Here is a 57,671-nt window from a genome sequence, read left to right on the forward strand (position 1 = left end):
GACTCCAGCTCCTCGGCGACTCCGGCGCCGTCTTCCGGTCCTCGGTCGTCATTCCATTGCGCGAGCAGCGCCTGCAGTCGCGCGGTGATCCTGCTCCGGCCCTCGTCGTCCGGGGTGGCCCCGGACAGGGACTTCTCCAGCCCGTCCAGCTCCGCGAGCAGCGAGGTGACCGCCGTCGCGTCATCCGGCAGGATCTCGCCGCGCAGGTACTCGACCAGTGCGTTCGGTGTGGGGTAGTCGAAGACCAGCGTCGCCGGGAGCCGGACTCCGGTGGTCGCGTTCAGGCGGTTGCGCAGCTCCACGGCGGTCAGCGAGTCGAAGCCGACCTCGCTGAACGAGCGGGCCGGGTCGACCGTCTCCGGACCGGGGTAGCCGAGCACGGCCGCCACCTGGGTGCACACCAGCTCCAGCAGCACCTCTTCCCGCTCGGGCTCGGAGAGCCCGCCGAGCCGCTCCCGCAGCGCCTCGGCACCGGCCGCGGCGGCCGCCGCGGACTCGGCGGCGCGGCGGGCGGGCGCCCGGACGAGACCGCGGAAGAGCGCGGGCAGCATGCCGCTTCCGGCCTGTGCCCTGAGGGCGGCCATCTCCAGCGGCAGCGGTACCAGGAGGGCCTCGTCCGAACCCCGCGCGGCGTCGAACAGCTCCAGGCCGCTCTCGGCCGTGAGCACACCGACGCCTCCGCGGCGGATGCGGGCGATCTCGGCCTCGTCCAGCTCACCGCCCATGCCGCCGCCGGCCACGGACCACAGGCCCCAGGCGAGGGAGGTGGCGGGCAGGCCCTGTGCGGTGCGGTGCTGGGCGAGGGCGTCCAGGAAGGCGTTGGCCGCCGCGTAGTTGCCCTGGCCGGGGCCGCCGAAGACGCCGGAGGCCGAGGAGAACAGGACGAACGCGGCCAGGTCCGGGTGGTGGTCGCGGGTCAGCTCGTGGAGGTTCCACGCCGCGTCGGCCTTCGGGCGGGCCACGGTGGCCATGCGCTCGGGCGTCAGCGAGGCGATCACGCCATCGTCCAGGACACCTGCCGTGTGGATGACGGCGGTGAGGGGGTGGGCGGTGGGGATGGACTCAATGACCTCTGCGAGGGCGGTGCGGTCTGCGGCGTCGCAGGCCGCCCAGTGTGCTTCCGCGCCCAGCGCGGAGAGTTCCGCGGTGAGTTCGGACGCGCCCGGTGCCTGGTCGCCTCGGCGGCTGAGCAGGAGGAGGTGGCGTACGGCGTGGTTGGCCGCCAGGTGCTTGGCGACCAGGGTGCCCAGGGTGCCGGTGGCGCCCGTGATCAGGACCGTGCCGTCGGGGTTCCAGGCGGGTGCCTGGTTCTCCGCCGCCACGGCGGCCCGTGCCAGCCTCGGCGCCCGGACGACGCCGTCGCGGATGGCGGTTTGCGGTTCGCCTGTGGCCAGGGCGGCGGCCACGGTCTTCTGGGTCGCCTCGCCTTGGCCCTCGGTGTCCACCAGGACGATGCGGTCCGGGTTTTCCGCTTGGGCGGAGCGGACGAGGCCCCAGGCGGCGGCTTGGGCCGGGTCGGGGGCGGACTCGTCTGTGGCGGTGGTTACGGCGCCGGTGGTGAGGATGACCAGGCGGGTGTCGGCGAAGCGGTCGTTGTCCAGGTAGGTCTGGAGGAGGGTGAGGGTCTGGGTGGTGGTGCGGTGTGCGGCTTGGGTGGGGGTTTCCCCGATCCCGCCCCTTCCCGCAGCCATGGGCTCCGCCCCTGGACCCTGGTCCTCAAGCGCCGGACGGGCTTGAACGGGCAGCGGTACCACTACGTACTCCGGCAGCTCCGCGCCGGAATCGAGTGCCTCTGCCAGCGCCGTCAGGTCCTCGTAGGCCGTGAGGCCCAAGGTGCCGGGGCCCACGGCTGCCCAGCGGTCGGGGGCCACCTCGGCGGACGGCGACGCCGTCACCGGCGCCCAGTCCAGGCGGAACAGGGAGTCGGACGCGCCGCCCGGGCGGGCCGCGCCCAACTGGTCCGGGGAGACCGTGCGCAGGGCCAGGCCCTCGACCGATGCCACCGGGGTGCCCGTCACGTCGGCCAGTTCCAGCGACACCGTGCCCGTGGCCGTACCGGCAAGGCGTACGCGTAGCGCCGCGGCGCCGACCGCGTGCAGGGAGACGCCGGTCCAGGAGAAGGGCAGGCGGCCCTGGCCGGTGCCCTCCCCGGTCGTCCGGAGGCCCAGCGCGTGCAGCGCGGCGTCCAGCAGCGCCGGGTGCAGGCCGAACGCGGCGGCGTCGGACGTGCGGTCCTCCGGCAGCCGTACCTCGGCGAACACCTCGTCGTCGCGGCGCCAGGCGGCGGTCAGGCCCTGGAAGACCGGGCCGTAGTCGAAGCCCGATCCGGCCAGGCCCTCGTAGAGGCCCGCCACCTCGACCTTCTCGGCGTCGGCAGGCGGCCAGGCGGACAGGTCGAACGACGGGGCCGTGGCATCCGACTCCACCAGCGCGCCCGTGGCGTGGCGCAGCCACGGCTCGTCGGCCGGGGCGCCCTCGGTGCGGGAGTGCAGGGTCAGCGCGCGGCGGCCGGTGTCGTCGGGCGCGGCGAGCGCGAGCCGGAGCTGGACGGCGCCCTGGTCGGGCACGATCAGCGGGGCTTCCAGGGTCAGTTCGTCCAGGCGGTCGCAGCCCGCGTGGTCCCCGGCGCGCAGCGCCAGCTCCACGAACGCGGTGCCGGGCAGCAGCACCGTGCCCATCACGGCGTGGTCGGCCAGCCAGGGCTGGGTCTGCAGGGAGAGCCGTCCGGTGAAGGCGATGCCGTCCGAGTCGGGCAGTTCCACCGCGGCGCCCAGCAGCGGGTGACCGGCCGCGTGCAGGCCGATCGCGGTGGCGTCGCCGCCGACCGGTCCGGCGTTCAGCCAGAACGAGCGGCGCTGGAAGGCGTACGTCGGCAGGTCGACCCGGTGCGGGCGGTACGGCGCGTACAGCGCGGTGAAGTCCACGGCGGCGCCCCGGACCTGGGCGGTGCCGACCGCCGTGAGCAGCGTCTCGGTCTCCGGCCGGCCGCCGCGCAGGGCGGTGGCGAAGGAGCCGCCGTCCTCGGTGACGCAGTCCTGCGCCATCGCGGTCAGCACCCCCTCGGGGCCGAGTTCCAGGTAGGTGGTGACGCCCTGGGTTTCCAGGGTGCGGACGCCGTCCAGGAAGCGGACCGCTTCGCGGACGTGGCGCACCCAGAAGTCGCCCGTCGTGATCTCCTCGGCGGCCACCACGCCACCGGTCAGATTCGACACGATCGGGATCTTCGGAGCCTGGTACGCCAGCCCCTGCGCCACCTCGCGGAAGGCGTCCAGCATGCCGTCCATATGGGGCGAGTGGAAGGCGTGGCTGACGGTGAGGCGTTTGGTCTTGCGGCCCTCCGCCTCGAACGACGCCGCGATCTCCAGCGCCGCGTCCTCGTCGCCCGCGACCACGACCGAGGTCGGGCCGTTGACGGCCGCGATGCTCACGCGCTTGCCGAGCTGCGGGGTCACCTCGTCCTCGGACGCCTGGACGGCGATCATCGCGCCACCGGCCGGGAGCCGCTGCATCAACCGCCCACGAGCGGCCACCAGCTTCGCCGCGTCCGCCAGCGAGAGCACACCGGCCACATGCGCGGCGGCCAGCTCGCCGATGGAGTGGCCGGACAGGTAGTCCGGCTTCACGCCCCAGGTCTCGACCAGGCGGAACAGCGCCACCTCGACCGCGAACAGCGCGGGCTGGGTGAACCCGGTCCGGTCCAGCTCCTCGGCGTCGTCCCCGAACAGCACGTCACGAAGCGGCCGCTCCAGATGTGCGTCCAGCGCGTCGCAGACCGCGTCCAGCGCCTCGGCGAACGCCGGATAGGCGTCGTACAGCTCACGGCCCATGCCGAGCCGCTGGCTGCCCTGTCCGGTGAACAGGACGGCCAGCTTGCCGCCCTCGGCCGCCGCGCCCTCGACCAGCCCGGTCGCGGTGCGGCCCTCGGCGAGGGCGTCGAGACCGGCCAGGAAGCCGTCCCGGCCCGCGGCGACGAGCGTCGCCCGGTGCTCGAAGGACACGCGGGAGGTGGCCAGCGAGTGGCCGATGTCGGCGAGGGACAGCTCGGGGTGGTCGGCCACATGGGCCCGGAGCCGGGCCCCCTGGGCGCGCAGCGCCTCGGGGGTCTTGGCGGACATCGTCCACGGCAGCGCGGACGGCTCCACGGACGGCTCGCCGGCCGGAAGCGCGGACACCGCCGCCGGTTCGGGCTCCGGCATCTGCTCGATGATGGCGTGCGCGTTGGTGCCGCTCATGCCGAAGGAGGAGATACCGGCCCGGCGCGGACGCCCGGTCTCCGGCCACTCCCGCGCCTCGCTCAGCAGCGAGACCGCACCCGACTCCCAGTCCACATGCGGCGAGGGCTCATCGATGTGCAGCGACTTCGGCAGGACGCCATGCCGCATCGCCAGCACCATCTTGATGATGCCCGCGACACCCGCCGCCGCCTGCGTGTGACCGAAGTTGGACTTGATCGAGCCCAGCCACAGCGGCTGGTCCTCGGTCTTCTCCTTGCCGTAGGTGGCCAGCAGCGCCTGCGCCTCGATCGGGTCACCCAGCGTCGTACCCGTGCCATGCGCCTCGACCGCGTCCACGTCACGAGCCGACAGACCCGCGTTCGCCAGCGCCTGACGGATCACCCGCTGCTGCGAGGGACCGTTCGGCGCCGTCAGACCGTTGGACGCACCGTCCTGGTTGACCGCCGTGCCCCGCACGACCGCCAGCACCCGGTGACCGTTCTTCTTCGCGTCCGACAGCCGCTCCACCAGCAGCATGCCCACGCCCTCACCCCAGGCCGTGCCGTCGGCGGCGGCGGCGAACGGCTTGCAGCGGCCGTTCCTGGCCAGTCCGCGCTGGCGGCTGAACTCGGTGAACACATCGGGGGTGGTGATGATGGTGACACCGCCCGCGAGGGCCATGGTGCACTCGCCGTTGCGCAGCGCCTGCGCCGCCAGGTGCAGCGCCACCAGCGACGACGAGCAGGCCGTGTCGACCGTGACGGCCGGGCCCTCGAAGCCGAAGGTGTACGCCACCCGGCCGGAGGCGATGCTGCTGGAGCCACCGGTGCCGAGGTAGCCCTCGACGCCTTCCGGGACAGTGTGCAGCCGCGACACATAGTCGTTGTGCATCTGGCCGACGAACACGCCGACCTGCTTGCCGCGCAGGGCGCCCGGGTCCAGGCCCGCCCGCTCGAAGGACTCCCAGGAGGTCTCCAGCAGCAGCCGCTGCTGGGGGTCCATGGCGAGCGCCTCGCGCGGGTTGATGCCGAAGAAGGCCGGGTCGAAGTGGTGGGCGTCGTAGTAGAAGCCGCCCTCGCGGGCGTACGAGGTGCCGGGCCGGTCCGGGTCCGGGTCGTAGAACGCGTCGAGGTCCCAGCCGCGGTCCTCCGGCAGCCGGGCGATACCGTCCCGGCCCTCGGCCAGCAGCTCCCACAGCTCCTCGGGGGTGCGCACATCCCCGGGGAAGCGGCAGCTCATCGCGATGATCGCGATCGGGTCGTCCTCGTCGGCCACACCACCCGCAGGGCCTTCCGCCCGGGCGGGGACGGCCGCGGCCGCCTCGGAGCCGAGCAGCTCCTCCAGCAGATATCCGGCGAGCGCGGTGGGCGTCGGGTAGTCGAAGACCAGCGTGGCGGGCAGCCGCAGCCCGGCGGCGCCGCCGAGGCGGTTGCGGAACTCCACCGCGGTCAGCGAGTCGAAGCCGAGGTCCTTGAAGGCCCGGCTCGCCTCGACCGCGTCGGGCGAGTCATGGCCGAGCACCACGGCCACCTGGGCGCGCACCAGGTCGAGCAGGGTCTGCTCGCGCTCGGCCGCGTCCTGCCGGACCAGCCGCTCCACCAGCGAGGAGCCGTCCTGGGCCGCGCCCGATTCGGCGGTGCGGCGGGTCGTACCGCCGCGCACCAGACCGCGCAGCAGCGGCGGCACCATCTCGATGGGCGCGCCGGTGAGCGGCGCCAGGTCGAGCTGCATCGGCACCAGGAAGGCGTCGCCCACCTCCTGGGCGGCGTCGAACAGCGCCAGGCCCTCGTCGGAGGACAGGCCGAGCACACCGGAGCGGGTCATCCGGGACTTGTCGGTGGCCTCCAGCTCACCGGTCATCCCGCTGGCCTCGGCCCACAGGCCCCAGGCCAGCGAGGTGGCGGCCAGGCCCTGGGCCTGGCGGTGGCGGGCCAGGGCGTCCAGGAAGGAGTTGGCCGCCGCGTAGTTGGCCTGCCCGGGGCCGCCGAACGTTCCGGCGGCGGAGGAGAACAGGACGAACGCGGCGAGGTCCTGGTCGCGGGTCAGCTCGTGCAGGTTCACGGCCGCGTCCACCTTGGGGCGCAGCACCTTCTCCAGCCGCTCCGGTGTCAGCGAGTCGATCACACCGTCGTCCAGCACACCGGCGGTGTGCACGACGGCGGTCAGCGGATGCCCGGCGGGGATGTCGGCCAGGACGGCGGCGAGCGCGTCCCGGTCGGCGGCGTCGCAGGCGGCGATGGTGACCTCGGCGCCCAACTCACGCAGTTCGGCGGCGAGTTCGGCCGCGCCGGCGGCCTGCTCACCGCGCCGGCTGGTGAGCACCAGGCGGCGGGCGCCGCGCTCGGTCACCGCGTGCCGGGCGACCAGGCCGCCCAGGGTGCCGGTGCCGCCGGTGATCAGCACCGTGCCGTCCGGGTGCCACGGGGCGGGCACGGTGAGCACGACCTTGCCGATGTGGCGGGCCTGGCTGAGGTAGCGGAACGCGTCCGGGGCCTGCCGCAGATCCCATGCGGTGATCGGCAGCGCCCGCAGCGCGCCCCGCCGGAACAGCTCCAGCAGCTCGCACAGCATCTCCTGGATGCGGTCCAGGCCCGCCTCGGTCAGGTCGAACGCCTGGTAGGAGACGCCGGGGTAGGCGGCGGCGACCTCTTCCGGGAGCCGGACGTCGGTCTTGCCCATCTCGACGAACCGGCCGCCGCGCGGCAGCAGCCGCAGCGACGCGTCCACGAACTCCCGGGCCAGCGAGTCCAGCACCACATCGACGCCGCGACCGCCGCTGGCCTCGCGGAACGTCTCCTCGAAGGCCAGGTCGCGGGAGGAAGCGATGCGGTCGTCGGCCAGCCCCAGCGAGCGCAGGGTGTCCCACTTGCCCTGGCTGGCGGTGGCATAGACGTCCACGCCCCAGTGGCGGGCCAGTTGCACGGCGGCCATGCCGACGCCACCGGCGGCGGCGTGCACCAGCAGCGACTCGCCGCCCTGGAGGTCGGCCAGGTCGCGCAGCGCGTAGTAGGCCGTCATGAAGACGATCGGCACCGACGCGGCCTGGGCGAACGACCAGCCCTCGGGCATCGGCGCGATCATGCGGCGGTCCACGACCACCAGCGGGCCGAAGCCACCGGGCAGCATGCCCATCACCCGGTCGCCGGGCGCCAGATCGGTGACGTCCGGGCCGGTCTCGAGGACGACACCGGCGCCCTCGCTGCCCATCAGGCCCGCGTCGCCGGGGTACATGCCGAGCGCGTTGAGCACATCGCGGAAGTTCACACCGGCGGCCCGGACCGCGACCCGCACCTGGCCCGTCTCCAGCGGCGCGGCGGCCTCCGGGCTGGGCAGCAGGGTGAGGTTCTCCAGGGTGCCCTTGTCCTGGATGTCCAGGCGCCAGGCCGGCTCGCCGGGCGGCGGCACCATGGGCCCACTGGCGGCGGTGCGCGCCAGCCGGGGGGCGTGTACGGCGCCCCGGCGCAGCACGAACTGCGGCTCGCCGGAGGCGATCGCGGTGCCCAGCGCCTCGTAGGAGGCGTCGGTGCCGTCGAGGTCCACCAGCACCAGCCGGTCCGGGTTCTCCGACTGCGCCGAGCGCACCAGACCCCACGCGGGAGCGTGGGCCAGGTCGTGGGTACCGGCGTCGCCCGCGGTGGCCACCGCGCCCCGGGTGACGAGCACGAGCTGGGACGCCGCGAACCGGTCGTCGGCCAGCCACGCCCGTACGAGCGCCAGTGTCCGCTGAGTGGCGGTGTGGACGGCGGCGGTCACCTCGTCATCGGTGGCGCCGCGCGGGTCGAGGTAGGTCAGGACGTACGCGGGCGCGTCCCCGGCCGCGGCCAGCGCGTCCAGATCGGCGTGGACCGCGGCACCCGAGGTCAGCGCGGCGGGCGCGCCCTCGCCGAGCACCGTCCACGCCGCGGTGGCCGCGCCGTCCGTGGCCAGTGGCACGGTGGCCCAGTCCAGCCGGTACAGCGACTCGTGGTACGCGGCGGACCGGCCGTCCGCGAGCTGTCCGGCCGAGACCGGGCGCAGCGCGAGCTGCTCGACCGAGGCCACCGGGGCACCGGTGCCGTCGGCCAGCTCCAGCGCCACCCCGTCGGCCCCGGCCGGGGTCAGCCGGACCCGGAGCGTGTCGGCGCCGACCGCGTGCAGCGACACCCCGTTCCAGGAGAACGGCAGCCGCCCCTGCTCATCGCCGCCCGCACGGGCGAACGTGCTGTGCAGCGCGGCGTCCAGCAGCGCCGGGTGCAGCCCGAACGCGGTGGCCTCGGACGTGCGGTCCTCCGGCAGCCGCACCTCGGCGAACACCTCGTCGCCGCGCAGCCAGGCCGCGCTCAGCCCCTGGAACATCGGCCCGTACGCGAAGCCGCCCTGCGCCAGGTGCTCGTAGAGCCCCTCGACCTCAGCGGGTTCGGCGCCCGGCGGCGGCCATGCGGTCAGGTCGAACGAGGGCCGCGGCGCACCGGCCACCAGCACACCGCCGGCATGGCGGATCCACGGCATCTCGGCGGGCGCGTCCTGCGCCCGCGAGTACAGCTCCAGCGTGCGGTGCCCGGCCTGCTGCAGGGCGCCCACGACGATCTGCAACTGGACCGCGCCGCGCTCGGGCAGGACCAGCGGCGCCTCGATGGTCAGCTCGTCCAGCCGGTCGCAGCCCACCTGGTCACCGGCGCGGATGGCCAGCTCGACGAAGGCGGTGCCGGGCAGCAGGACGGTGCCCATGACGGCGTGGTCGGCCAGCCACGGGTGGCTTTCGAGGGAGAGCCGGCCGGTGAACAGGAAGCCGTCGGAGTCCGCCAGCGGCACGGCGGCGCCCAGCAGCGGATGGTCGGCCCGGTCCAGGCCCGCCGACTCCACGTCGCCCACGAAGCCCGCGGGGGACGTCAGCCAGAAGCGGCGGTGCTGGAAGGCGTAGGTCGGCAGGTCGACGCGGTGGGCGCCGGTCCCGGCGAAGTACGCGGACCAGTCCGGCGTCACCCCGCGGACCTGCAGGGCGGCGAGGGCGGTGGCGACGGTCTCGGCCTCGGGACGGCCGCCGCGCAGCGTGGCGGCGAAACCGGCCACGTCCGCGTCGGCGAGGCAGTCCTGGCCCATGGCGGACAGCACACCGTCGGGGCCGAGTTCGAGGTAGGTGGTGACGCCCTGGGCTTCCAACGTCCGTACGCCGTCGAGGAAGCGCACGGCCTGACGGACGTGGCGCACCCAGAAGTCCGGGCTGGTGATCTCCTCAGCGGAGACCACGGTCCCAGTCAGGTTGGAGACGATCGGAATGCGCGGGGCCTCGTACGACAGCCCCTCGGCCACCTCACGGAACGCCTCCAGCATCCCGTCCATACGCGGCGAGTGGAACGCATGGCTGACCGTAAGCCGCTTCGTTTTCCGACCCTGCGCCTCGAACGACGCGGCGATCTCCAGCGCCGCGTCCTCGTCGCCCGCGACCACGACTGAGGTCGGGCCGTTGAGGGCGGCGATGCTGACCCGCTCGGTGAGCAGCGGCAGCACCTCGTCCTCGGACGCCTGGACGGCGATCATCGCGCCACCGGCAGGCAACGCCTGCATCAGGCGGCCACGCGCGGCCACCAGCTTCGCCGCGTCCGCGAGCGAGAGCACACCGGCCACATGGGCGGCGGCCAGCTCCCCGATGGAGTGGCCGGAGAGGAAGTCGGGCCGCAGACCCCACGCCTCGGCCAGGTGGAACAGCGCGACCTCGAGGGCGAACAGCGCGGGCTGGGTGAACCCGGTCTGGTCCAGCTCCTCGGCATCGGTCCCGAACAGCACGTCACGAAGCGGCCGCTCCAGATGTGCGTCCAGCTCGTCGCAGACCGCGTCCAGCGCCTCGGCGAACGCCGGGTAGGCGTCGTACAGCTCACGGCCCATGCCGAGCCGCTGGCTGCCCTGCCCGGTGAACAGGAACGCCACCTTGCCGTCCGCCACCGCGCCCTGCACCAGCCCCGACGCCGACTCGCCACGCGCCAGCGCCTCCAGGCCCGAGATCAGCGCCGCACGGTCCTGGCCGACCACGACGGCACGGTGGTCCAGTGCGGCACGGGTGGTCGCGAGCGAGTACGCCAGGTCGGTCGGCGACAGCTCCGGCCGCCGCTCCAGGTCGGCGAGCAGCCGCTCGGCCTGCGCCCGCAGTGCGTCGGCGCTCTTGCCGGACACCAGCCAGGGCAGCACGGACGGCCGGGCGGCCGGAAGCGCGGACGCCTCGGCCGGTTCGGGCTCCGGCGCCTGCTCGATGATGGCGTGCGCGTTGGTGCCGCTGACACCGAAGGAGGAGATACCGGCCCGGCGCGGACGCCCGGTCTCCGGCCACTCCCGCGCCTCGGTCAGCAGCGAGACCGCGCCCGACTCCCAGTCCACATGCGGCGAGGGCTCGTTGATGTACAGCGACTGGGGCAGGACGCCGTGGTCCATCGCCTGCACCATCTTGATGATGCCCGCGACACCCGCCGCCGCCTGCGTGTGACCGAAGTTGGACTTGATCGAGCCCAGCCACAGCGGCTGGTCCTCGGTCTTCTCCTTGCCGTAGGTGGCCAGCAGCGCCTGCGCCTCGATCGGGTCACCCAGCGTCGTACCCGTGCCATGCGCCTCGACCGCGTCCACGTCACGAGCCGACAGACCCGCGTTCGCCAGCGCCTGACGAATCACCCGCTGCTGGGACGGGCCATTGGGCGCCGTCAGACCGTTGGACGCACCGTCCTGGTTGACCGCCGTGCCCCGCACGACCGCCAGCACCCGGTGACCGTTCTTCTTCGCGTCCGACAGCCGCTCCACCAGCAGCATGCCGACACCCTCGGCCCAGCCGGTGCCGTCCGCGTCGCCCGAGAATGCCTTGCAGCGGCCGCTGGTCGACAGTCCGCCCTGGCGGCTGAAGTCGATGAAGGTGTCCGGGGTGGACATGACGGTGACACCGCCCGCGAGGGCCATGGTGCACTCGCCGCTGCGCAGGGCCTGCGCCGCCAGGTGCAGCGCCACCAGCGACGACGAGCACGCCGTGTCGATGGTGACCGCGGGGCCTTCGAGACCGAAGGTGTAGGCCACCCGGCCGGAGGCGACACTGCCCGCCGTGCCGGTGCCGAGGTAGCCCTCCAGGCCCTCCGGCAGGGCGGTCAGCCGGGAGAGGTAGTCGTGGTACATGACGCCCGCGAAGACGCCGGTCTTGCTGCCGCGCACGGTCGCCGGGTCGATCCCGGCCCGCTCGAACGCCTCCCAGGAACTCTCCAGCAGCAGCCGCTGGTGCGGGTCCATGGCGAGGGCCTCGCGCGGGTTGATCCCGAAGAAGTCGGGGTCGAACTCGCCCGCGTCGTAGAGGAATCCGCCCTCGATGGTGGCACTGGTGCCGGTTTGCTCGGGGTCGTCGCCCAGCAGCCCGTCGAGCTGCCAGCCGCGGTCGGTCGGGAAGCCGGAGATGGCGTCCACCGAGCCGGTGACGAGCTGCCACAGCTCCTCGGGGCTGGTGACCCCGCCCGGGTAGCGGCAGCTCATGCCGACGATGGCGATGGGCTCGTCGTCGCCGACGGCCACGGTGGCGGCGGGGGCCGCCGCGGCCTCGTCGGCCTGGTCGCCCAGGATCTCGGTGCGCAGGAAACCGGCGAGCGAGGTGGGCGTCGGGTAGTCGAAGACAAGGGTGGCCGGGAGCCGTACGCCCGTGACGGCGCCGAGGCGGTTGCGCAGCTCGACGGCGGTGAGCGAGTCGAAGCCCAGCTCCTTGAACGCGCGCCCGGCGCCGACGGCCTCGGGGCCCGCGTAGCCGAGGACCGCGGCGACCTGGCCGCAGACGATCTCCAGCAGCAGCCGGTCGCGCTCGGGGACGGACAGTCCCAGCAGCCGCTCCGCGAGCCCGCCGGGGGCCGCGCCGCCGCCCGGCTCCACCACCCGGCGGCCGGGGGCCCGCACCAGGCCGCGCAGCAGCGCCGGGACCATGCCGGCGTCGGCGTGGCGCAGCGGCGCCAGGTCCAGGTGCATGGGGACGAGCGTGGGGGCGCCCACCGCGAGGGCGGTGTCCAGGAGGGCGAGGCCCTCCTCGGAGGAGAGGGCGGCCACTCCGGCGCGGGTGATGCGCTGGATGTCGGTGTCGTCCAGGTCGCCGGTCATCCCGCTGCGCTCGGCCCACAGACCCCAGGCGAGGGCGGTGGCGGGCAGCCCCTGGGCGCGGCGCCGGTGGGCGAGGCCGTCCAGGAAGGCGTTGGCGGCCGCGTAGTTGGCCTGGCCGGGGCCGCCGAGGGTGCCGGCGGCGGCGGAGAACAGCACGAACGCCGATAGATCCGGGTTGTCGCGGGTCAGCTCGTGCAGATTCCACGCGGCGTCGACCTTGGGCGGCAGAACGCGGTCGACGCGCTCGGCGGTCAGCGAGCCGATCACACCGTCGTCCAGCACGCCCGCCGTGTGCACCACGGCGGTCAGCGGATGCTCGGCCGGGATGGCGGCCAGGGCCGCGGCGAGCGCGGTGCGGTCGGCCACGTCGCAGGCGGTGAGGGTGACGTCGGCGCCCGACGCGCGCAGTTCGGCGACGAGTTCGGCGGCGCCGTGGGCGTCGGCCCCGCGCCTGCTGAGCAGCAGGAGGTGGCGTACGCCGTGCTCGGTGACCAGATGGCGGGCGACGAGCCCGCCGAGGGTGCCGGTGGCGCCGGTGACCAGGGCGGTGCCCTCGGGGTCGAGCGCGGGGACGGTCTGCTCGGGGTCGGAGGCGACCTTGGCCAGCCGCGGGACGACCACGGTCCCGGCGCGGACCGCGAGCTGCGATTCGCCGGTGGCCAGGGCGGGGGCGAACCCACGGTAGGACTCATCGGTCCCTACAGCGCTGTCCAAGTCCATCAGCACGAAGCGGTCCGGGTTCTCGGACTGCGCGGAGCGCAGCAGACCCCACAGCGGGGCGTGGACCAGGTCCTCGGTGTCCGCGTCGGCGGAGGTGGCGACGGCGCCGCGGGTGGCGATCACCAGCCGGGAGCCCTCGAAGCGGGCGTCGGCGAGCCAGCTTTGGACCAGCTCCAGCGCGCGGTGCAGGGCCTCGCGTACGGCTTCCTCGACGGGACGGTCCGTCTCGTCCGCGAAGAACGGGGCGACGACGGCTTGCGGCAGCGGGGTCCCGGCGTCCACGGCCTCGCCGAGCGCGGCCAGGTCGGCGTAGCCGGCGGCGGTGGGCAGGGCGGCGGCGAGCTCGGGGTGCTCGGCGCCGAGGACCGCCCACTGCCCGGCCACGACGGTGGTGGCGGCGGGCACCGGGGCGGGGGTCCACTCGACGCGGAACAGCGCCTCGTGGAAGGCGGCGCGCGCGGCGTGCACCTGGTCGGGCGAGACGGGGCGCAGCAGCAGCGAGTCGACGGAGGCGACGGGGGCGCCGCTCTCGTCCGTGACCAGCACGGCCACGGCGTCCTGCCCGGCGGGCGAGAGCCGGACGCGCAGCGTGGCGGCGCCGACGGCGTGGAGCCGGACGCCGCTCCAGGAGAAGGGGAGGCGGCCGTGTTCGGTGTCCTCCAGGAGGGAGCCGATACCCACGGCGTGCAGGGCCGCGTCCAGCAGCGCGGGGTGCAGTCCGAACAGCTCGGCCTCGGCGCGGGCGCTCTCGGGCAGCCGCACCTCGGCGTACACCTGGTCCTCGTGCTGCCAGGCGCCCTGGAGGCCCTGGAAGACGGGGCCGTAGGCGAATCCGGTCTCGGCGAGCCAGTCGTAGAGCCCGTCCACGGGGACCTCGGTGGCACCGGCCGGCGGCCATGCGGCGAGGTTCTCGGCATAGTCGGAGGGCGTGGTGGCGCCGGTGCCGAGCACACCGGTGGCGTGGCGGGTCCACTCGCCCTCGCCCCAGGTGCCGTCGGCGGCGTCCTCCAGGCGCGAGTGCAGGGTCAGCGAGCGGCGGCCGGTCTCGTCCGGGGCGCCCACGGACACCTGGAGCTGGACGCCGCCCTGCGGGGGCAGGACCAGCGGGGCTTCGAGGGTGAGTTCCTCCAGGACGTCCGCGCCGACGTGGTCACCGGCGCGGATGGCCAGCTCCACGAAGGCGGTGCCGGGCAGCAGCACGGTGTCCATGACGGCGTGGTCGGCCAGCCACGGGTGGGTCTGGAGGGACAGCCGGCCGGTGAAGAGGAATCCGGCGGCGTCGGCGAGCGACACGGCGGCGCCGAGCAGCGGATGGTCGGCGGAGCCGAGTCCGGCGGCGGTGACGTCGCCGGTCCAGGGGCCGGGCGGCTCGGGCCAGTACAGTTCGCGCTGGAAGGCGTAGGTGGGCAGTTCGACGCGGCGGGCGCCGGAGCCCTCGAAGACCGCGGCCCAGTCGACGGCCACGCCGTGGACGTGGGCGCGGGCGAGCGCACCGGCCAGGGCGGTGGCCTCGGGGCGGTCGCCGCGCAGCAAGGGGACGAACACGGCGCCGTCGGACGTGACGCAGTCCTGCGCCATGGCGGAGAGCACCCCGTCGGGGCCCAGCTCCACAAAGGCGCCGACGTCGTACTCCTCGAGCCGGCGGATGCCGTCGGTGAAGCGGACCGCCTCACGGACGTGCCGGACCCAGTAGTCGGGCGAGCAGATCTCGTCGGCGGAGACCGAGCCGCCGGTCAGGTTGGAGATGATGGGGATGACCGGCGGGGCGTAGGTCACCTGCCGGGCGACCTCGCGGAAGGGCTCCAGCATCCCGTCCATGCGGGGCGAGTGGAACGCGTGGCTGACGGTGAGCCGCTTGGTCTTGCGGCCCCGAGACTGGAACGACTCCGCGATGGCGACGGCCGTGTCCTCGTCACCGGCGATGACGACCGAGGTGGGCCCGTTGAGCGCGGCGATGGAAACCCGCTCGGTGAGCAGCGGCGCCACCTCGTCCTCGGACGCCTGGATCGCGATCATCGCGCCACCGGCGGGCAGTTCCTCCATCAGCCGGCCACGGGCGGCCACCAGCTTCGCCGCGTCCGCGAGCGACAGCACACCGGCCACATGCGCGGCGGCCAGTTCGCCGATGGAGTGGCCGACGAGGAAGTCGGGCTTCACACCCCAGCTTTCCAGCAGCCGGAACAGCGCCACTTCGAGGGCGAACAGCGCGGGCTGGGTGTAGCCGGTGCGGTCCAGCAGTCCGCTGTCGTCGCCGAACATCACCTCGCGCAGCGGCCGCTGGAGGTGCTGGTCGAGCGCGGCGCACACCTCGTCCAGGGCGCGGGCGAAGGCCGGGACGGCCGCGTACAGCTCACGGCCCATTCCGGTGCGCTGGCTGCCCTGGCCGGTGAAGAGGAACGCGACCTTGCCCTCGCCGACCTCGCCACGCACGACGCCGCCCGCGGGGGCGTCCTCGGCGAGCTCGGCCAGTCCGCGGAGCAGGTCCTCGCGGCCGCCCTCGCCCGCGAGGACCACGGCGCGGTGGTCCAGCGCGGCGCGGGTGGTGGCCAGCGAGTGGGCCAGGTCGACCAGGCCGAGGTCCGGCGCGTCCTGCACATGGGCGGTGAGCCGCTCGGCCTGGGCGCGCAGCGCCGCCGCGCTCTGGGCGGACACCAGCACCGGCACCAGACCGCCGACGCCGGTCCACTCCGAGGGCGTCGCGTCGCCGTCGGGGGCCTCGCGGTCCTCGGCGGGCGCCTGCTCGATGACGGTGTGCGCGTTGGTACCGCTCACGCCGAAGGAGGAGATGCCCGCGCGGCGCGGCTGGCCGGTCTCCGGCCACGGGGTGTTCTCGGTGAGCAGGGAGACGGCGCCGGCCGTCCAGTCCACGTCCCGGGAGGGCGCGTCGACGTGCAGGGTCCTGGGCAGCACGCCGTGCTCGATGGCCTTGACCATCTTGATGATGCCGGCGACACCGGCCGCGGCCTGGGTGTGGCCGAAGTTGGACTTGATCGAGCCGAGCCACAGCGGGCGGCCCTCGGCCCGGTTCTGCCCGTACGTGGCGAGCAGGGCCTGGGCCTCGATGGGGTCGCCGAGGCTGGTGCCGGTGCCGTGTGCCTCGACGGCGTCCACCTGGGCGGGGGTGAGCCGGGCGTCGGTGAGCGCCTGGCGGATGACGCGCTGCTGGGACGGGCCGTTGGGCGCGGTCAGACCGTTGGACGCGCCGTCCTGGTTGATCGCGGAGCCACGCACGATGGCGAGCACCGGGTGGCCGTTCTTCCGCGCGTCCGACAGCCGCTCGACGAGCAGCATGCCCACGCCCTCGCCCCAGCCGGTGCCGTCCGCGCCGTCGGCGAACGCCTTGCAGCGGCCGTCGGGCGCCAGGCCCCGCTGGCGGCTGAAGTTGATGAACGCCCGCGGGCTGTTCATCACCGTGACACCACCGGCGAGCGCCATCGAGCACTCGCCGCCTCGCAGCGCCTGGATGGCCAGGTGCAGCGCCACCAGCGACGCCGAGCAGGCGGTGTCGACGGTGAGCGCCGGGCCCTCCAGACCGAAGGTGTAGGAGATCCGGCCGGAGATGACACTGGCCGCGTTGCCGGTGAGCAGATACTGCTCCACGCCCTGCGGCAGCGTGTGCATCAGCTCCGGGTAGTCCTGGCCGTTGGTGCCGACGAAGACACCGGCCTTGCTGCCGCGGAGCGTGGCCGGGTCGATCCCGGCCCGCTCGAACGCCTCCCAGGACGTCTCCAGCAGCAGCCGCTGCTGCGGGTCCATGCCGAGGGTCTCGCGCGGGCTGATCCCGAAGAACGCGGCGTCGAACTCGCCCGCGCCCTCCAGGAATCCGCCCTTGTCGGTGTAGCTGGTGCCCTGCTGGTCGGGATCGGCGTCGAAGAGCGCGTCGGTGTCCCAGCCACGGTCCGTGGGGAAGTCCGCGATGGCGTCGCCGCCCGCGGCCACGAGCTCCCACAGCTGCTCCGGAGACGTGACGCCTCCGGGGAACCGGCAGCTCATGCCGACGATCGCGATCGGCTCAGGCTCCTGCGACTCGACCTCGCGAAGACGCTGCCGCGTCTGGTGCAGATCGGCAGTTACCCGCTTGAGGTAGTCGAGGATCTTGTCCTGATCCGCCATTGGAGTCTCACCCATGCTTCTCGTCACAAACCTTGCGCCCGGGGACCTTCAGATCCTCAGATTCCGAGTTCTTTGTCGATGAAGGCGAAGACCTCGTCGGGCGTCGCCTCCTGCAACTTCTCCGTCACGGTCCCGCCCTCGCCGTCGGCCGTCTCGGCCTCGTCGGTACGGGGCTCCGCCCACTTCGCCGCGAGGTCCCGCAGGCGGACCGCGATGTCGTCCCGTGCCTCGCTGTCGGGGGCGAGGACGGACAGGGCGGACTCCAGCGCGTCCAGCTCCGCGAGTCCGGGCGCCGCGCCCGTACCGCCGTCGCCCACGATCCGGCCGCACAGGAACTCGGCGAGGGCCGCCGGGGTCGGGTAGTCGAAGACCAGCGTGGCGGGCAGCTTCTGCCCGGTGGCGGCGGTCAGCCGGTTGCGCAGCTCCAGCGCGATGAGCGAGTCGAAGCCCAGCTCCTTGAACGCCCGCCCGGCGCCGACCTCGTCGGTCGAGGGGTGACCGAGCGCGGCGGCCGCGTTGGTGCGCACGACCTCCAGGACGACCACGGACTGTTCGGCCCGGGAGATCCCGGCCAGCCGCTTGCGCAGCGTGTCCGCCGGGGACCCGTCCGAGGCCGTGCCGGGCTCACCGGCCGTGGCGCCGGTCCCCCGCAGCCGCCGGACCTCGGGCAGTTCGCTGATGAGCGGGCTGGGGCGAACCGCCGTGTAGCCGTGGGCGAAGGGGTCCCACTGGATGTCGGCGACGGCCACGACCGTGTCGGCGTGGTCCAGGGCCCGCTGCAGCGCCGTGATGGCCGCGTGCGGCGCCATCGCCGGGACACCGCCCCGGTCCAGCCGCTCGCCGATGGCGCCATCGGCGGCCAGACCCGTCTCGCCCCAGCGGCCCCAGGCCACCGAGGTGGCGGGCAGTCCCTGGGCGCGGCGCTGTTCGGCCAGCGCGTCGAGATAGGCGTTGGCCGCCGCGTAGTTACCCTGTCCGGCATCGCCGAGGGTGCCCGCGATACCGGAGAACAGCACGAACGCGGACAGCTCCAGCTCGCGGGTCAGCTCGTGCAGATGGCGCGCCGCGTCGGCCTTGGGGCCGAGGACGGTCGCGAACCGCTCCGGGGTGAGCGCGTCCAGCACACCGTCGTCCAGGACACCCGCGGCGTGCATGACCGCCGTGAGCGGCTGGTCGGCCGGGATGGCGGCCAGCAGCGTCTCGACGGCCTTGCGGTCGGCCACATCGCACGCGGCGACGGTGACCTTGGTGCCCAGCTCGGTCAGCTCGTCCCGCAGCTCGGCCGCGCCCGGGGCCTCCAGACCACGGCGGCTGGTGAGCACCAGGTGCTCGGCCCCGTTGCCGGCCAGCCAGCGCGCCACATGGGCGCCCAGCGCGCCCGTACCGCCGGTGACCAGCGTCGTACCGGCCGGCTTCCACGTCCGTACGGCGGGCGCACCGGCCAGCGGGGCATGGGCGAGCCTGCGGGCGAACACCCCGGCCGCGCGCACCGCGAGCTGGTCCTCGCCGTCGGTGCCGGCGAGCACCCCGGCGAGCCGGGACAGCGCCCGCTCGTCGGGCGATCCGGGAAGGTCGACCAGACCGCCCCACCGCTCCGGGTACTCCAGGGCCGCGGTCCGGCCCAGGCCCCAGACGAGTGCCTGCTCGGGGGAGTCCACGGTGTCCGTCTGCCCGACGGCGACCGCGCCGCGGGTGGCGCACCACAGCGGCGCGTCCACCCCGGCGTCGCCCAGCGCCTGGATCAGCACGGCGGTGCCGGTCAGCCCGGCGTCGACGCCGTCGGTGCCGGGCGCGGTGCCCTGGTCGAAGGCGAGCAGCGACAGCACACCCGAGACGGTCGCGGTGTCGGCCAGCTCCTCGCGCACCAAGCGGGTCATCGACGCGCGGTCCGACTCCACGGCGGTGGGGGTGATCTGCCGTACCTCGGCGCCGCGTTCGGTGAGCATCCGGACCGCGCCGAGCGTCCAGTCGTCGACGGCGGCGGACTCGGGCACGGCCAGCAGCCAGGTCCCGGAGAGCCGCGCGGTCTGGGCCTCGGTCAGCGAGGTCCAGGTCACGCGGTAGCGCCAGCCGTCCACCGTGGACTGCTCACGGGCCTGCTTGCGCCAGGTGGCCAGGGCGGGCAGGACGGCGCCGAGCGAGGACCGCTCGCCGTCGTCCTCGAACGCGAGGGTGTCGGCCAGCGACGCCAGGTCCTCGCGCTCGACGGCCTCCCAGAAGCGGGCGTCGACGGCATCGGACGGCGCGCCCGACTCGTCGGCCGGGGTATCGGCCGCCTGCGGCCAGTAGCTCTGGTGCTGGAAGGCGTACGTGGGCAGCTCGACGCGGACCGCGCCGGTCCCCTCGTACACCGCGTCCCAGTCCACGCCGACGCCACGCGTCCACGCCTCGCCGACGGAGATCCAGAAGCGGTCCAGGCCACCCTCGTCACGGCGCAACGACCCGATCGCCGCAGCCTCACGGCCCGCGTCCTCGGCGGTCTCCTGCACACCCATCGTCAGCACGGGATGCGCGCTGGACTCGATGAACACACCGAAACCCTCGTCCAGCAACCGCCGGACCGCACCCTCCAGCTCAACGGTGCGACGCAGATTGGTGAACCAGTACTCGGCGTCCAGCTCCGGACCCTCGACCCACTCCCCCGTCACCGTCGACAGGAACGGCACCTCGGCGACCTTGGGCTGTACGGGGGCCAGCAACTCCAGAAGTTCCTCGCGCAGCAACTCCACCTGCGCCGAATGCGAGGCGTAGTCCACCGGCACCCGGCGCGCCCGCACCCCATCGGCCTCACACGCGGCGACCAGCTCGTCCAGCGCGGTCGGCTCACCGGAGACGACCACCGAGGACGGCCCGTTGACCGCCGCCACCGAGATGCGCTCCTCGCCCCAGGGTGCGATGCGCTCCCGTACGTCCGCCACCGGCAGCGCCACCGACACCATGCCGCCCTTGCCCGCCAGCACCCGGCCGATCGCCTGACTGCGCAGCGCCACCACACGCGCCGCATCCTTCAGCGACAGAATCCCCGCCACACACGCGGCCGCGATCTCACCCTGCGAGTGGCCGACCACGGCCGACGGCCGCACACCCAGCGAACGCCACAGCTCCGCCAGCGAAACCATCACGGAGAACAGCACCGGCTGAACAACGTCCACCCGCTCCAGTGACGGTGCGCCCTCCGCCTCGCGCAGCACATCCACCAACGACCAGTCGGTGAACTCTGCGAGCGCGGCGGCACACTCATCAATACGGGCAGCGAACACCGGTGAAGCATCCAACAGCTCCACGGCCATGCCTACCCATTGTGACCCCTGTCCTGGGAACACGAATGCGGCCTTGCCCCCGATTGAGGCCCCCTGCACCAGGTTGGGCAGGACCTGCCCCCTAGCGAGAGCGTCCAAACCACCGGCGAATTCGTCCCGGTCCGTGCCCACCAGCACCGCACGCTGCTCGAAGGCGGCGCGGGTGGTGGCCAGCGAGTGGCCGATGTCCAGCGGGCGCAGGGCCGGGTCGGCGTCGAGGTGAGCCAGCAGCTTGGCGGCCTGGGCGCGCAGCGCGGCCTCGCTCTTGCCGGACACCGTCCACGGCAGCGCGCCGGGCCGTCGGGTCGCCGGCTCGGTCTCGTCCGGCTCCTCGGCCGGGGCCTGCTCGATGATGGCGTGGGCGTTGGTGCCGCTGAAGCCGAACGAGGACACCGCTGCCCGGCGCGGACGGCCGGTCTCCGGCCACTCCCGCGCCTCGGTCAGCAGCTCGACCTCGCCCGCCGACCAGTCCACATGCGGGGTGGGCTCGACGATGTGCAGCGACTCCGGCAGGACGCCGTGGCGCAGCGCGAGGACGAGCTTCATCACACCCGCGACACCGGCGGCCGCCTGGGCGTGGCCGATGTTGGACTTGATGGAGCCGAGCAGCAGGGGCTGCCCCTCGGGCCGCTCCTGGCCGTAGGTGGCCAGCAGCGCCTGCGCCTCGATCGGGTCACCCAGCGTCGTACCGGTGCCGTGTGCCTCGACCACGTCCACCTCGGCGGGAGACAGCCGGGCGTTGGCCAGGGCCTGCCGGATGACGCGCTGCTGGGACGGGCCGTTGGGCGCCGTCAGACCGTTGGACGCACCGTCCTGGTTGATGGCCGAACCCCGCACGACCGCCAGCACCGGATGGCCGTGCTTCCGCGCGTCCGACAGCCGCTCGACCAGCAGCATGCCCACGCCCTCGGCCGGGCTGAAGCCGTCCGCGTCCGAGGAGAACGCCTTGCTGCGGCCGTCGGAGGACAGTCCGCGCTGGCGGCTGAACTCGATGAAGGTGCCCGGGGTGGCCATCACGGTCACCCCGCCCGCGAGCGCGATCGTGCACTCGCCCTGGCGCAGCGACTGGACGGCCAGGTGCAGCGCCACCAGCGACGCCGAGCACGCGGTGTCGACGGTGACCGCCGGGCCCTCCAGACCGAAGGTGTACGAGAGGCGGCCGGAGACGACGCTCGCGGCGCTGCCGGTGGCCAGGTGGCCCTCATAGCCCTCGGTGTTGCTGCGCATGACGATGGAGTAGTCGGAGCCGTTGGTGCCGACGAAGACACCGGACGGGGTGCCGTGCAGCGTGGCCGGGTCGATGCCCGCCCGCTCGAACGCCTCCCACGACGTCTCCAGCAGCAGCCGCTGCTGCGGGTCCATCGCCATGGCCTCACGCGGCGAGATCCCGAAGAAGGTGGGGTCGAAGTCGGCGGCCCCGGTGAGGAATCCGCCCTCGCGGGTGTAGCTGGTGCCCTGCGCGTCCGGGTCCGGGTTGTACAGGGACTCGATGTCCCAGCCGCGGTCGCCCGGGAACTCCGACAGCGCGTCGCCGCCGGAGATGAGAAGCTGCCACAGCTCCTCGGGGGTGCGCACACCGCCCGGGAAGCGGCAGCTCATGGAGACGATGGCGATCGGCTCGTCGTCGGCGAGCGCCGCCGCGGTCGGCAGCGCGGCCACGGCCGCCCGCTGCCCGCCGGCGATCTCGGTGCGCAGATGGCGCGCGAGCACCGTGGGGGTGGGGTAGTCGAAGATCAGCGTCGGCGGCAGCTTCAGCCCGCTGGCCGCGCCGAGCCGGTTGCGCAGCTCCACAGCTGTCAGCGAGTCGAAACCCAGCTCCTTGAAGGCCCGGGCCGCCTCGACGTCGTCCGCGCCCGCGTAGCCCAGGACGGCCGCGACGGCGGTGCGGACCAGCTCCAGCACCAGCCGCTCCTGCTCGGCCTCCGGCACCCCGGCGAGCTGCTGGGCCAGCGCGACCGCGCCCGCGCCGTCCGCCTCGGCGTCCCCGGCCATGTCCTGGATGACGTCCCGCGCCTCGGGCAGGTCGTGCAGCAGCGGACGGGAGCGGCCGGAGGTGAAGGCGAGAACGAAGCGCTTCCACTCCATGTCGACGACGGTCAGCACCGACTCGTCGCGGTCCAGCGCGTGCTGGAGCGCGGTGACGGCCGACCGCGGCGCCATCTCGACGACGCCGTGACGGCGCATCCGGTCGCCGACGCCGCCCTCGGCCATCCCGCCCTCGCCCCACGGGCCCCAGGCCAGCGAGGTGGCGGGCAGGCCCTGGGCGCGCCGGTGCTCGGCGAAGGCGTCGAGGAAGGCGTTGCCCGGCGCGTAGTTGCCCTGTCCGGGCGCGCCGAAGGTGGCCGCGAAGGACGAGAACAGCACAAACGCCGAGAGGTCCAGATCCCGGGTCAGCTCGTGCAGATGGCGGGTGGCGTCGACCTTCACCTTCAGCACCCGGTCCACCTGGTCCGGGGTCAGGCCCTCGATCACCCCGTCGTCCAGCACGGCGGCCGTGTGGACGACGGCCGTCAGCGGGTGTTCGGCGGGGATGTCCGCGAGCAGCGCCTCGACCTGGGCACGGTCGGCCACATCACACGCGGCGATGGTCACCTTCGCGCCCAGCTCGGTCAGTTCGGACCGCAGATCCGCCGCTCCCGGGGCCTCCAGACCACGGCGGCTGGTGAGCACCAGATGCTCGGCCCCGTTGCCGGCCAGCCAGCGCGCCACATGGGCGCCCAGCGCACCCGTACCGCCGGTGACCAGCGTCGTACCGGCCGGTTCCCAGGAACGTACGGCGGGCGTGGCGGCCAGCGGGGCGCGCACCAGACGGCGTACGAGCAGCCCGGTGGCGCGGATCGCGACCTGGTCCTCCTCCTCGGCCCCGGCGAGCACGGTCACCAGCCGGGCCAGCGCCTTCTCGTCGGGTGCCCCGGGCAGGTCGACCAGACCGCCCCAGCGCTCGCCGTGTTCCAGCGCGGCCACCCGGCCGAGCCCCCAGACCAGCGCCTGCTCGGGGGATTGGAGAGTGTCCGTACGGCCGACGGAGACCGCGCCACGGGTGGCGGACCACAGCGGCGCGCCGATCTCCGCATCGCCCAGCGCCTGGACGAGCGCGAGCTGCGCCGCCACTCCGGCGGGGACGGAGGGGTGCCGGGGGTGCGGGTGGCCGTCGAGGGCCAGCAGCGACAGCACTCCGGCGAACGGGATGCCGTCGGTTTCGGTGAGCGCGGCCCGCAACCGCTCGATCAGCTCGTCGCGGCCGTCGGCGTCGGTGTCCACGACGATCCGCCGTACGTCGGCGCCGCGTTCGGCGAGCACACCGGCCACGGCGTCGGCCCAGACGTCCTCGGTGGCCGGGGCGACGACAAGCCAGGCGCCGGACAACCGCACGGGCTGCCCCTCGGCGAGCGGCTTCCAGGTGACGCGGTAGCGCCAGCCGTCCACCGTGGACTGCTCACGGCTCTGCTTGCGCCAGGTGGCCAGGGCGGGCAGCAGCGCGCTGACCCGCTCGTCGCCGTCGACGTCCAGCTCGGCGGCGAGCGCCTGCCAGTCCTCGCGCTCCACGGCCTCCCAGAAGCGGGCCTCGACGGGGTCGGCGACGGTGGCGGCAGCGGCGGGGGTGCCCGCCTCCAGCCAGTAGTGCTGATGCTGGAAGGCGTACGTGGGCAGCTCGACGCGGACCGCGCCCGTGCCGTCGAACACCGCCTCCCAGTCCACGCCGACGCCACGCGTCCACGCCTCGCCCAGCGAGGCCCAGAAGCGGTCCAGGCCACCCTCGTCACGGCGCAACGACCCGATCGCCGCAGCCTCACGGCCCGCGTCCTCGGCAGTCTCCTGCACACCCATCGTCAGCACGGGATGCGCGCTGGACTCGATGAACACACCGAAACCCTCGTCCAGCAACCGCCGAACCGCACCCTCCAGCTCAACAGTGCGACGCAAGTTCGTGAACCAGTACTCGGCGTCCAGCTCCGGACCCTCGACCCACTCCCCCGTCACCGTCGACAGGAACGGCACCTCGGCCGTCTTCGGCTCCACAGCCGCCAGCAACTCCAGAAGTTCCTCGCGCAGCAACTCCACCTGCGCCGAATGCGAGGCGTAGTCCACCGGCACCCGACGCGCCCGCACCCCATCAGCCTCACACGCGGCAACCAGCTCGTCCAGCGCGGTCGGCTCACCGGAGACGACCACCGAGGACGGCCCGTTGACCGCCGCCACCGAGATCCGCTCCTCACCCCAAGCCGCGATCCACTCCCGCGCCTCCGCCACCGGCAGCGCCACCGACACCATGCCACCCTTGCCCGCCAGCACCCGGCCAATCGCCTGACTGCGCAGCGCCACCACACGCGCCGCATCCCGCAGCGACAGAATCCCCGCCACACAAGCGGCCGCGATCTCACCCTGCGAGTGGCCAACCACGGCCGACGGCCGCACACCCAACGAACGCCACAGCTCCGCCAGCGAAACCATCACCGCGAACAACACCGGCTGAACAACGTCCACCCGCTCCAGCGACGGCGCACCGTCGACACCCCGCAGCACGTCCACCAGCGACCAGTCGGTGAACTCCGCCAGCGCCGCGGCGCACTCCTCGATCCGCGCGGCGAACACCGGCGAGGCGTCCATCAGCCCCACCGCCATACCGGCCCACTGCGACCCCTGCCCCGGGAACACGAACGCCGTCCGGCCACCGACCACCGAGCCCTGTGCGACACCCGCCGCCATACCGCCCTCGGCCAGGGCCGTGAGCCCGGCCAGCAGGTCGGCGCGGTCGTGGCCGCGCACCACGGCGCGGTGGTCGAGCTGGGCCCGGGTGGTGGCCAGCGAGAGGCCCACGTCGGCCGGGCTCAGCCCGGGGTCGGCCTCGATGTGGGCCAGCAGCCGCTGCGCCTGGGCGCGCAGCGCCGCCGCGCTCTTGCCCGACACCGCCCACGGCACCACGTCCAGCCGCTTCGACGGGGCCGGTCGCTCGGTGGCATCCTCGGCCTCCTCGGTCTCCTCGGCGGGGGCCTGCTCCAGGATGGTGTGCGCGTTGGTGCCGCTGAAGCCGAAGGAGGACACGGCGGCCCGGCGCGGGTGGTCGGTCTCCGGCCAGGGGGTGGTCTCGGCGAGCAGCGACACCGCGCCCGCGGACCAGTCGACATGCGGGGTCGGCTCGTCGATGTGCAGGGTCCTGGGCAGGACGCCATGGCGAATCGCCATGACCATCTTGATGATGCCGGCGACACCGGCCGCCGCCTGGGTGTGCCCGATGTTGGACTTGATCGAGCCGAGCAGCAGCGGCTGGTCCTCGGTGTGCTCCTGGCCGTAGGTGGCGAGCAGTGCCTGCGCCTCGATCGGGTCGCCGAGTGTCGTACCGGTGCCGTGTGCCTCGACGGCGTCGACATCGGCCGCGGAGAGGCGGCCGTTGGTGAGCGCCTGGTGGATGACGCGCTGCTGGGACGGGCCGTTGGGCGCGGTCAGACCGTTGGACGCACCGTCCTGGTTGATCGCGGAGCCACGCACGATCGCCAGCACCGGGTGGCCGTGCTTCCGCGCGTCAGACAGCCGCTCCACCAGCAGCATGCCCACACCCTCGCCCCAGCCGGTGCCGTCCGCGGCGGCGGCGAAGGGCTTGCAGCGGCCGTCGGCGGCGAGCCCGCGCTGCCGGCTGAACTCGGTGAACGTCGACGGGGTGGCCATCACCGTGACACCGCCCGCGAGCGCGAGCGAGCATTCGCCGTTGCGCAGTGCCTGGACCGCCATGTGCAGGGTGACCAGCGACGACGAGCACGCCGTGTCGACGGTGACCGCCGGGCCCTCCAGACCGAAGGTGTACGACACCCGGCCGGAGGCGATGGAGCCGGAGCTTCCGGTGCCGAGGAAGCCCTCGACGCCCTCGGGCACGGAGTCGAGCCGCGAAGTGTAGTCGTGGTACATCACGCCCGCGAAGACACCGGTCCGGCTGCCGCGCAGCCCGGTCGGGTCGACCCCGGCCCGCTCGAACGCCTCCCAGGAGGTCTCCAGCAGCAGCCGCTGCTGCGGGTCCATCGCCATGGCCTCACGCGGCGAGATCCCGAAGAGCGTGGGGTCGAAGCCGCCCGCGTCGTAGAGGAATCCGCCCTCGTTCACATAGCTGGCGCCCGCCTGGTCGGGGTCGGCGTCATAGAGCGACTCGACGTCCCAGCCACGGTCCGTGGGGAAGCCGGAGATCGCGTCCTCGCCGCCCAGGACGAGCCGCCACAGCTCCTCGGGGGTGCGCACACCGCCCGGGAAGCGGCAGCTCATCGCGACGATCGCGATCGGCTCCTGGTGCCGCTCCTCGACCTCGCGCAGCTGTCGGCGGGCCTGACGCAGGTCGGCGGTGGCCCGCTTGAGGTAATCCCGGAGCTTGTCCTCGTTATTCACCATTGCGTCGGCTCCTTGCGAAGAGGGAGGGGGTGCTCATGTGTTCAGAACGCTCCCGTTCAGGAGGAGCCGAGTTCGTCGTCGAGCAGGTCGAAGAGCTCATCGTCGGTCGCGGATTCGAGGTCGTGGTCGTCGGTGTCGCCGTCTCCGGTCGCCTCCTGGGCGTCGTTCCACTTCGCCAGGAGCGCCTGGAGGCGCATGGTGATCCTGGAGCGGGTGACGCTGTCGTCGGCGGCCACCGCCAGGGCGGCTTCCAGACGGTCGAGTTCGCCGAACACCGACGGGCCGCCGCCGTCCCCGTGCGGGAGTTCCGCGCGCAGATGGTCGGTGAGGGCGTCGGGGGTCGGGTAGTCGAAGATCAGCGTGGCGGGCAGCCGGAGCCCGGTGGCCGCGCCGAGCCGGTTGCGGAGTTCGACCGCGGTGAGCGAGTCGAAGCCCAGCTCCTTGAAGGCCGCGCCGGGTTCGATCGCCGCCGCGCTGCCGTAGCCGAGCACGGTGGCCACCTGGCCGCAGACCAGGTTGAGCAGGAAGCGGTCCCGTTCGGCCGCGGACATGCCCGCGAGCCGCTCGGCGAGGCCCGCCGCCTCGTCCGCCCCGCCGCCACCGGCCGCGGCCCGCCGTACGGGGGTGCGGATCAGCCCGCGCAGCAGCGGGGCGACCCCGCCCGTGGACTGGGCGCGCAGGGCGGCGATGTCCAGGGCGGCGGGGATCAGCACCGCGTGTCCGGCGAGGGCGGACACGTCGAACAGGGCCAGGCCCTCGGCGTTGCTCAGCGCGCCCATGCTGCCGCGGCTCATCCGCTGCCGGTCGGCGTCGGCGAGGGTCGCGGCCATGCCGCCGTCGTCCTCCCACAGGCCGAAGGCCAGGGAGGTGGCGGGCAGGCCCTGGGCGCGGCGGTGCTGGGCGAGGGCGTCCAGGAAGGTGTTGGCCGCGGCGTAGTTGCCCTGCCCCGGGTTGCCGAAGACACCGGCCGCCGAGGAGAACAGGACGAAGGCGGAGAGGCCGCTGTCGCGGGTCAGCTCGTGGAGGTTCCACGCCGCGTCCACCTTGGGCCGCAGCACCCGCTCGACGCGCTCCGGGGTGAGGGATTCGATGATCCCGTCATCCAGCACGCCCGCCGCGTGGATCACGGCGGTGAGGGGGTGGTCGGCGGGGATGTCCGCCAGGAGGCCGGCGAGCGCGTCCCGGTCGGCCGCGTCGCACGCCGCCCAGATGACCTCGGCGCCCAAGGCATCCAGTTCGGCGGCCAGTTCGGCGGCGCCCGCCGCCTCCGCCCCACGGCGGCTGGTCAGCAGCAGCCTCCGGGCACCGCGCTCGGTCACCAGATGACGGGCCAACTGCCCGCCCAGGGTGCCGGACGCGCCGGTGATCAGCACGGTGCCGTTCGGGTCGAGACCGGGCACGGCCGCCTCGTCCAGGGCCGCCACCCGCGCGAGGCGCGGTGCGTGGACCGTCCCTGCGCGGACGGCAAGCTGGGGCTCGTCCGTCCGCAACCCTGAGACCAGGGCGGGAAGCCAGCCGTTGGCGGCGGTGTCGGCCGGGTCGCCGTGGACATCGACGTCGCTTTGGACATCGACCAGGACGAAGCGGCCCGGGTGCTCGGCCTGCGCCGACCTCACCAGGCCCCACGCGGCGGCGTGGGTCAGATCGTCCACGCCCTCGGCCCCTTCGGCCCCGGTGTCGTCGCCGGTGGTGACGGCCACCGCGCCACGGGTGAGGAGCACCAGCCGGGAGTCGGCGAACCGCTCGTCCGCGATCCACTCCTGGACCAGCGCCAGCGTCCGCCGGACGACGGTGTGCGCGGCGCCCGCGGTGTCCCCGGGCGTGCCCAGATCGGGCAGGCACGGCACGAGGACCACGTCGGGCGCGATCCCCTCGGCCTCCACCGCCTCGGCGAGCGCGGAGAGCCCCGCGTAGGTCTCGGCCTCGATACCGGTGTCCGCGTCCGTCAGTGCGGCCGTGATCTTCAGATCGCCGCCGGTGCCGTCCAGGACGGCCCACAGTGCGGTGTCCTCCGACCGCTGCGGCTCGGCGGGCGCGGGCAGCGCCGCCCAGTCGAGGCGGAACAGCGCCTCATGGTGTGCGGTACGGGCGGCCGCGAACTGCTCGGCGTCCAGCGGCCGCAGCGCCAGCGAACCGACCGACACGACCGGGGCACCGGCCTCGTCGGTGATCTCCAGCGCCACCGCGCCCTGCCCCGCCGCGAAGACCCGCACCCGCAGCGCGGTCGCGCCGACCGCGTGCAGCCGTACGGCGTCCCACGAGAACGGCAGCCGGGCCCGGCCCGCCTCCTCGGCCGGGAAGAACCCGCCGAGCGCCACCGTGTGGAGCGCGGCGTCCAGCAGTGCCGGGTGCAGCCCGTACGCACGGGCCTCGCCCTGCCGGTCCTCGTCGAGCGCCACCTCGGCGAACACCTCGTCCCCGCGCCGCCAGGCGGCCCGCAGCCCCTGGAAGACCGGCCCGTAGGCGAGGCCGAGCGCGGCGAAGCCGTCGTACAGCCCGTCCACGTCGAGCGGTTCGAGGTCGTCGGTGGTCCCGGTGGCGGCCGGAGGCCATTCCGCGGTGCCGGTGTTCACAGTGGCGGAGCCGGAGACCGTGAGCACACCGGAGGCGTGCCGGATCCACGGCTCGTCGGCGGCGTCCTCCAGCCGCGAGTAGACGGTCAGCGCGCGCCGCCCCTCGGGGCCGTCGGGCTCGTCCACGGCGACCCGCAGCTGTACTCCGCCACGCTCCGGAAGGATCAGCGGCGCTTCGAGGGTCAGCTCGTCCAGCAGATCGCAGCCGACCTGGTCACCGGCACGAACCGCCAGCTCGACCAGGGCCGTACCGGGCAGCATCACGGTGTCCATGACGGCGTGATCGGCCAGCCAGGGGTGCGTACGGAGCGAGAGCCGGCCCGTGAAGAGGAAGCCCTCGGAGTCGGGCAGATCCACCGCCGCGCCCAGCAGCGGGTGATCGGCCGACCCGAGACCGGCCGAGACCACATCGCCCACGGCTCCGGCGGGAGCCTCCAGCCAGTAGCGCTCGCGCTGGAAGGGGTACGTCGGCAACTCGGTGCGCTGGGCGCCGGTCCCCGAGAAGAACGCCTCCCAGTCGACTGCCACACCACGGACGTGCGCCCGGGCGATGGCGGCCGTCAGCGTCTCGGCCTCGGCGCGGTCCTTGCGCAGCGCGGCGGCGAAGGCGGCGTCGGCCTCGGGGTCGGTGACGCACTCCTGGGCCATGGCGGTGAGGACACCGTCGGGGCCGAGTTCGAGGTAGGTGGTGACGCCCTGGGCTTCCAACGTCCTTACGCCGTCGAGGAAGCGCACGGCCTCCCGGACGTGGCGCACCCAGAAGTCCGGGCTGGTGATCTCCTCGGCGGAGACCACGGTCCCGGTCAGGTTGGAGACGATCGGAATGCGCGGGGCCTCGTACGACAGCCCCTCGGCCACCTCACGGAACGCCTCCAGCATCCCGTCCATACGCGGCGAGTGGAACGCATGGCTCACGGTCAGCCGCTTCGTTTTCCGACCCTGCGCCTCGAACGACGCGGCGATCTCCAGCGCCGCGTCCTCGTCACCCGCGACCACGACCGAGGCCGGACCGTTGAGCGCGGCGATGCTGACCCGCTCGGTCAGCAGCGGCAGCACCTCGTCCTCGGACGCCTGGACGGCGATCATCGCGCCACCGGCAGGCAACGCCTGCATCAGCCGGCCACGCGCGGCCACCAGCTTCGCCGCGTCCGCGAGCGACAGCACACCCGCCACATGGGCGGCGGCCAGCTCCCCGATCGAATGCCCGGAGAGGAAGTCCGCACGCAGACCCCACGCCTCGACCAGCCGGAACAGCGCCACCTCGATGGCGAACAGCGCGGGCTGAGTCAACCCCGTCTGATCCAGCGCCTCCGCGTCCTCACCGAACAACACCGTCTTCAACGGCCGTTCGAGATGCGCGTCCAGCTCATCGCAGACCGCGTCCAACGCCTCCGCGAACACCGGGTAGGCGTCATACAGCTCACGGCCCATGCCGAGCCGCTGGCTGCCCTGCCCGGTGAACAGGAACGCCACCTTGCCGTCTCCCACCGCGCCTTCGGTGAGCCCGGCCGCCGACTCGCCACGTGCGAGCGCCTCCAGGCCCGAAGCCAGCCCGGCCCGGTCCCCACCGACGACCACCGCACGGTGGTCCAGCGCGGCGCGCGTGGTCGCGAGCGAGTACGCCAGGTCGGTCAGCGACAGCTCCGGCCGCCCCTCGACGTCGGCGAGCAGCCGCCCGGCCTGGGCGCGCAGCGCGTCGGTGTTCTTGCCGGAGAGCACCCACGGCAGAACGGACGGCTGGGCGACCGGGGCGGTGGGAGCCTCTGCCGGTTCCAGCTCAGGGGCCTGCTCGATGATCGTGTGTGCGTTGGTGCCGCTGAAGCCGAACGACGAGACCGCCGCCCGCCGGGGACGACCCACCTCCGGCCACTCCACCGACTCCCGCAACAACGACACCGCACCCGCCGACCAGTCAATATGCGGCGACGGCACCCGCGCATGCAGCGTCCGCGGCAACACACCATGCCGCATCGCCATCACGATCTTGATGATCCCCGCAACACCGGCAGCAGCCTGCGTATGGCCCATATTCGACTTGATCGAACCGAGCAGCAACGGCCGCTCCGCATCCCGCCCCTGACCATACGTGGCCATCAGCGCCTGCGCCTCGATCGGATCACCCAGCGACGTACCCGTGCCATGCGCCTCGACCGCATCCACATCACCGGCCGACAACCCCGCATTCGCCAACGCCTGACGAATCACCCGCTGCTGAGACGGACCATTCGGCGCCGTCAGACCATTGGACGCACCATCCTGATTGACCGCGGAACCCCGCACCACCGCCAACACCGGATGACCATTCTTCCGCGCATCCGACAGCCGCTCCACCAGCAGCATGCCCGCACCCTCAGACCACCCCGTACCATCCGCATCCGCCGAGAACGCCTTGCACCGGCCATCCGCCGCAAGCCCACGCTGACGACTGAACTCCACAAACGGCGCAGGAGTCGCCATCACCGTCACACCACCCGCAAGCGCCAGCGAACACTCACCGTTCCGCAACGCCTGAACCGCCAGATGCAACGCCACCAACGACGACGAACACGCCGTATCCACCGTAATCGTCGGCCCCTCAAGACCGAACGTATACGCCAACCGACCCGAAATCACACTCGCCGCATTGCCCGTACCGAGGAATCCCTCCACGCCTTCCGGAAGCGCCGGAAGGGAGGAAGCGTAGTCGTGGTACATCACACCGGCGAAGACACCGGTGCGGCTGCCGCGCAGCACACCGGGATCGATCCCGGCCCGCTCGAACGCCTCCCACGACGTCTCCAGCAGCAACCGCTGCTGCGGATCCATCGCGAGAGCCTCACGCGGCGAGATCCCGAAGAAGCTCGGGTCGAAGTGGCCCGCCCGATCGACGAAGCCGCCCTCGCGGGAGTACGAGGTGCCCGGGTGGTCGGGGTCCGGGTGGTAGAGCCCATCCAGATCCCAGCCGCGGTCGGTGGGGAACTCGGAGATCGCGTCCCGGCCCTCCATGACCAGCCGCCACAGATCCTCCGGAGTCTCCACCCCACCCGGATAACGACAGCCCAACCCCACAATCGCGATCGGCTCATCATCCGCGGCCGCCACCACCACCGGCCCGGACACAGCAGCAGCCGCACCCACCACCTCAGCACGCAGGAACTCCGCCAACACCACCGGCGTCGGGTAATCGAAGACCAACGTCGCGGGCAGCCGCAGCTCACTCACCGCACCCAGCGCATTCCGCAACTCCACCGCCGTCAGCGAGTCAAAGCCCAGCTCACGGAAGGAGCGATGCGGTTCGACGGTGTCCAGCGAGTCATGGCCGAGTACGGCGGCGACCTGCGTACGGACCAGCTCCAGCAGGGCGTCGAGCTGCTCGGCCTCGCTCAGACCGGCCAGCCGCCGCGCCAGCGCACCCGACACCGCGGCACCCTCCGCCGCACGCCGCGCCGGAACCCGTACCAGCCCCCGCAGCAGCGGCGCGACCACACCGGCCGACGCCGCCTCGGCGCGCAGCACGGCCAGGTCCAGCCGGACGGGCACGAGCAGCGCCTCGTCCGTGCGGTACGCGGCGTCGAACAGCTCCAGGCCCTCGGTGGCGGACAGCGCGACCACGCCGCCCCGGCTCATCCGGGACACATCCGCCTCGTCCAGCTCACCAGTCATCCCGCTGGAGTCCGCCCACAGACCCCAGGCCAGGGAGGTACCGGCCAGACCGTGCGCCCGGCGGTGCTGGGCCAGGGCGTCCAGGAAGGCGTTGGCAGCGGCGTAATTGCCCTGACCCGCGTTGCCGAAGACACCAGCGGCGGACGAGAAGAGAACAAACGCCGACAAGTCCAGATCGCGGGTCAGCTCATGCAGATTCCACGCCGCGTCCACCTTCGGACGCAGCACCCGCTCCAACCGCTCCGGCGTCAGCGAACCGACCACACCGTCATCCAGCACACCGGCCGTGTGGACGACCGCCGTGAGCGGATGCTCGGCGGGGACGTCGGCGAGGGTCGCGGCGAGCGCGTCCCGGTCCGCCACATCACACGCCGCCCAGCACACACTCGCGCCCAACTCGGAGAGTTCCGCGCTGAGTTCGGTCGCGCCCGGAGCCTGGTCGCCACGCCGGCTCACCAGCAGCAGACGCCGTACGCCACGCTCCACCACCAGGTGACGGGCCAGCAGACCGCCCAGCGTGCCACTCGCACCGGTGACCAGCACCGTGCCCTCGGCATCGACATCGAGCGGCTGCTCGGTGTCCACGGTGGCCCGCGCCAGACGCGGCGCCCGCAGCGCCCCGTCCCGTACGGCCACCTGCGGTTCGCCGGACCCCAGCGCACCCGCGACCGCCGACAGCGAACCGGCCGCACCATCGACGTCGACCAGGACGAACCGGCCCGGGTTCTCCGACTGCGCCGAGCGCAGCAGACCCCACACGGCCGCACCCGCCAGATCCGCCACCGGCTCGGCGGCCTCGGTGGCCACCGCGCCCGAGGTCAGCACGACCAGCCGCGCATCCGCGAACCGCTCATCGGCCAGCCAGGACTGGATCAGCTCCAGCGCCCTGGCCGTGGCCTGGTGCACGGCGGCCGGACCGCCGTCCCCGTCGGACGAGAAGTCGACGAGCACCTCATCGGCCACTGCCGCGCCCGACTCGATCCCCGCGCCCAGCGCGGCCAGATCGGGGTACGCGGCCACGTCCGAGCCGGAGAGGCCACGCTCCAGCGCCTCGGAGCCGAGCACCGCCCAGCCGCCGCCGACCCGCGCGTCCTTCTCGGCCGCGAACTCGGTCCACTCCAGGCGGAAGAGGGAGTCCTGACGACCGCCCCGCGCACCGCCGATCTGCTCGGCCGACACCGGCCTCAGCACCAGCGAATCCACCGACAACACCGCACGCCCGGCACCATCCGCCACCGCCAACGACACCGCGTCCGCACCAGCCGACGACAACCGCACCCGCAGCACCGAAGCACCCACCGCATGCAACGACACACCAGCCCACGCGAACGGCAGCCGCGCCCCATCCTCACCCTCGATCAGACCACCAAGACCCACCGCATGCAACGCCGAGTCCAACAGCGCAGGATGCAGACCGAACGCATCCGCCTCAGCACGCGCCTCCTCCGGCAGCTCCAGCTCCGCGTAGACCTCGCCATCGAGCCGCCAGGCGGACGTCAGCCCCTGGAACACCGGGCCATAAGCGAGCCCCAGGCCCGCCATACCCTCATACAGACCGTCCAGCTCGACCGGCGTCGCACCCGCCGGAGGCCACACCTCCAGGTCGAACGACGGCTCCGAAGCGCCCTCCACCAGCGCACCCGAGGCGTGGCGCAGCCACGGCTCATCGGCGGCCGCGTCCTCCAACCGCGAGTACACCTCGAACGCACGACGACCGGAGCCGTCCAACCCGCCCACCGAAAGCTGAAGCTGAACGCCTCCCACCTCGGGAAGCACCAGCGGCGCCTCCAGCGTCAACTCCTCAACCTGGTCACAACCCACCTGATCGCCCGCGCGAACCGCAAGCTCCACAAAGGCCGTACCCGGCAGCAGCACCGAACCCATCACGGCGTGATCGAGCAGCCACGGATGCGTCTGCGCCGAGATCCGGCCGGTCAGCAGCAGCCCATCGCCGCCCGCGAGTGGTACGACGGCACCCACGAGCGGGTGGTCGGCGGCGGCCAGTCCGAGCCCCGCCGTGCCGCCGACGCCGTACGCCGACGCCTGGGGCCAGTACCGGCGACGCTGGAAGGCGTACGTCGGCAGATCGGTCAGCTCGACCCGAGCCGCGCCCGTACCGGCGAAGACCGCCTCCCAGTCCACCGCCACACCACGGACATACGCCCGCGCCACGGCGGCGTGCACCGCCCGCGCCTCGGGCCGCCCGGCCCGCAATACAGCGGCGAAGGCGGCGTCGGCCTCGGGGTCGGTGACGCACTCCTGGGCCATGGCGGTGAGGACACCGTCGGGGCCGAGTTCGAGGTAGGTGGTGACGCCCTGGGCTTCCAACGTCCGGACGCCGTCGAGGAAGCGCACGGCCTCCCGGACGTGGCGCACCCAGAAGTCCGGGCTGGTGATCTCCTCAGCGGAGACCACGGTCCCGGTCAGGTTGGAGACGATCGGAATGCGCGGGGCCTCGTACGACAGCCCCTCGGCCACCGCACGGAACGCCTCCAGCATCCCGTCCATACGCGGCGAGTGGAACGCGTGGCTCACGGTCAGCCGCTTCGTCTTACGACCCCGCGCCTCGAAGGTCGCCGCGATCGAGACAGCCGCATCCTCATCACCCGCGATGACCACGGAGGTGGGGCCGTTAAGCGCGGCGATCGAGACGCGCTCGCTGAGCAGCGGCAGCACCTCGTCCTCGGACGCCTGGACGGCGATCATCGCGCCACCGGCAGGCAGCTCCTGCATCAGCCGCCCACGGGCGGCCACCAGCTTCGCCGCGTCCGCCAGCGACAGCACACCCGCCACATGGGCGGCCGCCAGCTCACCGATCGAATGCCCGGAGAGGAAGTCCGCACGCAGACCCCACGCCTCAACCAGCCGGAACAGCGCCACCTCGACCGCGAACAGCGCGGGCTGAGTCAACCCCGTCTGATCCAGCGCCTCCGCGTCCTCACCGAACAACACCGTCTTCAACGGCCGTTCGAGATGCGCGTCCAGCTCATCGCAGACCGCGTCGAACGCCTCCGCGAACACCGGGTAGGCGTCATACAGCTCACGGCCCATGCCGAGCCGCTGGCTGCCCTGCCCGGTGAACAGGAACGCCATCTTGCCGACAGTGGCGCCCGACCCCTGGATCACCTCCGCACCGGACTCGCCGCGTGCCAGGGCGTCCAGACCGCGCAGGAAACCCTCACGGTCGTCGGCCATCAGCACCGCGCGGTGATCCAGCGCGGCGCGCGTGGTGGCGAGCGAGTAGCCGAGGTCGGCCGGTACGATCTCCGGCCGCTCGTCCAGGTAGGAAAGGAGCCGCACGGCCTGCGCACGCAGGGCGTCGGCGGTCTTCGCCGACAGCGGCCACGACGTCACGCCAGGCGCGGTCGCCACCTCACCCGGGGCCTCGTCCTCGATGGCCGGGGCCTGCTCGATGATCGTGTGTGCGTTGGTACCGCTGAAGCCGAACGAGGAGACCGCCGCCCGCCGGGGACGACCCACCTCCGGCCACTCCACCGACTCCCGCAACAACGACACCGCACCCGCCGACCAGTCAATATGCGGCGACGGCACCCGCGCATGCAGCGTCCGCGGCAACACACCATGCCGCATCGCCATCACGATCTTGATGATCCCCGCAACACCGGCAGCAGCCTGCGTATGGCCCATATTCGACTTGATCGAACCGAGCAGCAACGGCCGCTCCGCATCCCGCCCCTGACCATACGTGGCCAGCAGCGCCTGCGCCTCGATCGGATCACCCAGCGACGTACCCGTGCCATGCGCCTCGACCGCATCCACATCACCGGCCGACAACCCCGCATTCGCCAACGCCTGACGAATCACCCGCTGCTGAGACGGACCATTCGGCGCCGTCAGACCATTGGACGCACCATCCTGATTGACCGCGGAACCCCGCACCACCGCCAACACCGGATGACCATTCTTCCGCGCATCCGACAGCCGCTCCACCAGCAGCATGCCCGCACCCTCAGACCACCCCGTACCATCCGCATCCGCCGAGAACGCCTTGCACCGGCCATCCGCCGCAAGCCCACGCTGACGACTGAACTCCACAAACGGCGCCGGAGTCGCCATCACCGTCACACCACCCGCAAGCGCCAGCGAACACTCACCGTTCCGCAACGCCTGAACCGCCAGATGCAACGCCACCAACGACGACGAACACGCCGTATCCACCGTAATCGTCGGCCCCTCAAGACCGAACGTATACGCCAACCGACCCGAAATCACACTCGCCGCATTGCCCGTACCGAGGAAGCCTTCGACGCCCTCCGGCACCCGCTCCAGCAGCGAGGCGTAGTCGTGGTACATGACGCCCGCGAACACACCGGTGCGGCTGCCGCGCAGCACACCGGGATCGATCCCGGCCCGCTCGAACGCCTCCCACGACGTCTCCAGCAGCAACCGCTGCTGCGGATCCATCGCAAGGGCCTCACGCGGCGAGATACCGAAGAAGCTCGGGTCGAAGTGACCGGCCTCCTCCACGAAGCCGCCCTCGCGGGCGTAGCTCGTACCGCTGTGGTCCGGGTCCTCGTGGTAGAGCGCCCCGAGGTCCCAGCCGCGGTCGGTGGGGAACTCGGAGATCGCGTCCCGGCCCTCCATGACCAGCCGCCACAGATCCTCCGGAGTCTCCACCCCACCCGGATAACGACAGCCCAACCCCACAATCGCGATCGGCTCATCATCCGCGGCCGCCACCACCACCGGCCCGGACACAGCAGCAGCCGCACCCACCACCTCAGCACGCAGGAACTCCGCCAACACCACCGGCGTCGGGTAATCGAAGACCAACGTCGCGGGCAGCCGCAGCTCACTCACCGCACCCAGCGCATTCCGCAACTCCACCGCCGTCAGCGAGTCAAAGCCCAGCTCACGGAAGGAGCGGTCGGGGTCAACCGTCTCCGGACCGGCGTATCCGAGCACCGTCGCGACGTTCGTACGGACCAGGTCCAGCAGCACATCGAGCTGCTCGGCCGCGTCCAGCCCGGCAAGCCGACGTGCCAGCGCACCCGACACCGCCGCGCCCTCCGCCGCACGCCGCGCCGGAACCCTCACCAGCCCACGGAACAGCGGCGCCGGCGCACCGCCGGCCGCCTGCGCCCGGAGCGCGGCCATGTCCAGCGACATCGGCACGAGCAGCGCCTCGCCGAGACGGCCCGCGACGTCGAACAGCTCCAGGCCCTCGGTGGCGGACAGCGCGACCACGCCGCCCCGGCTCATCCGGGACACATCCGCCCCGTCCAGCTCACCGGTCATCGCACTGGAGTCGGCCCACAGACCCCAGGCCAGCGAGGTACCGGCCAGACCGCGCGCCGCACGGTGCTGGGCCAGGGCGTCCAGGAAGGCGTTGGCAGCGGCGTAATTGCCCTGACCCGCGTTGCCGAAGACACCAGCGGCGGACGAGAAGAGAACAAACGCCGACAAGTCCAGATCGCGGGTCAGCTCATGCAGATTCCACGCCGCGTCCACCTTCGGACGCAGCACCCGCTCCAACCGCTCCGGCGTCAGCGAACCGACCACACCGTCATCCAGCACACCGGCCGTATGCACCACAGCCGTCAGCGGATGCTCCGCCGGAATCGCCCCGAGTACCTCGGCCAACTGGTCACGATCGGCGACATCACACGCCGCCCACCGCACCTGAGCACCCAACTCGACCAGGTCAGCCCGGAGTTCAGTCGCGCCCGGAGCCTGGTCGCCACGGCGGCTCACCAGCAGCAGACGCCGTACGCCACGCTCCACCACCAGGTGACGGGCCAGCAGACCGCCCAGCGTGCCACTCGCCCCGGTCACCAGCACCGTGCCCTCGGCGGCGAACTCCGGCGCGTCGTCCCCAGAACCCGAGATCGCGGCGGCGGCCCGCGCCAGGCGCGGCACCCGCACCTCGCCCGCGCGCAGCGCGAGCTGCGACTCGCCCGAGGCGAGCGCGGCGGACAGCGTACGGAACGACGCGTCCCGGCCGTCGAGGTCGACGAGCACAAGGCGTTCCGGGTTCTCCGACTGCGCCGAGCGCAGCAGACCCCACACCGCGGCCTGGGCCGGATCGTCCAGCGACTCCTCCGCGCCGACGGCCACGGCACCCGAGGTCAGTACGACCAGCCGCGCCTCCGCGAACCGCTCATCGGCCAGCCACGCCTGGACCAGCGACAGCGCCTCGGCGGTGGCCCGGTGCGCCGCACCCGCCACATCCTCGCCGCCCTCGGCGGACGGCGAGACGAACACCAGCTCAGGCGCTTCGCCACCCGCCGCGACCGCCTCGGTCAGCGCGGCCAGATCCGCGTACGTCGCGATCTCGGCGCCAACCGCCCCGAGCCCGAGGCCGCCCGAACCGAGCGCCGCCCAGCGGGCCGTCGGCACGGGGGCCGAGGACACGGTCGCGGGCAGGCCGACCCACTCCAGGCGGAAGAGGGAGTCCTGACGACCGCCCCGCGCACCGCCGATCTGCTCGGCCGACACCGGCCGCAGCACCAGCGAATCCACCGACAACACCGCACGCCCGGCACCATCCGCCACCGCCAACGACACCGCGTCCGCACCAGCCGACGACAACCGCACCCGCAGCACCGAAGCACCCACCGCATGCAACGACACACCAGCCCACGCGAACGGCAGCCGGGCACCCTCGCCCTCGATCAGACCACCAAGACCCACCGCATGCAACGCCGAGTCCAACAGCGCAGGATGCAGACCGAACGCATCCGCCTCAGCACGCGCCTCCTCCGGCAGCTCCAGCTCGGCGAAGACCTCATCACCCAGCCGCCAGGCGGACGTCAGCCCCTGGAACACCGGGCCATAAGCGAGCCCCAGGCCCGCCATACCCTCATACAGACCATCGAGCGCAATCGGCGTCGCACCCGCCGGAGGCCACACCTCCAGGTCGAACGACGGCTCCGAAGCGCCCTCCACCAGCGCACCCGAGGCGTGGCGCAGCCACGGCTCATCGGCGGCCGCGTCCTCGAACCGCGAGTACACCTCGAACGCACGACGACCGGAGCCGTCCAACCCGCCCACCGAAAGCTGAAGCTGAACGCCTCCCACCTCGGGAAGCACCAGCGGCGCCTCCAGCGTCAACTCCTCAACCTGGTCACAACCCACCTGATCGCCCGCGCGAACCGCAAGCTCCACAAAGGCCGTACCCGGCAGCAGCACCGAACCCATCACGGCGTGATCGGCCAGCCACGGATGCGTGTCGAGTCCCAGTCGGCCCGTGAGCAGCAGCCCCTCGCCACCGGCCAGCGGCACGGCGGCCCCGACCAGCGGATGGTCGACGGTCGCCAGCCCCAGCCCGGCCGTACCGCCCAGGGCAGCGGCCGGAAGCTCGGGCCAGTAGCGCGCGTACTGGAAGGCATACGTGGGCAGCTCGACCCGAGCCGCGCCCGTACCGGCGAAGACGGCGTCCCAGTCGACCGCCACACCACGGACATGGGCCCGTGCCACGGCGGTGGTCAGCGTCTTGGCCTCGGGACGGTCCTTGCGCAGCACGGCGGCGAACGCGGCGTCCTCGCCGGTCACGCACTGCTGGGCCATGGCGGTGAGCACACCGTCCGGCCCCAGCTCGACGAACGTGGAGACACCCTGGGCTTCGAGGGTGCGGACCCCGTCGAGGAAGCGGACGGCCTCGCGAACATGGCGCACCCAGAAGTCGGCCGTCGTGATCTCCTCGGCGGACACCACGCCACCGGTCAGATTCGACACGATCGGAATGCGCGGGGCCTCGTACGACAGCCCCTCGGCAACCTCACGGAACGCCTCCAGCATCCCGTCCATGCGCGGGGAGTGGAACGCATGGCTGACGGTGAGCCGCTTGGTCTTCCGACCCCGCGCCTCGAAACCATCGGCAATCGCGACAGCCTCGTCCTCGTCACCCGCGATGACCACCGACGTCGGCCCGTTGAGCGCGGCCATCGAGACGCGCCCGGTGAGCAGCGGCGCCACCTCGTCCTCCGACGCCTGCACCGCGATCATCGCGCCACCCGCCGGAAGCTCCTGCATCAAACGACCACGCGCCGCCACCAACTTCGCCGCATCCGCCAGCGACAACACACCCGCCACATGCGCCGCGGCCAACTCACCGATCGAATGCCCCGACAGGAAGTCCGCACGCAGACCCCACGCCTCCACCAACCGGAACAACGCCACCTCAACCGCGAACAACGCCGGCTGAGTGAACCCCGTCTGATCCAACGCGTCAGCGTCGTCCCCGAACAGGACGCCCTTCAGCGGCCGTACAAGGTGCTGGTCCAGCTCCGCGCAGACCGCGTCCAGCGCCGCCGCGAACACCGGGTAGGCGTCGTACAGCTCACGGCCCATCCCCAGCCGCTGACTCCCCTGCCCCGTGAACAGGAACGCCACCTTGCCCCCGGCCACCGAACCCTGGACGAGCGCCGCAGCGCGGCGTCCCTCGGCCAGCGCCCCCAGAGCCTTCAGCAGCCCGTCCCGGTCCTCGGCCACCACCACCGCACGGTGGTCGAACGCCGATCGGCCGGTCGCCAGCGAGTAGCCCAGATCGACCGCGTCCAGCTCGGGCCGGTCCGTCGCGTGCGCCACCAGCCGCTCGGCCTGATCCCGCAGCGCGGCCGCACTCCGCCCCGACAGCACCCACGGCACCACGGCGGGCGGGACAGCGGGAGCCGCCGGTGTCTCCGCCGCCTCCACCTCCGGCGCCTGCTCGATGATGGTGTGCACATTGGTGCCGCTGATGCCGAATGACGACACGCCCGCGCGGCGCGGGCGGCCGGTCTCCGGCCATTCCACCTGATCCGTCAGCAGCGCGACCGCGCCCGCCGACCAGTCCACATGCGGCGACGGCTCGTCCGCGTGCAGGGTCTTCGGAAGCACCCCGTGCCGCATGGCGAGGATCATCTTCATCACGCCCGCGACACCGGCCGCGGCCTGGGTGTGGCCCATGTTCGACTTGATGGAGCCGAGCAGCAACGGCCGTTCCGCGTCCCGCTCCTGGCCGTACGTGGCGAGCAGGGCCTGCGCCTCGATCGGGTCGCCCAGCGTCGTGCCCGTACCGTGTGCCTCGACCGCGTCCACATCGCCGACCGACAGCCCGGCGGCGGCCAGCGCCTGCCGGATGACGCGCTGCTGGGACGGGCCGTTCGGCGCCGTCAGACCATTGGACGCACCGTCCTGGTTCACCGCGCTGCCGCGCACCACGGCCAGCACCGGGTGACCGTTCTTGCGCGCGTCCGACAGCCGCTCGACCAGCAGCATGCCCGCGCCCTCGGCCCAGCCCGTGCCGTCCGCGTCCGCCGAGAACGCCTTGCAGCGGCCGTCGGCGGAGAGTCCGCCCTGGCGGCTGAAGCCGACGAATGTGCCGGGCGTCGCCATCACCGTGACGCCACCGGCCAGTGCCATCGTGCACTCGCCCGCGCGCAGCGCCTGCATCGCCCAGTGCAGCGCCACCAGCGACGACGAGCACGCCGTGTCGACGGTGACCGCCGGGCCCTCCAGGCCGAGGGCGTAGGCGACCCGGCCGGAGGCGATGGAGCCCGTGCTGCCGGAGCCGATCGCGCCCTCTCCGCCGCCGTCCGGGGCCTGCTCCACCAGCGTGGCGTAGTCGTGGTACATGACGCCCGCGAAGACACCGGTACGGCTGCCGCGCAGCGTGGCCGGGTCGATGCCCGCGCGCTCGAACGCCTCCCACGACGTCTCCAGCAGCAGCCGCTGCTGCGGGTCCGTCGCCAGCGCCTCGCGGGGCGAGATCCCGAAGAAGGTGGGGTCGAAGTCGGCGGCGTCGTGGAGGAAACCGCCCTCGCGGGTGTACGAGGTGCCCGGGTGCTCCGGGTCCGGGTGGTAGAGCGCGTCCAGGTCCCAGCCACGGTCGACGGGGAAGCCGGAGATCGCGTCCTGGCCCGCGGACAGCAGCCGCCACAGGTCCTCGGGGGTGCGCACCCCGCCCGGGAAGCGGCAGCTCATGCCGACGATGGCGATCGGCTCGTCGTCGATCGCGCCCACGGCCTGGACGGGCAGGCCCGACTGGGCTCCGGTGCCCACCAGTTCGTCCCGGAGGTGTTCGGCCAGGACGAGGGAGGCCGGGTAGTCGAAGACCAGGGTGGCGGGGAGCCGCATCCCGGTGACCGCGTTCAGACGGTTGCGCAGTTCGACGGCGGTCAGCGAGTCGAAGCCCAGATCGCGGAAGGCGCGGTCGGGGTCGACGGAGTCGGCGGTGCCATAGCCCAGGACGGCGGCGACCTGGGTACGGACCAGCTCGAGCAGCGTCTCCAGCTGCTCGGTCCCGTTCAGGCGGGCCAGCCGCTGCGCCAGGGCACCCGTTCCGGCGGAGCCCTCCGCCGTACGCCGCGCCGGGACCCGCACCAGCCCGGACATCAGCGGGGCCACCACACCGGTCGACGCCGCCTCGGCCCGTGCCGCCGCCAGGTCCAGCCGCACCGGGACCAGCAGGGCCTCGCCGGCCCGTCCCGCCGCGTCGAACAGTTCCTTGCCCTCATCGGTGGCGAGCGCGGCGACACCGCCCCGGCTCATCCGGGACACATCGGCCTGGTCCAGCTCACCGGCCATACCACCGGATTCGGCGGCCCACAGGCCCCAGGCCAGGGACGTTCCGGGCAGGCCGAGCGCCATACGGTGCTGGGCGAGCGCGTCCAGGTAGGCGTTGGCGGCGGCGTAGTTGCCCTGTCCGGCGGCGCCGAAGACACCGGCGGCGGACGAGAAGAGGACGAACGCGGAGAGGTCGAGGTCGCGGGTCAGCTCATGCAGGTTCCAGGCCGCGTCCACCTTCGGACGCAGCACCCGCTCCAGCCGCTCCGGCGTGAGCGAGCCGATCACACCGTCATCCAGCACACCGGCCGTGTGCACCACGGCCGTCAGCGGATGCTCGGCGGGGAGCGCGGCCAGGGTTTCGGCCAGCGCGCCACGGTCGGCGACATCACAGGCCGCCCATCGCACCTCGGCTCCCAACGCGACCAGCTCCGTGCTGAGTTCGGCCGCGCCCGGAGCCTCGCCACCACGGCGGCTGACCAGCAGCAGCTGCCGTACGCCACGCTCGGCCACCAGGTGGCGGGCGAACAGGGCTCCCAGCGTGCCGCTCGCACCGGTCACCAGCACCGTGCCGTCGGCGTCGAACTCCGGCGCGTCCTCCCCGTTGCCCGCGCTCGCGGCGGCGGCCCGCGCCAGGCGCGGTGCCCGCAGTACCCCGTCCCGTACGGCCACCTGCGGTTCGCCCGACGCCAGCGCGTCCGGCACCGCCCTCAGCGAATCGGCCGCGCCGTCGACGTCGACCAGGACGAACCGGCCGGGGTTCTCCGACTCGGCGGAGCGCACCAGGCCCCAGACGGCGGCATGGGTCAGATCGGCCACCGGCTCGTCCGTACCGGCCGCCACGGCGCCCGAGGTCAACAGGACCAGCCGCGCATCCGCGAACCGTTCGTCCGCCAGCCACGCCTGGACCAGCTCCAGCGCCTGGGCGGTGGCGCGGTGCACCGTGTCGACGGATGAGGAGCTTTCCCCAGTCCCGCCCCTTCCCGCAGCCTGGGGCGAGCCCCAGGACCCCGGGCGCCCTTCGGGCGTGTCCTCGAACGCCGGACGGGCTTGATGTGTCCCAGGCTCCGCCCCAGGACCCCGGTCCTGGGGCGCCGGACGGGCTTGCGAAGCCGCGGTAGCGTGCGGTGCCGCGAGGTTCAGGGGCAGGCCGACCACCACGTCATCCGGCAGCGTCGCACCGGACTCGACCGCCCTGGCCAGCGCGTCCAGGTCGGCGTAGGTGTCGAACCGCTGCCCGGTCGACGCCAGGTCGAACGCGTCGGACCCCAGCAGCGCCCAGCGTCCCGCCGGGCCCTGGGCGGACACCTCGGGCCAGTCGAGCCGGAACAGCGACTCCTGACGGCCGCCCCGTGCGCCCTGGATCTGCTCGACGGACACCGGCCGCAGCACCAGCGAGTCCACCGACAACACCGCACGCCCGGCACCATCGGCCACCGCCAACGACACCGCGTCCGCACCAGCGGCCGACAACCGCACCCGCAGCACCGAAGCACCCACCGCGTGCAGCGACACACCAGCCCACGCGAACGGCAGCCGGGCACCCTCGCCCTCGATCAGATCACCAAGACCCACCGCATGCAGCGCGGAATCCAGCAGCGCCGGATGCAGGCCGAACGCGCCCGCCTCGGACCGCGCGTCCTCCGGCAACTCCAGCTCCGCGTAGACCTCATCACCCAGCCGCCAGGCGGACGTCAGCCCCTGGAACACCGGGCCGTACGTCAGCCCCGCCTCGGCCAGACCCTCGTACAGGCCAACGACGGGCAGCTCCGACGCTCCCGCCGGAGGCCACGCCGCCAGGTCGAACGACGCCGCGGGCGCGCCCGAGCCCAGCACACCCGAGGCATGGCGCGTCCACGCCTCGTCGACCGCCGCGTCCTCGTGCCGCGAGTACACCGTCAGCGAGCGGCGTCCCGAAGCATCAGGCGCACCCACCGACAGTTGGAGCTGGACACCGCCGACCTCGGGAAGCACCAGCGGCGCCTCCAGCGTCAGCTCCTCCAGCAGATCGCAACCGACCTGGTCACCGGCGCGGATCGCCAGCTCGACGAAGGCCGTGCCGGGGAGCAGCACCGAGCCCGCCACCGCGTGATCGGCCAGCCACGGATGGGTGTCCAGGGCGAGACGGCCGGTGTAGAGGAAACCGTCGGAGTCGGCGAGCGCCACCGCGGCACCCAGCAGCGGGTGGTCGGCCGCGCCGAGCCCGGCGGACACCATGTCGCCCGCCCAGTAGCCGGTGTCGAGCCAGTAGGTGTCGCGCTGGAAGGGGTAGAGCGGAAGGTCCGTACGGGCCGTGTCCGTCCCGGCGAACACCGCGGCCCAGTCCGGGGAGACACCGTGGACATGCGCCCCGGCGACGGCGGTGGCCAGGCTCTGGAGCTCCGGGCGGCCGGAGCGCAGCGCGGATACAAGGGTGGCGTCGTCGCGGGTCAGGCAGTCCTGGGCCATCGCGGTGAGCACACCGTCCGGGCCCAGTTCCACGAACTTCGTGACGTTGCGCTCCTCCAGGGTCCGTACGCCGTCGAGGAAGCGGACGGCCTCGCGGACATGGCGCACCCAGAAGTCGGGAGTCGTGATCTCGTCGGCGGACACCACGCCACCGGTCAGATTCGACACGATCGGGATCTTCGGGGCCTCGTACGACAGCCCCTGCGCCACCTGCCGGAACGCCTCCAGCATCCCGTCCATACGCGGCGAGTGGAACGCGTGGCTGACCGTGAGCCGCTTGGTCTTCCGACCCCGCGCCTCGAACGACCCGGCGATCTCCACCGCCGCGTCCTCATCACCCGCGATGACCACCGACGCCGGACCGTTCAGCGCGGCGATCGACACACGGTCGGTCAGCAGCGGCGCCACCTCGTCCTCCGACGCCTGCACCGCGATCATCGCGCCACCCGCCGGAAGCACCTGCATCAAACGACCACGCGCCGCCACCAGCTTCGCCGCATCCGCGAGCGACAACACACCCGCCACATGCGCCGCGGCCAGCTCACCGATCGAATGCCCCGAGAGGAAGTCGGGCCGCAGCCCCCACGCCTCCACCAGCCGGAACAGCGCCACCTCGACCGCGAACAACGCGGGCTGAGTGAAACCGGTCTGGTCCAGCGCCTCGGCGTCGTCCCCGAACAGCACCGTCTTCAACGGCCGCTCGAGGTGCGGATCCAGCTCCGCGCACACCGCGTCCAGCGCCTCCGCGAACACCGGATACGCGTCGTACAGCTCACGCCCCATCCCCAGCCGCTGGCTGCCCTGACCGGTGAACAGGAAGGCCACCTTGCCACCGGTGACCTTCCCCTCGACCAGCCCGGTCGCGGGCTCCTCGCGGGAGAGTGCGTCGAGGGCCCGTATCAGGCCCTCGCGGTCGTCGGCGACGATCGCCGCCCGGTGGTCGAAGGCGGCCCGGCCGATGGCCAGGGAGAAGCCGACGTCGGTGAGGCGCAGTTCGGGGTGGGCCTCGAGGTGGGCGCGCAGGTTCGCGGCCTGGGCGCGCAGCGCGGGGCGGCTCTTGGCCGCCACGGTCCACAACGGCAGTGCGGCGGCGGCGCGGACATCGGCCGGGGCGCCGTCGTCGGCCGTCTTCGCGGTCGGCGGCTCCTCGGCGTCCGGCTCGGGCGCCTGCTCCAGGATGGTGTGCGCGTTGGTGCCGCTGATGCCGAACGAGGACACCGCGGCCCGGCGCGGCTGTCCGGTGTCGGGCCAGGCGCGCCCCTCGGTCAGCAGCGAGACGGCGCCGGCCGACCAGTCGACGTTGGGGGTGGGCTGGTCGACGTGCAGGGTCCGCGGCAGCGTCCCGTGGCGCATCGCCATGACCATCTTGATGATGCCCGCGACACCGGCGGCGGCCTGGGTGTGGCCGATGTTGGACTTGATGGAGCCCAGCCACAGCGGCTGGTCCTCGGTGTGGTTGCGCCCGTACGTGGCGAGCAGGGCCTGCGCCTCGATGGGGTCGCCGAGGGTGGTGCCCGTGCCGTGGGCCTCGACCACGTCGATCTGCCCGGCGGAGAGCCGGGCCGAGGCCAGGGCCTGGCGGATGACGCGCTGCTGCGAGGGGCCGTTCGGCGCGGTCAGGCCGCTGCTGGCGCCGTCCTGGTTGATGGCGCTGCCGCGGACGAGCGCGAGCACCTGGTGGCCATGGGCGCGGGCGTCGGAGAGCCGCTCCAGCAGCAGCATGCCGGCGCCTTCGCCCCAGCCGGTGCCGTCGGCGGCCGCCGCGAAGGACTTGCAGCGGCCGTCGGCGGCGAGGCCGCGCTGGCGGCTGAACTCGGTGAAGGTGCCGGGGGTGGACATCACCGTGACACCGCCGGCCAGGGCCAGCGAGCACTCCCGGCGGCGCAGCGCCTGGGCGGCGAAGTGCAGGGCGACCAGGGAGGAGGAGCAGGCCGTGTCGATGGTGACGGCCGGCCCCTCCAGGCCGAAGGTGTAGGCGACGCGGCCGGAGGCGATGGAGCCGGAGCTGCCGTTGCCGAGGAAGCCCTCGACGTCCTCGGGCGCGGAGAACAGCCGGGAGGCGTAGTCGTGGTACATCACGCCCGCGAACACACCGGTCTGGCTGCCCTGGAGCGAGGTCGGGTCGATGCCCGCGCGCTCGAACGCCTCCCAGGAGGTCTCCAGCAGCAGCCGCTGCTGCGGGTCCATGGCGAGGGCCTCGCGCGGCGAGATGCCGAAGAACGCGGGGTCGAAGTCGGCCGCGTCGTGCAGGAAGCCGCCCTCGTGGACGTACGGCTCCTGGCCGCTGTCCGGGTCCGGCTCGAAGAGGACGTCGGTGGCCCAGCCGCGGTTGGTGGGGTACGGCGTGGCCGCGTCACCGCCACGGGCGACGAGCTCCCACAGCTCCTCGGGGGTGCTGACCCCGCCGGGGTAGCGGCAGCTCATCGCCACGATGGCGATCGGCTCCTGCTCACGCTCCTCGACCTCGCGCAGCCGCCGCCGCGCCTCGCGCAGGTCGGTGGTGGCCCGCTTGAGGTAGTCGAGGTACTTCTCTTCGTTCGCCGTCGCCATTACGCCGTCCCCGCGGTGCTGAGATGAGTCGATGAGCTCTTGTGGAGCAGGTCAGGAGAGCCCGAGCTCGTCGTCGAGGAGATCGAAGATCTCGTCTGCCGTAGCGGACTGGATTTCACGGTCTTCTGCGGTGCTGTCCGTAGCACTTTGCGTTTCATTCCACTTCGACAGGAGGTCGCGCAGGCGGGTGGTGATGCCGGGGCGCTCGATGTCGTCCGGGGCGATCGTGGCGAGGATCGCCTCGAGCTTGTCGAGCTCCGCGTGTACGGGCGGGTGTCCGGCCGCGCCGGCGGCGCCCTCCAAGCTCAGCTCCTCGCGCAGATACCCGGCGAGCGCGGTGGGCGTCGGGTAGTCGAAGATCAGCGTGACCGGCAGGCGCAGCCCGGCGGCGGCACCCAGTCGGTTGCGCAGATCCACGGCGGTGAGCGAGTCGAAGCCGAGGTCGAGGAAGCCGCGGCCGGCGTCCACGTCGTCCGGGGTGGCGTAGCCGAGGACGGCGGCCACATGGCTGCGGACGACCTCCAGCAGCTCCCGGTCGCGTTCGGTCTCCGAGAGCCCGGAGAGCCGTTCGGCGAGCGAGCCCGCGGCGGAGTCGGCCAGGGTCCCGGCACCGGTGGCGCCGGTGTCGGCGGAGCGCCGTACGGGGGTGCGGACCAGGCCGCGCAGCAGCGGCGGCAGCAGCCCGGCGGCGGCCTGGCCGCGCAGCGCTCCGGTGTCGATGCGGATCGGGACGAGTACGGCCTCGGGCAGGGTGCCCGACAGGTCGAACAGGGCCAGGCCCTCGTCCTGCGGGAGGGCCGCGAAGCCACCGCGCGAGATGCGGGTCACATCGGAGGCGTCGAGGCTTCCGGCCATGCCGTCGGCCGCCGCCCACAGGCCCCAGGCCAGCGAGCTCGCGGGCAGGCCCTGGGCGTGGCGGTGCTGGGCGAGCGCGTCCAGGAAGGTGTTGGCCGCGGCGTAGTTTCCCTGTCCCGAGCTGCCGAAGGCACCGGCGGCCGAGGAGAAGAGCACGAACGCGGCCAGGTCCAGCTCGCGGGTCAGCTCGTGGAGGTTCCACGCCGCGTCCACCTTGGGACGCAGCACGGTGTCGATCCGCTCACCGGTCAGCGAGCTGATCACGCCGTCGTCCAGGACGCCCGCGGTGTGCACCACGGCGGTCAGCGGATGCTCTGCCGGGATCGCCGAGAGGGTGGCGGCCAGGGCGTCCCGGTCGGCGGTGTCACAGGCCGCCCAGGTGGCCTCGGCGCCCATCTCGCCCAGTTCGGCGGCGAGTTCGGCCGCGCCCGGTGCCTCGCCACCACGGCGGCTCACCAGCAGCAGACGCCGCACCCCGCGCTCGGCCACCAGGTGGCGGGCGAAGAGTCCGCCCAGGGCGCCGGTGGCGCCGCTCAGCAGCACGGTGCCCTCCGGGTCGCCGAGTCCGGTCGGCTCGGGGGTGTCCGGCCGGGCCGGGACCCGGGCGAGCCGGTAGGCGTGGCCGGTGCCGGAGCGCAGGGCGAGCTGCGGTTCGTCGGTGGCGAGCGCCGACGGGAGGGCCCGCTGGGAGGCGTCGGTGCCGTCGAGGTCGACCAGGACGAAGCGGCCGGGGTTCTCCGACTGCGCGGACTTCACCAGGCCCCAGGCGGTGGTGTGGGCCAGGTCGGCGATGTCCTCGCCGGGGGTCGCCGCGACCGCGCCACGGGTGACGAGGACGAGGCGGGTGTCGGCGAACCGCTGGTCGTTCAGCCAGTTCTGGACCAGGTCCAGGGTGTTCCTGGCGACGGCCCTCGCGGTGTCGGGCAGGGCCGCCGCGCCGCCGGTGGCGGCGAGCGGTGCCACGACCACGTCGGGGGCGGACGCGCCGCCCTCGAGCGCGGTGGCGAGCGCCGCGAGGTCCGCGTAGTCGTCCAGCCGCTCGCCCGCGACGGTGAAACCGGTGGCCGGGAAGCCGGTGGCGGCGCCGAGGGTCACCCAGCGCTCGCCCAGCGGGATGTCGGTGGCGGACGCCGTGAGGGCGGGCAGCGCTTTCCAGTCAGGACGGAACAGCGACTCGTGGTGTGCGGCGCGCGAGGCGTCGAGCTGCTCGGTCGACAGCGGCCGCAGTACCAGGCCGTCGATGGTGGCGACGGCGGCGCCGGTGCCGTCGGCGAGGTGCAGCGACACCCCGTCGGCGCCCGGCCGCAGCCGTACGCGCAGCGATGCGGCGCCCCCGGCGTACAGCCGTACGCCGGTCCAGGCGAACGGCAGCCGCGCCCCTTCGTTCTCCTCGCCCTCCGGGGCGAGGCCGAGGGTGTGCAGGGCGGCGTCCAGCAGCGCCGGATGCACCCCGTACGCGGCGGCCTCGGGCTCGAAGCCCTGGGGCAGCCGGATCTCGGCGAACAGTTCGTCGCCGCGCCGCCAGGCGGTGTGCAGCCCCTGGAAGACCGGGCCGTAGCCGAGTCCGGCGGTGGCCGCGCCCTCGTAGAACTCCTCGGTGGCCAGGGCCGTCGCGTCAGCCGGGGGCCATACGCCCAGGTCCGCCCGCTCGGCGTCGGTCGCCTGCTCGCTCGGGGCGAGGAAGCCGGTGGCGTGGCGGATCCACGGCTCGTCGGCGGGGACGTCCTCCCGGCGGGAGTGCAGGGTCAGCGAACGGCGCCCGGTCTCGTCGGCCGCCGCGAGCTCCAGCCGCAGCTGGACGGCGCCCTGTTCGGGCAGGACCAGCGGCGCCTGGAGGGTCAGCTCCTCGACCGTGTCGCAGCCCGCCTCGTGGCCGGCCCGCAGCGCGAGTTCGACGAAGGCGGTGCCGGGCAGCAGCACGGTGTCCATGACGGCGTGGTCGGCCAGCCACGGGTGGGTCAGCAGCGACAGCCGCCCGGTGAACACGAAGCCGCCGGTGTCGGGGAGTTCCACCGCCGCGCCCAGCAGCGGGTGGTCGGCGGTACCGAGGCCCGCGGAGATCACGTCCTCGACGGAGATGCCCACGTCGAGCCAGTAGCGCTGGCGCTGGAAGGCGTAAGTGGGCAGCTCCACGCGGCGGGCGCCGCGCCCGGCGTAGACCGCCGCCCAGTCCGGGGCCGCGCCGCGGACATGGGCGTGGGCGAGGGCGGTGGCGAGCGCCTGGGCCTCGGAGCGGCCACTGCGCAGGGTGGGGACGAACGCCGCGTCGGTGCCGGCCTCCCCTTCGGTCCCGGTCCCGGTCCCGGTCCCGGTCCCGGTCTCCGTCTCGGCGAGGCAGTCCTCGCCCATCGCGGAGAGCACCCCGTCCGGGCCGAGCTCCAGGAAGGTGGTCACACCCTGGTCGCGCAGGGTGCGGACACCGTCGGCGAAGCGGACGGACTCCCGGACATGGCGCACCCAGAACTCCGGCAGGCGGATCTCGTCGGCGGAGACCACGGTGCCGGTGAGGCAGGACACCAGCGGGATCTTCGGGGCGTTGTAGGTCAGGCACGCGGCCAGCTTGCGGAAGTCCGCGAGCATCGGGTCCATGTGCGGCGAGTGGAAGGCGTGGCTGACCGTGAGCCGCTTGGTCTTGCGACCCCGCGCCTCGAAGTCCGCCGCGATCTGCGTCGCCGCGTCCTCGTCACCCGCGATGACCACGGAGTGCGGGCCGTTGAGGGCGGCGATGCTCACGCGGTCGGTGAGCAGCGGCGTCACCTCGTCCTCGGACGCCTGGAGAGCGATCATCGCGCCACCGGCGGGCAGCTCCTGCATGAGGCGGCCACGGGCGGCCACCAGCACGGAGGCGTCGGCGAGCGAGAACACACCGGCCACATGCGCGGCGGCCAGCTCGCCGATGGAGTGGCCGGACACGTAGTCCGCCTTCAGACCCCACGCCTCGACCAGCCGGAACAGCGCCACCTCGATGGCGAACAGCGCGGGCTGGGTGAAGCCGGTCTGGTCGAGTGCCTCGGCGTCGTCACCGAACAGCACATCGCGCAGCGGCCGTTCGAGGTGCCCGTCCAGATGCGCGCACACCTCGTCCAGCGCCTGTGCGAAGCGCGGGAACGTCCGGTACAGCTCGCGGCCCATGCCGAGCCGCTGGCTGCCCTGGCCGGTGAACAGGAACGCCACCTTGCCCTCGGTGGCGACACCGCGCAGCGCCTGCGCCGGATGGTCACCGCGCGCCAGCGCGTCCAGCGCGTCCAGCGCGTCGTCGTGGCCCTCGGCGACCAGGGCGACGCGGTGTTCGAGCGCGGCGCGGGTGGTCGCGAGCGAGAAGCCCAGGTCGGTGAGGCCGGCCCGGGGTTCGGCGGCGATCCGCGACCGCAGCCGCCGCGCCTGCGCCCGCACACCGTCCTCGGTGCGGGCCGACAGCAGCACGGGCACGTACGGCAGGGCCTCGGGCTCCGTCGCGGGCTCGCTCGACTCGGGGGCGGGCGGCTGCTCGATGATGGCGTGGGCGTTGGTGCCGCTGATGCCGAACGAGGACACCGCGGCGCGGCGCGGACGGCCGGTCTCCGGCCACTCCATCTGCTCGGTGAGCAGCGACACCGCGCCCGCCGACCAGTCCACGTGCGGCGACGGCTCGTCCACGTGCAGGGTGCGCGGCAGCACACCGTGCCGCATCGACAGCACCATCTTGATGATTCCGGCGACACCGGAGGCCGCCTGGGTGTGGCCCAGGTTGGACTTGACGGAGCCCAGCCACAGGGGCCGCTCCGCGTCCCGCTCCTGACCGTAGGTGGCCAGCAGCGCCTGCGCCTCGATCGGGTCGCCCAGCGTCGTGCCCGTGCCGTGCGCCTCGACCACGTCCACCTCACCGGTGGTCAGGCGGGCATTGGCCAGCGCCTGGCGGATGACGCGCTGCTGGGACGGGCCGTTGGGCGCGGTCAGGCCGTTCGACGCACCGTCCTGGTTGACGGCGCTGCCGCGCACGATCGCGAGCACCTCATGGCCGTTGCGGCGGGCGTCCGACAGCCGCTCCAGCAGCAGCATGCCCGCGCCCTCGCCCCAGCCGGTGCCGTCGGCGGCCGCCGCGAAGGACTTGCAGCGGCCGTCCCTGGCCAGTCCGCGCTGGCGGCTGAAGTCGATGAACGTACCCGGGGTGAACATCACCGTGACACCACCGGCCAGCGCCAGCGAGCATTCGCCCTGGCGCAGCGCCTGTGCGGCCAGGTGCAGTGCCACCAGCGACGACGAGCAGGCCGTGTCGACCGTGACGGCCGGGCCCTCCAGACCGAAGGTGTACGCCACCCGGCCGGACACCACACTGCTGGAGCTGCCGGTGCCGAGATAGCCCTCGACCTCGTTCGGAACGGCGTGCAGCCGGGATCCGTAGTCGTGGTACATGACGCCCGCGAACACACCGGTCCTGCTGCCGCGCACGGACAGCGGGTCGATACCGGCGCGCTCGAACGCCTCCCACGACGTCTCCAGCAGCAGCCGCTGCTGCGGGTCCATGGCCAGCGCCTCGCGCGGCGAGATCCCGAAGAACGCCGGGTCGAACTCGGCGGCGTCGTGCAGGAATCCGCCCTCGCGGGCGTAGGAGGTGCCCTGGGTCTCCGGGTCCGGGTCGTAGAGCGCCTCGAGGTCCCAGCCGCGGTTGTCGGGGAAGCGGGAGATGCCGTCCTCGCCCGCGGCGAGCAGCTGCCACAGCTCCTCGGGGGTGGTGACCCCGCCGGGGTAGCGGCAGCTCATCGCCACGATGGCGATCGGCTCGTCGTCGGTGGCGGCCATGACCGGCACCGGGGTGTGCACCGCCGGGGTCTGCGCGCCGACGAGTTCGGTGCGCAGATGGCGGGCCAGGACCTGCGGGTCCGGGTAGTCGAAGATGAGCGTGGCGGGCAGCCGCAGTCCGGTGACCGTGTTGAGCTGGTTGCGCAGCTCGACGGCGGTCAGCGAGTCGAAGCCCAGCTCCTTGAACGCCCGGCCCGAACCGATGGTCTCCGCACCGGCGTAGCCGAGCACGGTGGCCACCTGGCCACGGACCAGGTCCAGCAGCAGCCGCTCCTGCTCGGGCTCGGACAGCCCGGCGAGCCGCCCGGCAAGACCGGTCTCGCCGGCCGCCGCGACCGCGTCCACCGTGCGCCGCGCCGGGATCCGCACCAGACCGCGGAACAGGGGCGAGACCGCGCCACTGGCGGCCAGGGTGCGCAGGGCCGCGATGTCCACCCGCATCGGCACCAGCGACGCCTCGCGGACGGTCAGCGCGGTGTCGAGCAGCGCGAGGCCCTCCGCCACCGGCAGCGGCGGCAGTCCGGCCCGCCGCATCCGGGCGATGTCGGCCTCGTCCAGGGTGCTGCCCATACCGGCCCCGGCCCACAGACCCCACGCCAGCGCGGTGGCCGGCAGGCCCTGGGCGGCGCGGTGCTGGGCGAGGGCGTCCAGGAAGACGTTGGACGCGGCGTAGTTGCCCTGGCCCGGGCCGCCGAACACGCCGGAGGAGGACGAGAACAGCACGAAGGCCGTCAAGTTCAGGTCGCGGGTCAGCTCGTGGAGGTTCCACGCCGCGTCCACCTTCGGGCGCATGACGTGGTCGACGCGCTCGGGGGTGAGGGAGCCGATCACGCCGTCGTCCAGCACACCGGCGGTATGCACGACGGCGGTCAGCGGATGCTCGGCGGGGATGGCGGCGAGGGTCGCGGCGAGCGCGTCCCGGTCCGCCACATCACACGCCGCCCAGCGCACGCTTGCACCCATCTCGGCCAATTCGGCGTCGAGTTCGGCAGCACCAGGAGCCTGGTCGCCGCGACGGCTCACCAGCAGGAGCTGCCGTACGCCACGCTCGGCCACCAGATGCCGGGCCACCAGACCGCCCAGCGAACCGGACGCACCGGTCACCAGCACCGTGCCCTCGGAGTCGAGACCCCGGGCGTCGTCGGCCTCCGGCTCCACGGCCACCCGCGCCAGCCGCGGCACGGACACCGCGCCCGCGCGGATCGCCAACTGCGGCTCGTCCGAGGCCAGGGCGGCGGGCAGCGCACGCAGCGACTCGTCCCGGCCGTCGGTGTCCACCAGGACGAACCGGCCCGGGTTCTCCGACTGCGCCGAGCGCAGCAGACCCCACACGGCCGCACCGGCCAGATCCGCCACCGGCTCGTCGGCCTCGACGGCCACCGCGCCACGGGTCACCACGACCAGCGGGGCGTCCCCGAACCGCTCCTCGTCGAGCCACCGCTGGACGACATCGAGCGCCACGGCGGCGGCGCGGTGCGCCGCACGGGCCACCCGCTCACCGGTCTCGGCGGACGGCGACACGACGACGTACTCGGGCGCGGGCGCCGTGCCCGCGGTGACCGCATCGGCCAGCGTCGCAAGGTCCCCGTACGCCGTTGTCCCGAGCCCGAGCGGATCGGCGCCCAGCACCGCCCACCGGCCGTCGGCCGGCACATCGGCTCCGGCCGTGTCGGCGAGGCCGGTCGGCGTCGTCCACTCCAGGTGGAACAGCGACTCGTGGGAGGACGTGCGCGCGCTCCGCAGCTGCTCGGCCGAGACCGGGCGCAGCCCGAGCGTCTCGACGGCCGCGACCGGCGCACCGGTGGTGTCGGCGATCTCCAGCCGGACGCCCTCGGCGCCCGCGGGGGCCAGCCGCACGCGCAGCGCCGAGGCGCCGCTCGCGTACAGCGACACACCGGTCCAGGCGAACGGCAGCCGCCCTTCCCCACCCGTGTTGCCCAGGCCGGCCAGGCCGATGGCGTGCAGGGCGGAGTCCAGCAGCGCCGGGTGCAGGCCGAACGCGGCGGCCTCCTCGGCCGTCTCCTCGTCCAGCGCCACCTCGGCGAACACCTCGCCGCCGCGCTGCCACGCCCTGCGCAGCCCCTGGAACGCGGGGCCGTAGGCGAAACCGATGTCCAGCAGGCCCTCGTAGCGGCCGTCCAGCTCCACCTCGGCCGCGTCCGCCGGGGGCCATGCGCTCAGCTCGAACGACGCCTCCGGACGGCCGCCGGACGCCAGGACACCGGCGGCGTGCCGGGTCCATGGCTCCTCGGCGGGCAGGCTCTCCAGCCGGGAGTGCAGCGACAGCGGGCGGCGGCCCGTTTCGTCGGCCGCACCGACCGACAGCCGCAGCTGGACACCGCCCTGCGCGGGCAGGACCAGCGGCGCTTCGAGGGTCAGCTCTTCGAGGTAGTCACAGCCGACCTGGTCACCGGCGCGGATCGCCAGCTCCACGAACGCGGTGCCGGGCAGCAGCACGGTGTCCAGGATGGTGTGGCCCGCGAGCCACGGATGGGTCGAGAGCGCCAGCCGCCCAGTGAACAGCATCCCGTCCGCGTCGGGCAGTTCGGCGCTGGCGCCGAGCAGCGGATGCTCGGCCTCGCCCAGCCCGACCGCGGCCACATCGCCGAGGAACAGCGAGGAGACCTTCGGCCAGTAGCGCTGCCGCTGGAAGGGATACGTCGGAAATGCGGTCAGCTCGACCTGCGCGGCGCCGGTTCGGGCGTAGTACGCCGCCCAGTCCACCGCCGCCCCACGCACATGCGCCCGCGCGACGGCCGACAGCAGGGCCTCGGCCTCGGGACGGTCCTTGCGCAGCACGGCGGCGAAGGCGGCGTCCTCGCCGGTCACACACTCCTGGGCCATGGCGGTGAGGACACCGTCGGGGCCGAGTTCGACGTACGTGGTGACGCCCTGGGCCTCCAACGTGCGGACGCCGTCGAGGAAGCGGACGGCCTCGCGGACGTGGCGCACCCAGAAGTCGGCGGTCGTGATCTCCTCGGCGGAGACGACGGTCCCGGTCAGGTTGGACACGATCGGAATGCGCGGGGCCTCGTAGGTCAGGCCCTCCGCGACCTCGCGGAACGCGTCCAGCATCCCGTCCATGCGCGGCGAGTGGAACGCATGGCTGACCGTGAGCCGCTTGGTCTTCCGACCCCGCGCCTCGAAACCATCGGCAAGCGCGACAGCCTCGTCCTCGTCACCCGCGATGACCACCGACGCCGGCCCGTTGAGCGCGGCGATGCTGACCCGCTCGGTCAGCAGGGGCAGCACCTCGTCCTCCGACGCCTGCACCGCGATCATCGCGCCACCCGCCGGAAGCTCCTGCATCAGCCGCCCGCGCGCCGCCACCAGCTTCGCCGCGTCCGCGAGCGACAGCACATCCGCCACGTGCGCGGCGGCCAGCTCGCCGATCGAATGCCCGGAGAGGAGGTCCGCCTTCAGTCCCCATGCCTCGACCAGGCGGAACAGCGCCACCTCGACCGCGAACAGCGCGGGCTGGGTGAAACCGGTCCGGTCCAGCGCCTCGGCGTCCT

General features: G+C 73.3%; 4 protein-coding genes and 9 pseudogenes (2 of these 13 running past the window's edge). All 13 read right to left on the reverse strand.

Features of this window, described 5'->3' with window-relative positions; translation table 11 throughout:
- A protein-coding gene (locus tag AS97_RS17650) for a type I polyketide synthase (protein WP_247204404.1) crosses the window boundary here: on the reverse strand, positions 1 to 17,144 show its 5' portion. The gene continues 55 nt to the left of window position 1, outside the view; only the first 17,144 of its 17,199 coding nucleotides appear in the window; the start codon lies at positions 17,142 to 17,144; the stop codon falls past the left edge of the window.
- 41 nt (positions 17,145 to 17,185) lie between these two features.
- The gene (locus tag AS97_RS17655) at positions 17,186 to 26,800 is read right to left on the reverse strand and encodes a type I polyketide synthase (protein WP_210565250.1); all 9,615 of its coding nucleotides are present in this window, start codon (positions 26,798 to 26,800) and stop codon (positions 17,186 to 17,188) included.
- 56 nt (positions 26,801 to 26,856) lie between these two features.
- Complete coding sequence (locus tag AS97_RS17660; protein WP_210565251.1) at positions 26,857 to 48,522, reverse strand: type I polyketide synthase; 21,666 nt, start codon at positions 48,520 to 48,522, stop codon at positions 26,857 to 26,859.
- A gap of 51 nt (positions 48,523 to 48,573) precedes the next feature.
- Entirely contained in the window at positions 48,574 to 49,377 is an 804-nt protein-coding gene (locus AS97_RS48970) for a phosphopantetheine-binding protein (protein WP_349017639.1), read from the reverse strand.
- Between the two features lie 72 nt (positions 49,378 to 49,449).
- A pseudogene (locus tag AS97_RS48975) lies at positions 49,450 to 50,664 on the reverse strand (beta-ketoacyl reductase); the annotation flags it as partial.
- A pseudogene (locus tag AS97_RS48980) lies at positions 50,638 to 51,126 on the reverse strand (polyketide synthase dehydratase domain-containing protein); the annotation flags it as partial. The pseudogenes AS97_RS48975 and AS97_RS48980, both read right to left, overlap by 27 nt.
- A pseudogene (locus AS97_RS48985) lies at positions 51,121 to 51,510 on the reverse strand (hypothetical protein); the annotation flags it as partial. The pseudogenes AS97_RS48985 and AS97_RS48980, both read right to left, overlap by 6 nt.
- Positions 51,511 to 51,612: 102 nt before the next feature.
- Positions 51,613 to 52,509: pseudogene (locus AS97_RS48990) on the reverse strand (acyltransferase domain-containing protein); the annotation flags it as partial.
- A gap of 210 nt (positions 52,510 to 52,719) precedes the next feature.
- Positions 52,720 to 53,058: pseudogene (locus tag AS97_RS48995) on the reverse strand (ketoacyl-synthetase C-terminal extension domain-containing protein); the annotation flags it as partial.
- Between the two features lie 12 nt (positions 53,059 to 53,070).
- Positions 53,071 to 53,415, reverse strand: a pseudogene (locus AS97_RS49000) (polyketide synthase); the annotation flags it as partial.
- Positions 53,416 to 53,445: 30 nt separating this feature from the next.
- Positions 53,446 to 54,156: pseudogene (locus AS97_RS49005) on the reverse strand (polyketide synthase); the annotation flags it as partial.
- Positions 54,157 to 54,270: 114 nt separating this feature from the next.
- Positions 54,271 to 54,726: pseudogene (locus tag AS97_RS49010) on the reverse strand (beta-ketoacyl reductase); the annotation flags it as partial.
- A 15-nt stretch (positions 54,727 to 54,741) separates the two neighbouring features.
- Positions 54,742 to 57,671: pseudogene (locus tag AS97_RS49015) on the reverse strand (type I polyketide synthase) (its annotated part continues 6,532 nt past the right edge of the window); the annotation flags it as partial.

Source organism: Streptomyces sp. AgN23 (genome assembly GCF_001598115.1).
Taxonomy (GTDB): Bacteria; Actinomycetota; Actinomycetes; order Streptomycetales; family Streptomycetaceae; genus Streptomyces; species Streptomyces antimycoticus.

Excerpts from the sequence above, each read along its gene's own strand:
- AS97_RS48970 (WP_349017639.1), bottom strand. The coding sequence starts at position 49,377 with ATGGCCGGAAGCCTCGACGCCTCCGATGTGACCCGCATCTCGCGCGGT.
- AS97_RS17655 (WP_210565250.1), bottom strand. The coding sequence starts at position 26,800 with ATGGTGAATAACGAGGACAAGCTCCGGGATTACCTCAAGCGGGCCACC.
- AS97_RS17660 (WP_210565251.1), bottom strand. The coding sequence starts at position 48,522 with ATGGCGACGGCGAACGAAGAGAAGTACCTCGACTACCTCAAGCGGGCC.